The 57,671-nt window shown below is 39.4% G+C and carries 42 protein-coding genes and 6 tRNA genes (1 of these 48 running past the window's edge); 37 read left to right on the top strand and 11 right to left on the bottom strand.

What is annotated here, in order from left to right; genetic code table 11:
- Both ABDV70_RS09550 and ABDV70_RS09545 read right to left on the bottom strand, forming a co-directional pair.
- Window positions 1–198, bottom strand: the 5' portion of a protein-coding gene (locus tag ABDV70_RS09550) for a putative zinc-binding peptidase (RefSeq protein ID WP_343597330.1). 885 nt of this gene lie to the left of the window's left edge; 198 of the gene's 1,083 nt are visible here — the first part of the coding sequence; its start codon is at window positions 196–198; its stop codon lies beyond the left edge, outside the window.
- A gap of 289 nt (window positions 199–487) precedes the next feature.
- Entirely contained in the window at window positions 488–1,945 is a 1,458-nt protein-coding gene (locus ABDV70_RS09545; RefSeq protein ID WP_343597328.1) for a DASS family sodium-coupled anion symporter, read from the bottom strand.
- Between the two features lie 328 nt (window positions 1,946–2,273).
- Here ABDV70_RS09545 and ABDV70_RS09540 point away from each other — a divergent pair, with 328 nt between their 5' ends.
- The 4 genes from ABDV70_RS09540 to ABDV70_RS09525 are packed head-to-tail and all read left to right on the top strand — an operon-like array spanning window position 2,274 to window position 5,203.
- Entirely contained in the window at window positions 2,274–3,038 is a 765-nt protein-coding gene (locus ABDV70_RS09540; RefSeq protein WP_343597407.1) for a HesA/MoeB/ThiF family protein, read from the top strand.
- Between the two features lie 50 nt (window positions 3,039–3,088).
- Window positions 3,089–4,375, top strand: coding sequence for an AarF/UbiB family protein (locus ABDV70_RS09535; RefSeq protein ID WP_343597326.1), 1,287 nt, complete (start codon window positions 3,089–3,091; stop codon window positions 4,373–4,375).
- Window positions 4,376–4,395: 20 nt separating this feature from the next.
- Window positions 4,396–4,776 (top strand): dihydroneopterin aldolase, encoded by a 381-nt coding sequence (gene folB / locus ABDV70_RS09530; RefSeq protein ID WP_343597406.1) that lies wholly within the window; start codon window positions 4,396–4,398, stop codon window positions 4,774–4,776.
- Complete coding sequence (locus ABDV70_RS09525; protein WP_343597324.1) at window positions 4,733–5,203, top strand: 2-amino-4-hydroxy-6-hydroxymethyldihydropteridine diphosphokinase; 471 nt, start codon at window positions 4,733–4,735, stop codon at window positions 5,201–5,203. Before folB ends, ABDV70_RS09525 begins: the two co-directional genes overlap by 44 nt.
- Before the next feature lie 174 nt (window positions 5,204–5,377).
- Here the strand turns inward: ABDV70_RS09525 and coq7 are convergent, their stop codons facing one another.
- The gene (coq7, locus tag ABDV70_RS09520; RefSeq protein WP_343597322.1) at window positions 5,378–6,013 is read right to left on the bottom strand and encodes a 2-polyprenyl-3-methyl-6-methoxy-1,4-benzoquinone monooxygenase; all 636 of its coding nucleotides are present in this window, start codon (window positions 6,011–6,013) and stop codon (window positions 5,378–5,380) included.
- 3 nt (window positions 6,014–6,016) lie between these two features.
- Window positions 6,017–7,333: an MFS transporter gene (locus tag ABDV70_RS09515; RefSeq protein WP_343597405.1), complete on the bottom strand. Its 1,317-nt coding sequence runs from the start codon at window positions 7,331–7,333 to the stop codon at window positions 6,017–6,019.
- 145 nt (window positions 7,334–7,478) lie between these two features.
- On the opposite strand from ABDV70_RS09515, the gene ABDV70_RS09510 reads away from it, so the two are divergent.
- From ABDV70_RS09510 to ABDV70_RS09485, 6 genes are all read left to right on the top strand, one after another.
- A complete protein-coding gene (locus ABDV70_RS09510) occupies window positions 7,479–10,118 on the top strand; it encodes an autotransporter assembly complex family protein (protein WP_343597321.1) in 2,640 nt (879 codons plus the stop codon).
- A gap of 18 nt (window positions 10,119–10,136) precedes the next feature.
- On the top strand, window positions 10,137–14,651 hold the full coding sequence (locus tag ABDV70_RS09505) for a translocation/assembly module TamB domain-containing protein (protein WP_343597319.1): 4,515 nt from the start codon (window positions 10,137–10,139) through the stop codon (window positions 14,649–14,651).
- 86 nt (window positions 14,652–14,737) lie between these two features.
- A complete protein-coding gene (locus tag ABDV70_RS09500; protein WP_343597318.1) occupies window positions 14,738–15,079 on the top strand; it encodes a hypothetical protein in 342 nt (113 codons plus the stop codon).
- A 726-nt stretch (window positions 15,080–15,805) separates the two neighbouring features.
- On the top strand, window positions 15,806–18,445 hold the full coding sequence (locus ABDV70_RS09495; RefSeq protein ID WP_343597317.1) for a bifunctional aconitate hydratase 2/2-methylisocitrate dehydratase: 2,640 nt from the start codon (window positions 15,806–15,808) through the stop codon (window positions 18,443–18,445).
- Window positions 18,446–18,578: 133 nt separating this feature from the next.
- Window positions 18,579–19,544 (top strand): DUF4062 domain-containing protein, encoded by a 966-nt coding sequence (locus ABDV70_RS09490; protein WP_343597315.1) that lies wholly within the window; start codon window positions 18,579–18,581, stop codon window positions 19,542–19,544.
- A gap of 122 nt (window positions 19,545–19,666) precedes the next feature.
- Window positions 19,667–19,888, top strand: coding sequence for a hypothetical protein (locus ABDV70_RS09485; protein ID WP_343597314.1), 222 nt, complete (start codon window positions 19,667–19,669; stop codon window positions 19,886–19,888).
- Window positions 19,889–20,058: 170 nt separating this feature from the next.
- Here the strand turns inward: ABDV70_RS09485 and rbsK are convergent, their stop codons facing one another.
- Window positions 20,059–20,985 (bottom strand): ribokinase, encoded by a 927-nt coding sequence (gene rbsK, locus ABDV70_RS09480; protein ID WP_343597312.1) that lies wholly within the window; start codon window positions 20,983–20,985, stop codon window positions 20,059–20,061.
- A gap of 607 nt (window positions 20,986–21,592) precedes the next feature.
- On the opposite strand from rbsK, the gene ABDV70_RS09475 reads away from it, so the two are divergent.
- The 5 genes from ABDV70_RS09475 (at window position 21,593) to ABDV70_RS09455 (ending at window position 27,509) form a co-directional block, all read left to right on the top strand.
- Complete coding sequence (locus ABDV70_RS09475; RefSeq protein WP_343597310.1) at window positions 21,593–22,843, top strand: NupC/NupG family nucleoside CNT transporter; 1,251 nt, start codon at window positions 21,593–21,595, stop codon at window positions 22,841–22,843.
- A 115-nt stretch (window positions 22,844–22,958) separates the two neighbouring features.
- Entirely contained in the window at window positions 22,959–23,810 is an 852-nt protein-coding gene (locus tag ABDV70_RS09470; RefSeq protein WP_343597308.1) for a 2OG-Fe(II) oxygenase family protein, read from the top strand.
- Between the two features lie 132 nt (window positions 23,811–23,942).
- Entirely contained in the window at window positions 23,943–24,890 is a 948-nt protein-coding gene (locus ABDV70_RS09465) for a nucleoside hydrolase (protein WP_343597306.1), read from the top strand.
- A gap of 126 nt (window positions 24,891–25,016) precedes the next feature.
- The gene (locus ABDV70_RS09460) at window positions 25,017–26,012 is read left to right on the top strand and encodes an ion transporter (RefSeq protein ID WP_343597305.1); all 996 of its coding nucleotides are present in this window, start codon (window positions 25,017–25,019) and stop codon (window positions 26,010–26,012) included.
- Window positions 26,013–26,444: 432 nt separating this feature from the next.
- Window positions 26,445–27,509 (top strand): diguanylate cyclase, encoded by a 1,065-nt coding sequence (locus ABDV70_RS09455; protein ID WP_343597303.1) that lies wholly within the window; start codon window positions 26,445–26,447, stop codon window positions 27,507–27,509.
- Here the strand turns inward: ABDV70_RS09455 and ABDV70_RS09450 are convergent.
- Entirely contained in the window at window positions 27,506–28,078 is a 573-nt protein-coding gene (locus ABDV70_RS09450) for a phosphatase PAP2 family protein (protein ID WP_343597301.1), read from the bottom strand. The two genes, ABDV70_RS09455 and ABDV70_RS09450, sit on opposite strands and share 4 nt — an antisense overlap.
- Window positions 28,079–28,423: 345 nt before the next feature.
- A complete protein-coding gene (locus ABDV70_RS09445; protein WP_343597300.1) occupies window positions 28,424–29,920 on the bottom strand; it encodes a CoA-acylating methylmalonate-semialdehyde dehydrogenase in 1,497 nt (498 codons plus the stop codon).
- A 395-nt stretch (window positions 29,921–30,315) separates the two neighbouring features.
- Between ABDV70_RS09445 and ABDV70_RS09440 the strand changes: the two genes are divergently transcribed.
- A complete protein-coding gene (locus tag ABDV70_RS09440) occupies window positions 30,316–31,941 on the top strand; it encodes a SulP family inorganic anion transporter (protein ID WP_343597298.1) in 1,626 nt (541 codons plus the stop codon).
- A 174-nt stretch (window positions 31,942–32,115) separates the two neighbouring features.
- On the opposite strand, the gene ABDV70_RS09435 is transcribed toward ABDV70_RS09440, so the two are convergent.
- Entirely contained in the window at window positions 32,116–32,985 is an 870-nt protein-coding gene (locus ABDV70_RS09435; protein WP_343597296.1) for an ATP-binding protein, read from the bottom strand.
- A 222-nt stretch (window positions 32,986–33,207) separates the two neighbouring features.
- Here ABDV70_RS09435 and ABDV70_RS09430 point away from each other — a divergent pair, with 222 nt between their 5' ends.
- From ABDV70_RS09430 to ABDV70_RS09415, 4 genes are all read left to right on the top strand, one after another.
- On the top strand, window positions 33,208–34,689 hold the full coding sequence (locus tag ABDV70_RS09430) for a DUF3336 domain-containing protein (RefSeq protein WP_343597295.1): 1,482 nt from the start codon (window positions 33,208–33,210) through the stop codon (window positions 34,687–34,689).
- Window positions 34,690–34,710: 21 nt separating this feature from the next.
- Window positions 34,711–35,490, top strand: a complete 780-nt coding sequence (locus ABDV70_RS09425) for a protein kinase (RefSeq protein WP_343597293.1) — start codon at window positions 34,711–34,713, stop codon at window positions 35,488–35,490.
- A gap of 122 nt (window positions 35,491–35,612) precedes the next feature.
- Window positions 35,613–35,697: transfer RNA gene (locus tag ABDV70_RS09420), tRNA-Leu, on the top strand.
- A 64-nt stretch (window positions 35,698–35,761) separates the two neighbouring features.
- Window positions 35,762–35,835: transfer RNA gene (locus ABDV70_RS09415), tRNA-Trp, on the top strand.
- A 119-nt stretch (window positions 35,836–35,954) separates the two neighbouring features.
- On the opposite strand, the gene ABDV70_RS09410 is transcribed toward ABDV70_RS09415, so the two are convergent.
- Both ABDV70_RS09410 and ABDV70_RS09405 read right to left on the bottom strand, forming a co-directional pair.
- A complete protein-coding gene (locus ABDV70_RS09410; protein WP_343597291.1) occupies window positions 35,955–36,962 on the bottom strand; it encodes an AraC family transcriptional regulator ligand-binding domain-containing protein in 1,008 nt (335 codons plus the stop codon).
- A gap of 39 nt (window positions 36,963–37,001) precedes the next feature.
- Window positions 37,002–37,832: an oxidoreductase gene (locus ABDV70_RS09405; RefSeq protein WP_343597289.1), complete on the bottom strand. Its 831-nt coding sequence runs from the start codon at window positions 37,830–37,832 to the stop codon at window positions 37,002–37,004.
- A gap of 344 nt (window positions 37,833–38,176) precedes the next feature.
- On the opposite strand from ABDV70_RS09405, the gene mdcA reads away from it, so the two are divergent.
- Genes mdcA through madM form a run of 9 tightly spaced genes read left to right on the top strand, consistent with a single transcriptional unit; the run spans window position 38,177 to window position 45,485 of the window.
- Window positions 38,177–39,856, top strand: coding sequence for a malonate decarboxylase subunit alpha (gene mdcA / locus ABDV70_RS09400; RefSeq protein WP_343597288.1), 1,680 nt, complete (start codon window positions 38,177–38,179; stop codon window positions 39,854–39,856).
- Window positions 39,856–40,740 (top strand): triphosphoribosyl-dephospho-CoA synthase, encoded by an 885-nt coding sequence (locus ABDV70_RS09395; RefSeq protein WP_343597287.1) that lies wholly within the window; start codon window positions 39,856–39,858, stop codon window positions 40,738–40,740. The genes mdcA and ABDV70_RS09395 overlap by 1 nt, the downstream gene beginning before the upstream one ends.
- 2 nt (window positions 40,741–40,742) lie before the next feature.
- Entirely contained in the window at window positions 40,743–41,042 is a 300-nt protein-coding gene (locus tag ABDV70_RS09390; protein WP_343597286.1) for a malonate decarboxylase subunit delta, read from the top strand.
- Complete coding sequence (locus tag ABDV70_RS09385) at window positions 41,035–41,886, top strand: biotin-independent malonate decarboxylase subunit beta (protein WP_343597285.1); 852 nt, start codon at window positions 41,035–41,037, stop codon at window positions 41,884–41,886. The genes ABDV70_RS09390 and ABDV70_RS09385 overlap by 8 nt, the downstream gene beginning before the upstream one ends.
- Window positions 41,883–42,710, top strand: coding sequence for a biotin-independent malonate decarboxylase subunit gamma (gene mdcE / locus ABDV70_RS09380; RefSeq protein ID WP_343597284.1), 828 nt, complete (start codon window positions 41,883–41,885; stop codon window positions 42,708–42,710). The genes ABDV70_RS09385 and mdcE overlap by 4 nt, the downstream gene beginning before the upstream one ends.
- On the top strand, window positions 42,701–43,309 hold the full coding sequence (locus ABDV70_RS09375) for a malonate decarboxylase holo-ACP synthase (protein WP_343597283.1): 609 nt from the start codon (window positions 42,701–42,703) through the stop codon (window positions 43,307–43,309). The genes mdcE and ABDV70_RS09375 overlap by 10 nt, the downstream gene beginning before the upstream one ends.
- A gap of 12 nt (window positions 43,310–43,321) precedes the next feature.
- Window positions 43,322–44,260, top strand: coding sequence for a malonate decarboxylase subunit epsilon (gene mdcH, locus ABDV70_RS09370; RefSeq protein WP_343597281.1), 939 nt, complete (start codon window positions 43,322–43,324; stop codon window positions 44,258–44,260).
- Window positions 44,261–44,308: 48 nt separating this feature from the next.
- Complete coding sequence (gene madL, locus ABDV70_RS09365) at window positions 44,309–44,725, top strand: malonate transporter subunit MadL (protein ID WP_343597280.1); 417 nt, start codon at window positions 44,309–44,311, stop codon at window positions 44,723–44,725.
- Window positions 44,718–45,485, top strand: coding sequence for a malonate transporter subunit MadM (gene madM / locus ABDV70_RS09360; RefSeq protein WP_343597279.1), 768 nt, complete (start codon window positions 44,718–44,720; stop codon window positions 45,483–45,485). Before madL ends, madM begins: the two co-directional genes overlap by 8 nt.
- A gap of 55 nt (window positions 45,486–45,540) precedes the next feature.
- Here madM and ABDV70_RS09355 read toward each other — a convergent pair whose 3' ends face one another.
- The gene (locus ABDV70_RS09355) at window positions 45,541–46,464 is read right to left on the bottom strand and encodes a LysR family transcriptional regulator (protein ID WP_343597277.1); all 924 of its coding nucleotides are present in this window, start codon (window positions 46,462–46,464) and stop codon (window positions 45,541–45,543) included.
- Between the two features lie 448 nt (window positions 46,465–46,912).
- On the opposite strand from ABDV70_RS09355, the gene ABDV70_RS09350 reads away from it, so the two are divergent.
- From ABDV70_RS09350 to ABDV70_RS09315, 8 genes are all read left to right on the top strand, one after another.
- Window positions 46,913–46,997 (top strand) — tRNA-Leu (locus ABDV70_RS09350).
- Window positions 46,998–47,061: 64 nt separating this feature from the next.
- Window positions 47,062–47,135: transfer RNA gene (locus ABDV70_RS09345), tRNA-Trp, on the top strand.
- 664 nt (window positions 47,136–47,799) lie between these two features.
- Window positions 47,800–47,884: transfer RNA gene (locus ABDV70_RS09340), tRNA-Leu, on the top strand.
- 64 nt (window positions 47,885–47,948) lie between these two features.
- Window positions 47,949–48,022 (top strand) — tRNA-Trp (locus tag ABDV70_RS09335).
- 418 nt (window positions 48,023–48,440) lie between these two features.
- Entirely contained in the window at window positions 48,441–49,631 is a 1,191-nt protein-coding gene (locus tag ABDV70_RS09330) for an efflux RND transporter periplasmic adaptor subunit (RefSeq protein ID WP_343597276.1), read from the top strand.
- Between the two features lie 3 nt (window positions 49,632–49,634).
- Window positions 49,635–52,778 (top strand): efflux RND transporter permease subunit, encoded by a 3,144-nt coding sequence (locus tag ABDV70_RS09325; RefSeq protein WP_343597275.1) that lies wholly within the window; start codon window positions 49,635–49,637, stop codon window positions 52,776–52,778.
- Window positions 52,775–55,891 carry an efflux RND transporter permease subunit gene (locus ABDV70_RS09320; RefSeq protein ID WP_343597274.1) on the top strand — a complete coding sequence of 1,039 codons (3,117 nt, stop codon included), beginning with the start codon at window positions 52,775–52,777 and terminating at the stop codon, window positions 55,889–55,891. Before ABDV70_RS09325 ends, ABDV70_RS09320 begins: the two co-directional genes overlap by 4 nt.
- Window positions 55,878–57,293: an efflux transporter outer membrane subunit gene (locus ABDV70_RS09315; protein WP_343597273.1), complete on the top strand. Its 1,416-nt coding sequence runs from the start codon at window positions 55,878–55,880 to the stop codon at window positions 57,291–57,293. The genes ABDV70_RS09320 and ABDV70_RS09315 overlap by 14 nt, the downstream gene beginning before the upstream one ends.
- The last annotated feature ends 378 nt before the right edge of the window (window positions 57,294–57,671 follow it).

Raw genomic sequence — 57,671 nt, 5'->3', positions numbered from 1 at the left:
ATGGTAATTATAGCAAGGTTTGTAATAGAGGCTTTGGTCTTCTAAATCTAGACTTCGCCATGTTAAAGCATCAATTTTAGCAAATGTACCCATCGTGTTACGGTTTAATTGAAAGCCTAAAACACTTGAACAGTTTTCACAGACCGTGTTTTGAAAAAAAACTTGATGTTTGCAATTTTGGCAATAAAAAACTTTCATCTTGGGCGGCATCTATTATTAATCGTTTTGATTTGATCATACCGAATCCTGTTGGAGAATCCAGCCTAAAATTTTAATTTTAGTTGAATTGGAAGTAATTGATGTTTCGTGCATGCTTTTGACATACATAAGACACACAATGATCAGATCATAAAGATGTATTTGATTCTTTTGGAGGGAGTTAAGCTCATTATGTATGAGTGAATAACATCTTGTATTTTTAGAATAAATTTAGGATATAAAGAAGGCATGGCGAGTAGCAACGGTCCTTCTTTATATCAGTCTTGGTTTACCAGTAACCAAGCACTTTCCACCAAAGTGCGCCAATTACGACAAAAATAATGATGTTGACAATACTCATGACAAAACCAGCTTTCCACCATTCACCAAGAGTTGTATAACCAGACCCAAAAATAACAGGGGATGTTCCTGTTGCATAATGAGTTAACGTCATCATTAAACTTGATGCAGATGCCATCATTAAAGCAAAAAGCATCGGTGGTGCGCCAAGTGCAATCCCAGCAGTATAAAATGCAGCGAACATGGCGGTGATATGTGCTGTTGTGCTGGCGAACATATAATGTGCATAAAGATAAGCCAGCATCAGTAATAAACAGGCAGTGACCCAGTGTAAACCAAGATGCCCGATTCCTGTTTCTAATACATTAGAGAACCACGAAATAAGACCAAGTTTATTGAGAAAAGTTGCCATCATGACAAGGGCTGCGAACCATGTAATGGTATCCCAAGCACTTTTTTGCGTTAAGATGTCATCCCAAGTCAAAACCCCTGTTAGTAACAGTAAACATAGCCCAATAAATGCAGTTGTTGTTGGGTCGACACTCCATGCTGTGCCGAACAACATGGCAGGAACACCTGCCCAAAGCACAAGAAGTAAACCAAAAATACCGAGCATGATCAGTTCGTGTAGGCTGACTTTCCCCATTTCTTTGAGCTTTTCTTTGGCAAATTGGGTCGCGTTTGGAGTGTTCTTGATTTCAGGTGGATACATCCAATATAAAACAATAGGCATTAAAATGAGCGCTAAAATGCCCGGCAAAAACATGGCAATCGCCCATGTACCCCAGCTTAACGAAATCTGACTATGCGTTGCTTTTGCAACCAAATCGACCACCAGTGGATTGGGTGCAGTTGCGGTAATAAACATGGCAGATGTGATGGGATTGGCATGGTAATTTACTAAAGATAAATATTTCCCCATGCGGTTTTGCGTGCCCTTGGCAGGGTCTGAGTCATAGCTTAATGCAATGGCTTTTACAATGGGGTGAATAATCCCCGCACCACGAGCGGTATTACTAGGGGTTACAGGTGCTAAAAGTAGTTCGGAAAGTACCATGCTGTAACCAATCCCAATGGTATGTTTCCCCCAAACCGCGATAAACAAATAACCTAAGCGAGCCCCTAGACCTGTTTTTTGCAGGCCTTTGGAAATCATGATGGATACACCAATTAACCAAATGAGTGGATTGGCAAAACTGCTTAAAGCATCCTTCATAGCTTCACTGGGTGAGGTATTGGTGACACCAGTCAGCGCAACCAACATGATTGCGATCATGGCAATGGCACCAATTGGCATGGCTTTACCAATGATAGCGGCAATCACGCCAACAAACATGGCAAATAAGTGCCATGCTTCAGGGGTAACGCCTGTTGGTACAGGAAGAATGAACCAAATAAAGAGTGTAAGAATGACTGAAATTATCGTTGGTATAGGTTTAAAGCCCATTTTCTCGAATCCTTTTTTTATTTAAAAGGGAAGTGTATTTTTAAGAATTATTTCATTGCTGTGATGATATATAAATATTCTGTCAAAGTTATGAATATGGGGCTACCATTTTTTGAAGTGAATCACATATATTTTTTATGACATTCATTGGATATTTATCATTGTATGTTTAATGTCATTACGTTTAAATGACATTGTATTGAAAATAATCAATAAGCTGATTCTCTACTAAAATATTTAAATACAATACAAATCTGGAAAGAAAAAGCAGCTAAACTTAGTAAAAGCCAACCTAAGGGAGTTTAAAGTGACATTACAGCATCAGGAAATGTCATGGGGACAGCTCACAGATGAAGAAATGCTATTTTATAGCCGTCAGATCTTGCTGCCCGAATGGGACATCGAAGCACAAGAAAAACTAAAACTATCGAATGTGCTCATGATCGGTGCGGGTGGTTTAGGTTGTTTGACCGCAGAACTTTTGACTCGTGCTGGCGTTGGTAAAATCACTTTAATGGATGCAGACCAAATTGAGGTCAGTAATCTGCAACGTCAAGTTGCCTATTTTCCTGAAGATGTTGGCTTGTTTAAAGCTGAAGCCTTGGCGAATCGACTTAGAAAAATAAATCCATATATTCAGGTCGAATACGCTAATGAGCGGCTCACTGAAAAAAATGCAGCCGAATGGATACGAGCACAAGATTTGGTTTTAGATGGCTGTGACCAGTTTGAAACACGTTATTTGGTGAATGCAGTGTGTTGTGAACATGATGTTCCATTACTTAGTGCATCGGCGATTGGCTTAGAAGGTCAACTGTTTATGGTACTACCTGATACGGCATGTTATTCCTGTTTATTTCCGAGAGTGGATCAGGAAGACGAAAGCCGTCGCTGTGCCAGTTCAGGCGTACTTGCGACGACACCAAATGTGATGGCAAGCTTACAGGCACATCATGCTTTGCTGTATTTGGGTTTGAATCAGACTCCATTAAAGCAAAAATTATTATTGTGGAATGGAAAGACCATGCAGCAACGTATTCTTGCTTTTGAAAAAGATCCATCATGTCCGCATTGTCAGGCGAGATATGAATGATTCATTCCTTTTGTTACACTAAACTAGATTTACAATGGCATTGACCACGTATGAAAAAAAATATTTTGTTTGATGGTTTTCGCTCGGTTGCCCGTATGGGTGAAACGGCTGTTGTTGCAGCAAAAGCGGGAATTAAATACGCCACAGAAAAGCCAAGTAATGCCAGACTTCTGCGCGAAACTTTTGAAGACTTAGGGTCGACTTACATCAAACTTGGGCAGTTTATTGCCAGTACGCCTTCGTTATTTCCCCGCGAGTTTGTGGAAGAGTTTCAGGGCTGTTTGGATCAGACGCCTAAATTGCCATTTAGTTATATTGAAGATGTCTTAAAAGAAGAATTTGCAGGGCGAAATCTACACGATATTTTTGCGTCAATTGAAGAAGTTCCACTCGCATCTGCCTCTATTGCCCAAGTCCATGCCGCGAAGCTGGTCAGTGGCGAGGATGTTGTAATTAAAGTACAAAAGCCGGGTGTAGAAACCATTTTATATACCGACTTAAATGTATTGCATTTTGCAACCAAGATTTTGGAAAAAGCAGTTCCTAAAGTTCGCTTCGCATCGTTGGCAGATATTGTTGATGAAATAAAAACACGAATGGTACGTGAAGTTGATTTTATCGAAGAAGCGCAAAATCTGGATGATTTTGTACAATATTTGAATGAAACGCATAATCAAGCAGCCACCGCACCGAAAGTCTATCATCAATATTCAACGCGCCGTGTTTTGACTATGCAGCGTTTATATGGTGTGCCATTAACTGACTTTGAAGTTGTAAAACAATACACCAAGGACCCATCACAAGTACTGATTACAGCCATGAACACATGGTTTGGTAGTTTAATGATGTGTAATAGTTTTCATGCAGACCTACATGCAGGAAACTTGATGTTACTTGAAGATGGACGAGTAGGATTTATTGATTTTGGGATCGTTGGGCAGTTAAAACCACAGGTGTGGAGTGCTTGTATCTCATTTATGGATGCGTTGCAGCGTACAGAATATATTGCAATGGCTGAAAATATGCTGAAAATGGGCATGACCAGTCAGCAAGTAGATGTAACCGTATTGGCAGCAGATATAGAACGCCTGTTTAGTGGCGTGGTGTTTGCTGATCCACAGCAAATTTTAGCCAGTAATCCCGCAGATCTCAATGATATTATGCTAGACATGGTGGCTGTGGGTGAACGTCATGGCATTCATTTCCCACGTGACTTTGCTTTATTGTTTAAACAAATGTTGTATTTTGATCGCTTTATGCGGGTATTAGCACCTTATACGGATATCTATGCAGATCAGCGTTTAAAAATGATTCAATCTTCTGATACAGGTTTCTAAAGATGAGCAACAGAAACCCAATGGATGCTATTTTAATCGAAGGTCTTAAAATAGAAACAGTTGTTGGATGTTTTGCTTGGGAACGGCAAATCCTTCAGCCATTATTGTTAGACCTTGTGGTACAGCATGATTTACAAGCGGCAGCCTTATCGGATGACTTGGTTGATACAGTGAACTATGCACAGATTTGTGAACTCTGTGCCGAAGTCATTCAGACTGCAAAACCGAAACTGATTGAACATGCCGCACATTTGGTTCTAGAAAGACTCTTTAACGAGTTTGAAGGAATTCAAACCATTACTTTAACTATTCGTAAGCCTGCGATTATCGCGCAAGCCAATTCGGTAGGAATCCGTCTTGAACGCCAACGAAACGATTTTTGCACTCGCACTGGCGAGTAATGAACAGCCCGAGCAGCATTTGACTTGGGCAATTCAACAATTGGCTTGCTTAGGGTCACTCAAGTTATCACATGTCTACCAAATTCCATGTCGAGATGGCGTTGGTGCAGATTACTTAAATTGTGCCTGTTTGCTACGTTGTCATTTGTCGACTCGGGAGATGCAAGAGTTGCTCAAAGACTTGGAACAACGTGCAGGGCGGGTTCGACCTTCTCATTATATTTCTTTGGATATTGACTTAATTGCATGGGGGAATTCTTTGTCAGATTTGACATTGAATCAAAAGAAAATGCCATTCGCACTGGATGTGAAAATTCCGTTGTTTGAATTAACGGGCAGTTCAGATTTTGCTTATCAAGATGCTGTGAGTTATCCAGAAGTGACATTACCAATCCATCAGAAACAGCAATTTACGGTTGTTGGTTAATTGAAAGATGCCATAAGCAAAATGGATCACCGCGTAAAAAATGCCAAGCTACCATTGTATAAGTTGGCATCTTTTTATTTTATGGATAGAAATTAAGTAGAATTATGGTCATATAAAAAATTAAGGAGATGATTTGAAATCTCCTTCATTGGTTTTAGATGATCAGTTGGGGGCTTAAAGATAATAACTGGTTTTTGTCATCAGTTTGGAAATGCCTGTCATGGTAATACGAACAGGCAATGGCAAATCGACCCCACCTGCATGCAATGCTGTATCACGATGATGCAGTTCATCTGTGTTCATTTGCTCTAAAATTTGACGAGAACGCTGGTCTTGGACAGGTAATTGGCGAAGATGGTCTTCTAAATGCAGGCTGACTTGTCTTTCTGTTTCGGCAACAAAACCTAAACTATATTTATCGCCTGCAATGCCTGCTGTTGCACCCATGACAAATGATAAACCATACCAGACTGGATTCAACAAACTTGGTACGCTATCGAGTTCTTTTAAACGGTCTTCACACCATGCCAAATGATCTTGCTCTTCTATAGCTGCCTGTTCCATTTCTTTACGTACAGTTGGCAATTTTGCAGTGAGTGCCTGACCATGGTACAAGGCCTGAGCGCAGACTTCACCGCTATGATTCACTCGCATTAAACCTGCAACATGACGTGCTTCACTTACAGATAGCGGTGCATCATCGCCCTGCGCAGGATTATTGCGATGTGCAGATGTTGCCCCAGGAACTAAACTACGCAGTGCCTGATCAAAAGACTGGATGACACGATCTACGGTGGTATAGTGACGCATGATTTAATCCTCTAAAGCATTGTGGCTAGTATTAAGCAAAGGGTTTAACCGGCGCAACAGCCAAATGCAGAAAAACGCACTAAAAATGGCCGTTAAGCAAAATAGCCATTTCATATCAATTTTTAAGACACTTAAAATTAGAATAGAAAACAGTGCTGATGCCACCATAAAAATTGCATTAAAAATATTATTGGCAGCGATTACTCGGGCACGATGCGAGCGTGGCGAATATGCCTGCATGAGCGCATAAAGCGGGACAATATAAAAACCGCCACTAATGCCCAGTAAAATAATAGCAAGCATGACATGATAATACGCAAGGCCTTGTCTAAACACATCGGCTACACCCAAAATTTGTGTATGATGTGGAACAATTGACATACCCCAAGCCAAATAAAATGCAAAAATAGTTAAGCCAATTGCGCCAATAGGAACCATTTTCATATTCAGTTCAGAGCCGCCAATTTTACGGCATAGCATTGAACCAACACCAATTCCGACAGAGAAAAAGGTGAGTAAAAGGCTGACCACATTTTCAGAAGCATATAAATAACGATGTGTCAGTTCCGGAATTTGTGTTAAATACGATGCGCCATAAAACCAGTACCATGAGTTACCCAATAAAATGAGAAAAATAACGGGGATATTTTTGGCGTATTGAATAGTTTGCCAACTGGTACGGAAAAAGTTCCAGTCAATTTTTAGATCGGGTTCACTGGTACGTTGTTTTAAAATAAAACGGCTTGAAAAATAGCCCAAAACCGCAATGCTTAGAACAGTGACACAGACCCAAATTAAATGCTCATGTGAAATGGAAATGATTGCACCACCCAAAATCATCCCGAATAAAATCGCTAGAGATGTCCCTGTCTGAAAAAGTGCATTGCCAGACATAAGTTCATTGGGTTTAAGAATATCAGGCAAAATGGCGTATTTAATTGGGCCAAAAAATGTTGAATGAATTCCCATGCCGAACAAAGCCAAGAGCAATAACCATAGGCTGCCTGTCATGAACCCGATACTGGCGATGGCCATGATGATCATTTCAATGACTTTAATCATTCGAACCAGTTTTGAGCGTTCGTATTTATCGGCAATTTGTCCTGCGGTTGCAGAAAAAATAAAATAAGGCGTGATAAACAAAAGTGCGGCTAAATTATTTAATGTACTGACATTGGCTGAAGCATGTTGAATGATGCCATAAGTAATGACCAATAACAGGGTTTGTTTATAGACATTATCATTTAATGCCCCAAAAAATTGAGTCAAAAACATCGGTAGAAAACGACGTGACATCAGAAGGTTCTGTTGTTTTTCTATCATTCGTGTACTCGAAGATTGAAGATTTGTTAGTAGAGCAGTATCACACAAACAAAATAATGTATGATAGAACCATGTTTGAATTTTAGTTCAAAATTAGACGAGAAATACGTTACCTTCATAAAGAAAATGGTTGTTGTTTTCTATGTATATTAAAACACATTTTAGAAAAATACTGTTGGTGCAAAGTTTACAAAGTATTTTAAAAACCACAGCATTTCATCGCTGGATGTATGCTGGTTTTTTGGTGGGTTTATGTTCATCAACGAGTATGGCTCAGGAGGCTCAGACCGCAACAAATACGCTTCCAGCAAGTAATTCAACAACAATTCAAAATAATAATATTGATAGTTTGCAGATGTTACAACAACAGCAACAGAACCCACAACTTGCTGAATTTAAACCGATTACATTGGATGAATTGGAGAAGTTGCCTGAGTTGTCTGTAAATCAGGGTATGGTTGATGAAATTAATCGTCAGGCAGAACAGGCAAAGCAAGAGGCGTTAACACAACGCTCGACAGTGGCCGAACCGATTCCGATGGCAGCACAAACAGATATGGCTCAGGAAGTGAAAGCCGCCCCTGTGGATGTCGATCATCTTATGAATGAGATTCAGGCAGACCGAAATATTGATGTCGCTGTTAAAGAAAATAATAAAAATATCGGCATTTTTAATAATGCAACATTTGATCTAGGCGCCGAACCACCAAAAGAAAAAAGCAGAATTAAACGCTGGATGAATAAAATTCGTCCTAACAAGGGTCTCAGTGCTATGGTGTCGACACCTAAAATTGAGGTGACGGTAGAGGGTGGCCCAGCTACGTTAACTGAAAATATTGAAAATAAACTATCTAGCTTTACTCAGGAATCTTTTGAAGACTATAACTCTGCTTTGCCGCAGCTACGCACAATGGCAATACAGGCAGCGCAAGCCGTAGGATACTATGATGCAAAGTTTCAGTTTAGTCGGACTGGAGAAAATAAACTTAAAGTTGTCGTGACACCGAATGCCCCCGTGAAGGTTAAAACTGAAAATATTGAGTTTACCGGTGCAGGTGCGACAACTCCGCAATTCCAATTGATTCGTTTAATTCCAGATTTAAATGTCGATGATATTTTGAATCATGGTTTATACGAACAGATGAAAACAAAAATTAATAATGTAGCCAGTGACAATGGTTTCTTTGATGGTTATTGGCGTTTGCATGATGTAAAGGTGCAATTGCCTGATAATACCGCAGATATTAATTTACGTTATGAAACAGGCGAGCGTTATAAACTTGATAACGTCGAATTTAGAATGAGCGATCCATCCAAACCGCTACCTTTAAAGCTAAAAGTATTACAAAGTATGGTGCCATGGAAAGCGGGCGATGATTATACTTTCTGGCGTGTAAACACACTGGCAAATAATTTAACCAACTCTCGTTATTTTAACTGGAGCTTAGTGGATTCGGTGAAGCCAGATCCGATCACCAAACCTTTGGAACTTCCACCAGATATTCAGACATTGGTTGACCAGCAGCAACTCGACAATGGGCAGGTCGTTCAACAAGTTCAGGATAAAAGTGCTAAAAAAGTCGTCGTTTCAGACAAAGAGGTAAGTCAGGACGTTGTCAATGAAAACCAGTTTGCTGGAACACGAGCCAATCAATCCGAAGAACAAAAGCAATTAGATGCGACTCGACGCCAGAAGAAAACCGAAAAAGAAGAGTTGCAGGACAAAGCCAGAGAAGAGAAAAAAATTCCAGTTGTTGTGACCTTAAATGCTGACAAATTAAATAGTGCAGAACTGGGTGCAGGTTGGGGAACAGATACGGGTGTCCGTGTCCGTTCGCAATATCGCCGTGCGATTGTGAATAGTTTGGGACATTCATTTGATGCCAACATGGAACTTTCGCAAATCAGACAGGCGGTAGATACCCGCTATAGCATTCCATATAAACATCCACTGAACGATTATATTAGTATCTTGAGTGGTTATGAACGTGAAGAGTTTAAAGGCGTAGGGCCAGACATGAGCCTCACGACAGAGTCGGCTGTTGTGGGTGCTGAACGTGTGATTAAAAATCCTTTAGGGGCTTGGCAGCAGACTTATGGTTTACGTTATCGACTAGATAAAATCCATCAAATTGGGGAAGTGAACAGCGCAAATGTACCCGATGCTTTCTTAAAACCGGGTTCAAATCCACAGCAACAAGCACTCTTATTGGGTTATCAGTTGTCCAGAAGAGACAGCAATGATCCAGTCAATCCAACAAAAGGGTTCAAACAAACCTATAAAATACAGCTTGGTTCAAAATCGGCCATGTCCGATGCCAATATGGCGATTGTGAATGCAGATTGGAACTTTATTTACTCTTTGGGTGAAAACTATAACCATCAATTTGTTGCAGGGGCAAATTTTGGTTATATTTTCACAGATGATTTCGCGAATGTTCCCTATAACTTACGCTTTTTTGCGGGTGGTGATCAGAGCATTCGTGGTTTTGACTATAAACAATTATCTCCAACTCAAGATGGTTATAAAATTGGTGGTCAAGCCTTGGCAGTGGGTTCACTGGAATATAATTATCAATTTAAACAAGGGTGGCGCGCTGCCGTTTTTACGGACTTCGGTAATGCGTATGATAATAAATTTTCAAATCCGACTGCTTATAGTGTGGGCGTAGGGGTTCGTTGGCAGTCACCTATTGGTCCAATCCGTCTGGATGTTGCGTCTGGTATTTCAGATCCTAGCCATCCAATTCGGATACATTTCTTTATTGGTTCACAACTTTAATCTGGGTGTGTTTAATTTATGGCTGAACAACAGCAACAAGCTGAACAAACAACATCAAATTCTAATTCACCAAAAGGTCGTATCATTAAAAACGTATTATGGCTATTGCTATTTTTGCTGGTCTTATTGATTGGGGCAATTGCGGTAATGTTCTCGACAGATCGAGGCAGTCAGTTTTTATTAGACCGAGTGTTGAAAAATCAAAAAATGATTCAATACCAATATGAGCGTGGAAACTTTTTAAATGGTCTTATTTTAGCTAACTTAAATATTAATTTAGACCCGATTGAAGTCAAAGTTAAGCGTGCTGATGTTGTTATTGGATGGCGCGCCATTGTTCAAAAAGAATTACATTTTAGTCGAGCCGATATTGAAAAATTAGAAATTATTGATAAAAAACCATCATCGAATGAAGCATTTAAATTTAACCGAATTAAATTGCCTTTTGTTTTACGTCTGGAGAAAGCGACAGTCGATCAACTCACCATTAAAACCACAACAGCCAAAGTTGATTTTCATGATATTCACTTAAATAAAGCGCTGTGGTCAGGGACAGCGTTAAGTTTTAAAAACTCCAGTTTTGATATGGGATATTTGGCTGTTAAGCAAGCGACTGGGCAAATGAAATTTGAAGGGAAATATCCACTTCAAGCAACAGCTAAGATGAATATTCCCTCGTTAAAAAGTATCAATATCCATGACATGTCGATTCATGCTCTTGGAACGCTCGATACGATTACTGCGGGGATCGCAACACATACGCCAGATTTACTGACAGGTCGGATTATTATCCACCCAGTTCGTCAACATGTTCCTATGTATGGTCAGTTAAATTTTAAAAACTATCATTTGCCATTTTTAACCGACTATAAATTATTAGCAAAATCGGGTATAGCGAGACTCGATGGAACAGCTTCGGGGTTAAATATTCATTTAAATACAAATTTGAGTGGAAAGAATATTCCTGAGGGCATTTATCATGCCGAAATGTCTACCGACTATGTACATCAGCTTGATATTCATCAGTTTGATGGTCAGGTCATGAAAGGTTCATTAAACGCTTCTGGTGTAGTCAGTTGGGAAAAAACGGTTCATTGGGATATTCAGGGTCGCATGAAAGGAATGCAGCCTACAGATCAGGTGCTTCCTCAGACAGTCAGAGATTTTCTGCCTAAAAATCTGGATGGTGCGATTGCATCAACAGGGAAATTGGAAAAAGGTTTGCATGTCACTGGTCTGGTCAATTTTGATCAGGGTGAAATCTGGAATTTAAAATTAGATCAGGCGGCTGAGGTGAATAAAAAGATTCAACCTATGCTGCTAACCGTTGACTGGAAAAATATTAACCGTGCTATGCCATATATCGGATGGTTAGACAGTGCTCAAGGTCGGGTTGGTTTAACTTTAAATAACGGTAAAGATGATATACAGGTCAGTACAACCGTTAAAAAGAATGAACAGGGATTTTTGCCTACAGGGCAATATCAGGCAAAGTTATTTTTCAAAAATAATGATTTGAATATTCCAGAGTTTAAATATATTACGGAACAAGGTGGACTTACTGGGCAGGCGTTGGTTGCTCTACCAACTGAAAAACGTCAGCTTAAATGGAATGCACAACTAAATGCGAAAAACTTTAACCCCCAAACGGTGACAGCAAGTTCGCCTGTAGATTTGATCAATGGGAAAGTACAGGCAAATGGTTATGCAACAAAAAATCAGCACATCATGGAATTTAAAGGAATTGACCTGTTGGGTCGAATTCCACAGCAAAACAACGAAATTGTACATTTAACAGGAAATAGCACTGTTGCTGTTGTCTTTAATGATGAAAAAGCGGGCGGGGGCATGAAGGGCTATGCTGTACGTTATGCTGGTGCATTACAGTCTAATCGCATACAAAATAGTGCAGGTACATTACAGGTGAACCTGTCTGGTACATCTGATTTTGTCAAAATTTCAAGATTTAGTCATGAAGGTGTTGCTGGAAAAATATTGGCAGATGGTTTAGTTAGCCTGAAAAATGGGATTAGCTGGAAAGCCAATGCCTCTTTGGTTCGCTTTAAACCTCAATACTTTGTTTCAAACCTGACAGGTGAAATATCGGGTGTTTTGCAAACAGAAGGCGTTTGGTCAGACCGTTTAAAACGTATCTCAATTCAACAGTTGAATTTGGCAGGTATGGTAAATAGACAGGTTATACGTGGTAAAGGTAATCTTTCTGTTTTATTGAACACCACAAAAAATGGATTGATCCCGCAACACTTTGAAGCCAATAACTTGTTTATTGCCTATGCGGGAAATCAGGTTCAGGCAACGGGAGATGCTCAAAAACTGCATCTACAAATTAATGCCCCTGCATTGTATGCGGTATATAACGGTTTGCGTGGACGTGCTTATGGTTATCTCGACCTAGAAACACAACCAAGATTAAAAGCGACTGCAAATTTGGCAGTAGATAATTTTGGTTTTAAAGATACTGTAAGTGTGCAAAAACTCAGAATTCGGGGCGAATTACCGACATCTGAAACCTCTCCGACAATATTAAAGTCAGAAATGAACAATATGCACTGGGGTAAACGTGAAATCCAGTATGCAGCTGTGACCATGAGTGGAACACGTAAAGCACATATTGTTCAGTTTCAGGGTTGGAACAGATATTCAAAATTTTATATGCAACTGGCAGGTGGTTTTAATGCCAATAATGATTGGTTAGGTCAATTACAACAGGGTGTTTTTGACTCTGTTCGGGCGGTACTTAAACAGCAACAAAATGCCAATGTTGTTTATAACGCAACGAAAAAACAACTTTATATTGGTGCGCATTGTTGGTTAAGCAACCAAAGTCAACTTTGTTTTAATCAACCTATTCAAGTTAGTCCGACTGCTGGAAATGTTTCATTTGTTGCTAAGAACCTTGATTTGAAAGATTTTACTGCTTTTATGCCAGATGGTTTGGCAATGACAGGTGAAATGAATGGTTATGCAAAAGCATCTTGGACTCAAGGTAAACATCCAAATATTGATGCACAACTGATCACACAAAACGGACAAATCGGGATTACGGCAGATGACCCTGAGGATCCTTCGACAACAACCAGTTACCAACAATTAAGTTTAATTGCGAAGAGTGTTCCGCAAGGGTTGCAATTACGCGTAGATGCCAAAACGGCCAATATTGGTACAGGATATGCCAATGTTACGATTAATCCATATGATGATAATTTACCAATGCAAGGTGAAGTTGCATTTGATCAGGTGGATTTAAAATTCCTGAAACCGTTTATTCAGGATGCACGTTCAATTGGCGGAATCCTGACTTTTGCAGGTAAAGTCAATGGAACCTTGAAACAACCATTAGTGACAGGTGATTTACGCCTGAAAAATGGTAATCTAAGTATGATTTCATTGCCTGTGAATATTAGTAATTTGCAGGTCTATTCGGCCATTCGTCAAAGTCAAGCTTCTATTCAGGGTGCGTTTAACAGTGGGCGTGGTGTTGGTAAAATTGACGGCATGTTCGATTGGTCAGGCGAACCACAGTTACAATTAAATGTAAAAGGCGATAATTTACTGATACGTCAGGCGCCATTGATCACGGCTGTTATTAATTCGGATATGGCGTTAAATGTTTATCCTTTAAAACGTAGTCTGTCGATTAAAGGCAGTATTGATGTTCCTCGTGCATTAATTAATATGCCTGAATCGACCAAAACAGTTGTCAATGTCTCCCCAGATGTTCGTGTATTGCACGAAGGTGAAGACCCATTGCAAGTATTGCGATTGTCAAAACCTTGGGATATTCAAGCTGATGTCGATTTAAGACTGGGTAAACAAGTTATTTTCCAAGGTTTTAATAGCCGTATCCCTCTAACAGGGCGTTTGTATTTAACACAACGTGGACTAGAAACTGCAATGAGTGCAAACGGTGCATTAGGGATCAGTCAAAAAGTCAAAATTGAAGCGTATGGTCAAACCCTGAGCTTAAACCGAGCCATTGCACGTTTTAATGGTCCATTGGCAAACCCAACATTGGATATAGATGCAACCAAGAGTATTTCGAGCACTTTAGTTGGCGTCAGAATTTCAGGTACGGCATCTGTACCGAATATTCAGATCTATAACGATGGTGGCTTATCTGAACAAGAAGCATTAAATGCACTGGTCACAGGGCGTATCAATGAAGGCAGTAGTAGCTTAAGCCAAACAGAAAGCTTTAAGTCTGATGTAAATAATACCCTTGCTGCTGCTGGTATTAGTCTTGGTTTGGGCGGAACGCGTGCGTTTACCAATCAGATTGGTCGTACATTTGGACTCAGTGGTTTAGCGTTGGATGCACAGGGTACTGGTGATGATACGCAAGTCAGTGTGACTGGCTATCTTACTCCTGATTTGTATTTACGTTATGGGGTTGGGGTATTTACCAACATCAATAAACTGACATTGCGTTATCAAATGAATAAACGAATGTATCTTGAAGCAAGTCAATCAGTAGAACGTGCCATCGATATTTTTTATAATTGGCGCTTCTAGTTTAAAAGATGATCTGCCCTGAATGAATGAGGTAGATCATTTCATAATATTTGTTAAGTATTTGCACAGTTGTGCGGAGTAAACGTATGAAAAAATTTTTGCTAATGATGATTCCTGTTATAGGAATGGTGGGATGTGGGCAATCGAAACAGTTATCTCCAAAAGAAGCATGGCAAAATTTTTGTACGACGATTCCTGGCGCTGCATATAACATTATGACTGATCGCCAGCAGAATATTCAAAAAGCAGCGGCTTTAGAACATGCTAAAAAAGTACAAGAACTTCACGCCCAAAAGTTTCTGGTTAATCTCGTTGAAGAGGCATACAAAGTTCCTGTATATGACCAACTAGAAAAACAACAACAAGCTATGGAAAACTTTAGTAAAGGCCGTTATGAAGAATGTATAAAGCAAACCAACCAACAATAATTTAAGTCACTTTCATAACTATTGATGATTGATATAGGCTTTATTGCACTGGATTAGAGATTTTTGACGTTTTACAGATATTGGTAACGTGAGTTATTCCTGTACAGCGCAAATTTTTTAAGCATTTCAAGACGAAACGGTTCATTTGGACATTCTGAATGAACCGTTTTGCATAAAAAATGTTGATAAAGATTTCTCTTTTAAAAAAAAGATGGGCGGAACTTTGTTTTATATCTGATTATTTGAGCTGATAATGCAGGTTACGCCTGAAAGGTCAAAAAACTTCTGAATCAAAGATGATGTATCAATGGCGTTTATGGTGGATTTTGAAAAGTTTTGGCTAAGACCATTTCAATATTGTGATGATGTTGAATACTTCGTTTAGAGAAAGCGATCTATCAGGGCTTTAGATATTTTGATGTTTTTGCTCAATAGAACAAGTATGGTGAAAAATAAGCTGACTCATTTCTAAAAAAAATAATCCATCCTGAAAAATAAAGCATTGATTTGAAATAAATGATAAAAATAAATATTGCAAGTGTAAAAGACGGAATTTAAAACAAATGGGTATTTCGTAGAAAAATAATCGTCATCATAAACTAATGCTTTGCTTGCATTAACTTTTAGGTATAAGTTTAGTAGAATTTGTAATGTCCATATTACTTATGAGGCTATAGGACAGGCTGGAATTCATAAGTAATTTTTTAGAAAAAGAGGAATATCACCGTGCTAGAAGCTTACCGCCAACACGTTGCAGAACGTGCTGCACTCGGAGTCCCACCGAAGCCACTTGATGACGCTCAAACTGCTGACTTAGTCGAACTATTAAAAAATCCACCAGCAGGCGAAGAAGCATTCTTAGTTGATTTGCTTGAAAACCGTGTACCAGCAGGCGTTGACCAAGCAGCTTATGTAAAAGCAGCTTTCTTGGCAGCGGTTGCAAAAGGTGAAGCGACTTCTCCATTAGTTTCTAAAGAACGTGCGGTTTACTTGCTAGGCACTATGCTTGGTGGTTATAACGTAGCACCTTTAGTTGAACTTTTAGACGATGCTCAATTGGCAGGCTTAGCTGCTGAAGCATTGAAAAAAACGCTTCTTGTATTTGATGCATTCCATGACGTTGCTGACAAAGCGAAAGCAGGTAACGAAAATGCGAAAGCTGTTCTTCAATCTTGGGCTGACGCTGAATGGTTCACAAGCCGTCCAGATGTTCCTGAAGAAATCAAAATCACTGTATTTAAAGTGACTGGCGAAACCAACACTGATGACTTGTCACCTGCACAAGATGCTTGGAGCCGTCCTGATATTCCATTGCATGCGAATGCAATGCTTAAAAACGAGCGTGATGGTATCAATCCTGAAAAACCAGGTGAAGTTGGTCCATTAAACCAAATCAAAGAATTAATCGCAAAAGGCAACCAAGTTGCTTACGTGGGTGATGTTGTTGGTACGGGTTCTTCTCGTAAATCTGCAACAAACTCTGTGCTTTGGTTCTTCGGTGATGAAATCGCTCACATTCCAAACAAAAAAGACGGTGGTTACTGCTTAGGTGGTAAAATTGCGCCGATCTTCTTTAACACAATGGAAGACGCGGGTGCATTACCTGTAGAAATTGATGTTGCTAACATGAACATGGGCGATGAAATCGTTCTTAAGATTGATCATGCTGCTGCAAAAGTAACTGCATTCAAAGCTGGCGAGCAAATCGCTGAATCTGAATTGAAAACACCAGTACTGCTAGATGAAGTTCGTGCGGGTGGTCGTATCAACTTAATCGTTGGTCGTGGTTTGACTGCTAAAGCGCGTGAAGCTTTAGGTCTTCCTGCATCTACTTTGTTCCGTGTTCCAGTTCAACCTGAAAACACAGGTAAAGGCTTTACTCAAGCTCAAAAAATGGTTGGTCGTGCTTGCGGTCTTCCAGAAGGTCAAGGTGTTCGTCCAGGTACTTACTGTGAACCGAAAATGACGACTGTTGGTTCGCAAGATACGACTGGTCCGATGACACGTGATGAATTAAAAGACTTGGCTTGCTTGGGCTTCTCTGCTGACCTTGTAATGCAATCTTTCTGTCACACTGCTGCGTATCCAAAACCAGTTGACGTTCAAATGCAACACACACTTCCTGATTTCATCATGAACCGTGGTGGTGTTTCTTTACGCCCAGGTGACGGTATTATCCACTCTTGGTTAAACCGTATGTTATTGCCTGATACCGTAGGTACTGGTGGTGACTCACATACACGTTTCCCAATTGGTATTTCATTCCCAGCGGGTTCTGGTCTTGTAGCATTTGCTGCAGCAACAGGTGTTATGCCACTTGATATGCCTGAATCAGTTCTTGTTAAGTTCAAAGGTAAAATGCAACCAGGTATCACTCTACGTGACCTTGTACATGCGATTCCTTACCGTGCGATCCAAGAAGGCGATCTTACTGTTGAGAAAAAAGGTAAGAAAAACATCTTCTCTGGTCGTATCTTAGAAATCGACTTAACAGAAATGGAAACGGAGTTAACTGTAGAACAAGCATTCGAACTTTCTGATGCTTCTGCTGAGCGTTCTGCTGCAGGTTGTTCAATCACACTTTCTGAAGCGAAAGTTGCTGAATATCTACAATCTAACATCACAATGTTGAAGTGGATGATCTCTCAAGGTTATGGCGATGCACGTACAATGGCGCGCCGTGTTGAGAACATGGAAAAATGGTTGGCAAATCCATCACTTCTTAAAGCTGATGCAGACGCTGAATATACAAAAGTATATGAAATTGATCTTGCTGACATTAAAGAACCTGTTCTTTGCTGCCCGAATGACCCAGATGATGCAAAACTTCTTTCTGATGTTCAAGGCGTTAAAATTGACGAAGTATTCGTTGGTTCTTGTATGACAAACATCGGTCACTTCCGTGCTGCGGGTAAATTACTTGATAAAGTACCTGGCGGTTCATTGTCTACTCGTCTATGGTTGGCTCCACCAACACGTATGGATGAGCATCAATTGATGGAAGAAGGTTTCTATAACATTTATGGTAAAGCTGGCGCTCGTACTGAAATGCCAGGTTGTTCATTATGTATGGGTAACCAAGCACGTGTAGCACCAAATACGACTTGTGTATCTACTTCTACACGTAACTTCCCGAACCGTTTAGGTCAAGGTGCGAACGTGTACTTGGCTTCTGCTGAGCTTGCATCTGTTGCTGCGGTACTTGGTAAATTACCAACGCCAGCAGAATATCAAGAATATGCTGCTCAAATCGACAGCATGTCTGTTGACATCTATCAATACTTGAACTTCGATAAGATGGGTGAGTATACAGATGCTGCTAAAAATGTTGATACCAAGAAAATTGCTGCGGCTCAATTGTCTTAATTTATTGAAAAATGAATTGAATTGAGTGACGATAAGGGCTGATTAATTCAGCCCTTATTTTATTTGAACATTGATTTTAAATTGTGGAAAAATTAGAATGAGTAGAATTTAATATAATGATATCTACTTAAAAATGGCAAAACCTAGAATTTTTATTAGTTCAACTTATTATGATTTAAGAAATATTCGTTCTGATCTTGAGCGTTACATTAAAGAAAGGAATTATGATCCAATTTTGAATGAAAAAGGGCATATTCCATATTCAAATTTAGCTAGATTAGAAGATTATTGCTATAAAGAAATTGATAATTGTGATATTTTAATTTCGATTATTGGTGGAAGGTTCGGTTCCGCAGCGTTTGAAAGTGGTGGTTATTCAATTTCACAGAAAGAATTAAAGATAGCCTTAGAGAAAGGTAAGCAAGTATATATTTTTGTTGAAAAGGCTGTTTTACATGAATATAAAACCTACGAACATAATAAAGATAATGAAAAAATTATACAGTTGATGAAGTTTTCTGCAGTAAATGATATTGGGATATATAAATTTTTAGATGAAGTTTTTGCTTTACCAATTAATAATCAATATACTGGATTTGAAACTTCGAATGATATTATTCTTTATCTTCAGGAGCAGTGGGCAAGTTTATTCCAAAGTTTGTTGAGTGATGTTTCAAAACAAAAGGATTTTAGACTTATAGAGGAATTAAAAGATACAGCTAAAACTTTAAAACAATTAGTTACATATCTTACTAATGAAAAATCAAAAGGGAATGAAGCGATAAATGAGATTCTATTCTCAAATCATCCTGTATTTAATGCTGTTAAAAAAGCAATAAATACAAATATTAGAGTTTATTTTACCAATGAAGAAGAATTGAATACACTTTTAAATGCTTTTGGATATATGTTTGAGCTGTTTAATGTAGATAATGAATTTGAAATATGGGAAAATAAAGAAGGAAAAAAGATAAAAATTGCAAAAAATTTATTTTCTGAAGACAAAAAATTAAAATCAATGGATATTAATGAATGGGATAAAAATATGGTTCAAGCTATATTAAAACCAGTAGATTTAGATGATGACTTACCGTTCTAACTTGTAGAATATCTAAATGTTATATGCATAATTAAGTAAGAAATTTTTATATAATTTACAATATCTTGAATAAATCATTTAATCTATGAGTTGTAAACTGATGTAGATAAGATGGTGTGAAAATGCCCAAACAATCCCGCTTCCTCTGTATCGGAGGTTTTCTTAACGGTTCTGCTGTTAAAGACCAAGGTGATCGCTTTATCTGTGTTGAAAATAACAAACAAGTCACTTACCGAAAAATGGAAATTTTCCATCAAGATGCATGGGATCATGATTACTACGTTTGTGAAACCACGACAGATAAACAGGCAAGAAACTGGGTTTATGACATCGAGCCAAATTAAATGTTAGATATTTTTATTCAATAAATAAAGTTATAAGAAATTCTTTACAAAACAGGCAATAAAAAGCCCCATGGTTAGGGGCTAGTCGTATATGAATCAAGTCATATACTGTATGAGGCTCATCTCAAACTGAGGCTATTAAACCACAATTGGCCACAAAGTTATAGCGTTTATTTTGTTGCAAGAAATGCATCAATTTCTTCACGCCAAGGTACAGATGGTTGTCCACCTGAACGAGTCACTGCAATTGCTGCGGCTGCATTGGCAAAACGTGCAGCTTCTAGTGCTGATTTTCCTTCTAATAGTGCGGTTACAAAGGCGCCATTAAATGTATCACCTGCGGCAATGGTATCTATCGCATTAACCTTAAAACCTGAAACCAATTGGCCTTGACCATTTTCACTTAGCCAGACACCACGAGATCCCATGGTAATTACTACCGTTTTAATGCCTTTACCATGTAATACGCTGGCTGCTTCTGCTGCATCTTTTTCATCGTGAATAATCACACCTGTCAGGCTGAGTGCCTCGGTTTCATTGGGGGTAATAATATCAACCAAATGCAATAATTCTTCAGGTAATTCACGTGCAGGTGCAGGGTTTAAGACCACTTTAACACTCGATTGATGCGCGATTTTCGCTGCTTCGATAATACTTGGAATTGGGGTTTCAAGTTGTAAAAGCAGTGCCTGTGCAGCACGAATCAGGTCAGCATGTTGTTGAACATACTCTGGGCTTAAACAAGCATTTGCACCTGCGCAAATCCCAATACAGTTTTCTGCCATTTTATTGACAAAAATAAGCGCAACACCTGTAGATTGATCTTTTATATGGCTTACGGCATGGGTGTCAATACGGTCTTTTTCCAATTGGGCTTTAATGCGGTGTCCAATATCATCTTCACCAACACAAGCAATAAAACTAATGTTTGCACCGCTACGACCTGCGGCAACGGCCTGATTTGCACCTTTACCGCCAAAAGCGACTTGATAGTTTTGTCCTGTCAGAGTTTGTCCGGGATGAGGGAAATGCTCAAGGGTCAAAATATGGTCAGCATTAATACTGCCCAAAACGACCAATTTTTGGCTAGAACTCATGTGTAACCTAAATTAAAAAAATCTTATATTTTGCAAATGATACCGTGTTTGGCTTTGAATTGATGTAAAACTTCTTTTATTTGCTCATATTATTTACATCATGACCTAAATTTTCTATATAGATGAGTATCTTAAAAAATAAAGGATAAAAAATATTTTGTGTTGAAAACAGCGCTAAAAAGCCAATAAACCCAACATTGTTCAGTGATGTAAACATAGCAAATGTATTATCAAAAATAACAATAATGAAAAAAATGGTCGATATTTTGGGAGAATTTTGTTAAATTTAGCAGCCAAGAAGTAGTTAAAATTAATTTTATGTTAGTTAACAACAAATTAATTTTAATTGCTTCTTTTTTGTGCGCATTATTTTCGATGTGCAAGTCGTTTCCCGCACGAACAAGGCTTGATGTCAGTTGCCTGGCATGAAATTTGTATTGTTCCTTTGACTCATTTTTGAGTACGGCTTGTATTTAATCTTTTGGAATTCAACATTTTGTAAACTAAGTTCCAGATACTTTTGAGTGCTCCTGCGGTTAGAATCATGTCAATACATGACGATAGATCCCAGACACCGAGTACTGACATTTAGATTACGGAGAACTCTATGTTTTATTACCGCGGCCTGATTGGAATACTGGTTCTTTTATTGATTGGCTATCTTTTTTCCAATAATAAAAGATCAATTCAGCTTCGCACAATTTTGCCTGCACTTGGGTTGCAATTTTTATTGGGCATCGTGATTTTATATATTCCCGCAGGCAAGTTCATGTTTGAACAACTTGCGATGGGTGTAAATAAAGTTATTGGCTATGCGGATGCGGGAAGCTCATTCTTATTGGGCGCATTGGTCGGTGATAAAATGAATAAAGTGTTTGATGGCGCTGGTTTCATTTTTGCATTTAAAGTTTTACCGACAATTGTCTATGTCACAGCACTGATTTCAATTTTGTATTATTTAAAAGTCATGAATGTGCTGATTAAAGGTTTGGGGACAATTTTCCAAAAACTTTTAGGGATTAGCAAAATTGAATCTTTTGCTGCGGTCACCACAATTTTTATTGGTCAAAATGAATTGCCTGCTGCATTGCGTCCATTTTTATTAAAAATGAATAAAAATGAATTGTTTACTGCAATGTGTAGTGGTATGGCAGCAGTTTCAGGTTCGGTGTTGGTAGGCTATGCTGGTTTGGGTGTTCCAATGGAATATTTACTTGCTGCATCGCTCATGGCGATTCCCGGTGGAATCTTATTTGCGCGTTTACTCAGCCCAGCAACAGAAGAATCAACCGTAGAAGTAACAGATGTAACTTTTGGTGACCACAAGCCAAGCAATATTATTGAAGCTGCAACTACAGGTGCAATGCTCGGTTTAAAAATTGCGGTTGGTGTGGGTACAGTCATTATGGTATTTGTTGGCTTACTTGCTTTGCTAAATGGTTTAATTGGTGGCGTGGGTGGTTTATTTGGTCATCCGACATTATCGATTGACGCTATTTTTGGTTATATCCTGTCACCTTTGGCGTATATGATGGGCGTTGACTGGAATGATGCCAGCCTTGCAGGTTCATTGCTTGGTCAAAAGTTAGCAATTAACGAATTTGTGGCTTATTTAGGTTTAGCCCCACATTTGGCAGACCATTCAATCTCACCTCATACAGCCGCCATTATTTCTTTTGGACTATGTGGATTTGCAAACTTTAGTTCAATTGGTGTGGTGATTGGCGCATTTAGTGTTGTTGAACCAAGTTTAACCCCTGTACTGTCTAAGTTGGCAATGCGTGCTTTATTGGCAGCGACCTTATCGAACTTGATGAGCGCCACAATTGCAGGAATATGTTTAGGCTTTTCGATGTAAAGCGTTCCAATAGTCGTCTAAGTGAAATGGGAAAAGGACTTTTACATAAAGTTCTTTTTCTTTTTTAGGGGATCAGCTATCGTATTTATACGATAAATAATGATAAGAGGTGAATATGCAAATAGCGACTGTTGATTATCAACATCCACAAGCAGGTGAGCTTTTTACATATTCGTTACGCACCACGGGTTTTGCCGTTTTAATTAACCATCCGTTAAATTGGGAATTAATTCAGCAGATTTATCATGAATGGCTCGATTTTTTCCGTTCCGAAGATAAATATCGCTATGTTGTGTCATCTGAACGAAAAGGTGGTTTATTTCCAACCAGCCTTTCAGAAACCGCAAAAGGTGCGACTACAAAAGACTTAAAAGAATTTTTTCATATTTTTCCATCTGGTATTTACCCAGATGAAGTATCAGATGCAGCGTTATATTATTATCAACAGGCATTTGAACTTGCAAAACAGCTTTTAGGCTGGATTCAGACCTATACACCCAGTTACATCCAGCAACAGTACCATGAACCATTACCCAATATGATTGAAGGGGCGGAAAGTTTATTGCGGGTTCTACGTTACACACCTGTCGATACACAAGATGAATATATTCGTGCAGCAGCGCATGAAGATATTAACCTGATTACGATTTTACCTGCTGCGACGGCTTCTGGTTTACAAGTAAAAAATACCGAAGGTGAGTGGTTTGATGTACCTGTTGAAGCCAATTCATTGATCATCAACATTGGGGATATGTTGCAAGAAGCTTCGGGACATTATTATCCATCGACGACACATCGTGTAATTAAACATCAAGGTCATTCGATAGATAAAGAACGTATCTCGATGCCATTTTTCTTGCAGCCGAGAGCAGAGGTAGTTCTGTCTCAACGCTACACTGCGGGTCAATACCATGCCGAGCGAATGAAAGAACTCAAAGTGATTCAAGATGGGAAAATCCTGATTTAGCATCCAATTGATTATACTTTGTTTGAGATTGTTCAGAGTTTAGCTCATTGTATTTGGCTTATGGCTTCAGATCGGTTTAAATACACGCCTCTTACGAGGTACTCGTTTTTATATTGTTAAAAAGGTTATTCAATGTCTAAAGCACCGACTCAAATCATTATCGATACCGACCCAGGACAAGATGATGCAGTGGCAATTTTATTGGCGCTTGCCAGTCCAGAATTAGAAGTTTTGGGGATTACCACAGTTGCGGGCAATGTACCTCTTGCTTTAACCCATGTAAATGCACGTAAAGTGTGTGAATTGGCAGGTCGTCAGGATATTCGGGTATTTTCAGGATGCGATAAGCCATTACAACGTGCTTTGGTGACTGCTGAAAATGTTCACGGTAAAACAGGCTTGGATGGCATTGAATTGCCAGAACCGAACATGCCATTACAAGCACAACATTCAGTTGATTTTATTATTGAAACATTGCGTAATGCGCCAGAAAAAACCATTACCATTTGTTCATTGGGGCCTATGACCAATACGGCTCAGGCATTATTAAAAGCCCCCGATATTGCATCACGTATTGCAAAAATTGTATTGATGGGTGGTGGCTTTTTTGAAGGTGGAAATATCACACCATCAGCAGAATTTAATATGTTTGTAGACCCGGAAGCAGCCAAAGTGGCGTTCGGTGCGGGTATTCCACTGACTGTGATTCCTCTGGACGTTACACATAAGGCGTTAACCTCTAAAGCGTGGGTCGAAGGACTTCGTGCTATGAACACGTTGGTTGGTACGGCTGTTGCATCGTGGACAGACTTTTTTGAACGCTATGATATGGAAAAATATGGGGCAGCAGGTGCGCCATTGCATGATCCATGTGTAATTGCTTATATGCTAAAACCTGAATTATTTACAGGTCGCTATATTAATGTTGAAATTGAAACAGACAGTCCTTTAACTGTTGGCGCAACGGTTGCAGACTGGTGGCGTGTAACAGATCGTACTGCGAACGCTGAGTTTATGAACACCATTGACCGTGACGGATTCTTTGATTTGTTGACAGAGCGTTTAGCGCGTTACGCATAAATACTGTTTATATTGTATTGAGCAAAATAAAAATTGGGGTGCAATTGAGCGCTCCGATTTTTATATCTAAGATTTAAATTTTGAGGTACATTACACGCTTATTGGGCTGGGGTGTAACCTACATTTATGGGTAATTCTCAATGGCGTCGGTTTCGACATTTCTGTTATAACATATTACATAATACAGATGATGATACTAGAATAAATCGACTTATAAATTATATTCTCATTGCTTTAATTATCAGTAATGTGAGTGCTGTTTTACTTGAGTCAGTGAATCCGATTTACCGCAGCTATCATTTTTATTTCGACTTATTTGAAAATATTTCTATTGCTATTTTCTCTATAGAATACTTATTGCGTCTATGGAGTATTGTCGACTCTCAACCTGAATTGCCTGCTTGGAAAGTGCGGTGTAAGTGGTTGATTAGCGGAGAAGCGATAATTGATTTATTTGCCATATTGCCTGCATATTTAAATTTCTTTGTACATTTTGATCTACGTGTTTTACGTATTTTAAGGCTAGTCAGATTACTAAAGCTGACACGTTATTTTGTGTCATTACAGATTTTGCTGGCGGTGATCCGAAGGGAAAAAGGGTCTTTTCAAGCTGTTATTTTTATTTTAATGATGATGATTGTGATGGCTGCAAGTGGCGTTTATATTGCAGAAAATAAAGCACAGCCAGACGATTTTGGTTCTATTCCTCAAGCAATGTGGTGGGCTGTGGTTACATTAACGACTGTGGGTTATGGAGATGTAACCCCTGTCACTGTTCTCGGTAAAATATTAGGAGCAATAATCACAATTTTAGGAGTAGGTTTGGCTGCATTACCCGCAGGTATTCTGGCGACAGGTTTAGCAAATGAATTAAACGCCAGACAGCAACATTTACAACAGGAGTTCCGTGAATTGCTGATAGCCGATGAAGTGGATTTAATACAAGATCAAGAAAAAATAGAAAAAATCCGCCGTAAGGTTGGTCTGAGAAAAGAGCAAACACATGAAATTTTAATGCAATTGATGCGAGAACAATCTCTTGAGGAAAAAGAATTAGAAAAAAAGCCGTATCACTATTGCCCACATTGTGGTGAAAAACTAAACCATTTGAGAGAAAAATAACAATCGTTGTCGGGAGTTCGTTGTCATTTTTCCATCAAGGGGAAAATAAAATCAGGAATTAAATACAGGCAGACATTGTATTGCGGAACTAATTTTTGCTGCCTCAGAAAAATCCTTTAAGCCTGAGTTAAAATCGCAATATATCGTCAAAAAATTCATTTTTTATAGACTTATCAGCAGCATTAAACAACTGATTCAATTGGTATTGTTATAGTGGAAATAGAATGTTATTTTGTGTAAATAAAATTTCTTTTGAAGATCCGTTTAATTTTATTGAGGAAAAATTGTTTATTTTATAAACTATTTTTAAAGATAATCAAAAATAAAGCATATCTATTGAGTATTTCTCTGTAGAGAAGGGGGAGGCTGAGAAGTGGTGATAAAAATAACAAATCTTGGCTGTTTGCATACAATTTGATTTGGTGAGAAAAGATGCCTTACCTTATAGAAAATGAAGAGTTATTAAGAGAAAGAAATAAAAGGTATGTCGTTCGTGTTTTTATCTTGCGGCAACTGGGGACAATTTTGTGTTTTTTATCCTTTTATTCTGTCATTTCAATGTTGTCATATCGGATTTGGGTTTGGTTACTTTTAGCTATAAACGCCTTTTTTTGGCCGATATTGGCTTTTTATCTTGCCACTAATGCAAAAGATTCAGTGAAAGCTGAAAAATATAGCCTGATTATCGACACTTTTTTTGGGGGAATTTGGATTGCCCTCATGGAATTAAATCCATTACCGTCACTAATCCTGATTTCAATTTTTATTGCAGATCGCTATGCCGCAGGTGGCTGGAAATTATTACGTTCATCCATGCTGGTTCTTATGAGTTCCCTATTATGTGTTTGGACACTTTTAGGGTTTCCTGTCAATTTAAGTATTACGCCGAAAATAGTATGGTTTACTTTGCCCTTGGCAACAATTTATATGATTGCCTTGAGTATCGTTTCTCGAAAACTTTCCATGAGTTTAAGTAAAAAGAATCGGGAAATTGAAAAAATTGCGATGATTGATCCACAATTACAAATCCCCAACAGACGTTTTTTTGAGCAACATTTGGTGAGTACTTTCGTTAAGGTACAACGTGGCAGATGTGTTGCTCACCTCATATTACTCGATGTTGATAACTTTAAAGAGGTGAATGATACTTATGGACATGAAACAGGGGATTATGTCCTGATCGAAATTTCAAATATTTTAAAAGAAAGCATTCAGGTAAAAGATATACCTGCACGTTATGGTGGGGATGAATTGGCGATTATTGTATTTAACTATGATGATCAACATGTCATTGATTTGGCGCATCAAATTTGTCAGAAGGTACAGCGGCTTAGTATTCCACGGGATCATCAATTTAAGATTACGATTAGTGTGGGTATTGCGCCCGCCCAAGGGTGTGGCTCTACCTTGCAGTGGTTAGAACATGCAGATAAAGCCTTATACCGTGTAAAAAGAGAAGGGCGAAATGGCGTCAATTTTTGTGTCGATGTTGCTTAAAGTGGCGATTTTGTCGTGTTACGCGAAAAACGTGCCATTAATTTATCACATGGATAAGTACTGATGTTTTTCATTAAATAAACACTGATCAGTGCCCAGATTTCGGCTGAAATTAAGTCGAATGGGAAATGCACGCCAAGATACATTCTTGACCAACCAATGAGTAGGCTACTGATAAACAGTACAAAAAAGATTTTTCTAAATCCTAATACTAGAAAACTAAAGGCTAAGGCTGCAATTCCGAGCATGTGATGACTTGGTAAAGAAGTCGTTTTCGCATGATGGATGAGTGTATGACCAATATGCAAAACAAAAGGACGAGGATGATAATAAAATAATGAAAAGATTTTTGCTGTGATGAGCGCAACAGCGATAGAACATAAAGACAATGAAACAGCATGCCAATATCGCTGTTCTTTCTTTAAAAAAGCAAGTGCAAGCAGAACCACACCAATAATTGCGATTAAATAGTTTGATGAAAAGAGAGCTAATTGTTTGATCAGGGCGCTAGGATGATCTGATGCATTAAAAATATAAAAAAGATTAATATTGAGTTGTTCTAAGTTCATCACTCACGACCTGCAACGTACTAAAAATACAGCAGGCATTAGATAATTTAATTATTAAGATCACTTTAGTTATGTATTTATTATAAATATTTGAAATATATTAAATTTTAACAAGTGTGGAATTTTTTTTAGATTAATATAAGAAAGTCTTAAGCTTTTTTATCAAAAAATGAGAAGGTTTATATATCTTAACATTAGAATTGTGAATATTTCATGTCATATCTCATTTAAAAAAGGATTTGTGGTTGCACATATAATGCAATGCTTCACAAACTTTATACATTGAAAAAATATAGACATTAAAAATCCATTTATCTGACGATAAATGGATGAGGAGGAGATTACTTATTGCGAAGATGGTATTGAAAATTGTTTTGATTCCCGAACACTAGTAGAGGGCCAGCGTTGTGTGATGGTTTTTCGATGGGTGTAGAAGCGGGCGCCATCTGGGCCATAAGCATAAAGATCACCAAATAATGAGCGTTTCCAGCCACCAAAACTATGATAAGCCACAGGTACAGGAAGCGGGACGTTTACGCCCACCATACCTACCTGAATATGAGTCGTAAAGTAACGGGCAGCCTCGCCATCACGGGTATAGATACAAGTTCCATTGCCATATTCATGCTCATCAATGAGTTGCATGGCTTCTTGCATGGTCGCAACACGAATAATCTGTAAAACAGGGCCAAAAATTTCTTGCTGATAACTGCTCATGTCTTTGGAAACATGATCGATTAAAGTTGGGCCAACGAAAAAGCCGTTTTCATAACCTTGTGGCGCTGCATGGCGACCATCAACTACAATTTTTGCACCTTGCTGTTCTGCACTGTCGATATAGCCAATAACTTTAGCCTGATGTTGCGCCGTAATCACAGGGCCAAAATCATTATTTTTATCTGAAAAATGACCGAATTTTAATTTGGCAATTTCGGGTTTTAATTTTTCAATGAATAGGTCTGCAATTTCATCGCCCACGGCAACCGCAACAGAAAGTGCCATACAACGCTCGCCTGAAGAGCCAAAAGCAGCACCCAGTAATGATGCCACGACATTATCAATATCGGCATCGGGCATGACAATCGCATGATTTTTTGCCCCGCCAAGTGCTTGGCAGCGTTTGCCTGAAGCTGTGGCAGTGGTATAGATATATTCAGCAATGGGGGTTGAACCAACAAAACTGACCGCTTTAATTCGTGGATCATGCAATAAGGTATCTACCGCTTCTTTGTCGCCATTGACCAAATTGAAAACGCCGTCGGGTAAGCCCGCTTCTTTGAGTAATTGGGCGATAAATAAGGTCGATGAAGGATCGCGTTCAGATGGTTTGAGTACAAAGCAGTTGCCACAAACGATTGCCATTGGGAACATCCAAAGCGGTACCATCACAGGGAAGTTAAATGGCGTAATGCCCGCGACTACGCCAAGTGGTTGGAACTCACTCCACGAGTCAATATCTGGTCCGACATTTTTTGAAAATTCACCTTTTAAAAACTGGGGTGCACCACAAGCATATTCAACATTTTCAATGCCGCGTTGTAACTCACCTGCGGCATCATGGACAATTTTTCCGTGTTCTTCGCCAATCAGCGCACAAATCTTATCGGCATGTTGTTCAAGTAATGCTTTAAATTTAAACATAACCCGCGCACGTTTAATCACAGGCGTGTCACGCCACGCAGGAAATGCTTCTGCCGCAGCGGTAATGGCTTTTTCTACAGTGGATTTACTGGCAATTGCAACTTGTTTGGAAATTTCACCTGTAGCAGGGTTGTAAACAGGTTGCGTCCGCTGTGCTTGTGTTAAAATTTCACCATTAATTAAATGTCCTATTGTGTGCATGATATATCCTTGTTGTTTGTTGTATTTCGATAAAGGTAATTCGTCATTATGGATATAGTTTTACCATTTCTTGAATAAGTTGAATATCTGATAAAGATTTATTTTGATAAAAAATCGTATTTAAAATTTGATTTAAAGCTTATTTTTAATCATAAAACATCCGTAATTATTTTTAATTGTCGTTCTGTTGTTGTAATGCGATGAAATTTTGATGAGTATTCACTAGCAACAATATGTCACGTTATGGAGCATTCATATATCCAGCTATTGAATCGATTTTAAAACCGCTTTTGTAATGATAAAAGTGATCCGATACAGCCAATTGATTGAGATGTAATAAAAAGAAAAAGCGCTATACAATTGAGTCATAAAATTGATTTTAAAAAGAGAAATAAATGCTTCCTATAACAAATAAAGTTTTACGGTTGGATATTATTGCGGGAATCTCAATGGCGGGCTTATTACTGCCTGAGGCGATTGCTTATTCAAATATTGCAGGTTTGTCTCCCCAAAGTGGTCTGATTGCTTTATTGGTTGGACTGAGCATTTATGGGCTTATTGGTTCAAGTCGTTTTGCGATTGTATCGTCAACATCATCTTCTGCTGCGGTTTTAGCATCTGGTCTAGCGACATTGGTTGTGGCATCTTCAGTTGAAAGAGCCAGTCTGGCTTATGCAATTGTCTTTTTGGCAGGGGTTTTATTTATTTTTAGTGCCTTGTTTAAATTAGGTGAGGTCACACATTTTATTGCAAAACCAGTTTTGAAAGGATTTTCTTTTGGTTTGGCATTAAGTATTGCGGTAAAACAACTCCCTTCGATTTTGCAAATACATACCGTTCATGCCGATTTTTTTCGACAAATCTGGGAGATATTACAAAATTTTCCAAAGTGGAATATATACGCTCTGGTCATGGGGATCGTTGCCTTTATTACACTTTGGGTGGGAAAGCGATTTAGGACACTACCGATTGCTTTGTTATTGGTTGTGGTGGGGATTGTTCTCAATCTTCAAGGGTATATTGCCCAATGGCATATTGCCTCTGTTGGTCAGTTTGAGTTTGCTTTACCTAAACTCCAATTTCCAGATCTTTCTTTGAATATGTGGTTGCAACTGGCTGAACTTTCGATTGCGGTGGTTTTTATGGCATATGCCGAGTCATATACCTCAATCCGAACCTTTGCCTTGAAATATAATGATCAAACTGAACCAAATCGGGATTTACTGGCACTCGGGGTGAGCAATATTTTTTCTGGGCTTTTTCAGGGGATGCCTGTTGGTGCGGGATATTCAGCAACTTCTGCCAATGAAGCTGCGGGGGCGCAAACAAAAAAATCTGCATGGGTTGCTGCCTTGAGTGTCGCACTATTTTTATTATTATTTCGCCAATATATCAGTGATATTCCTGAACCTATTTTGGCGAGTATTGTGATTTATGCGGTTAGTGGACATATTCAAATTTCGCCATTCAAACAATATTTTATCTGGAAAAAAGATCGTTTTCTTGTTTTGACATCCATTTGCGCCGTAATCGTTTTTGGTGTGTTAAATGGATTAATGATTGCAATCATGGTTAGTATTATCATGATGTTGAAGAGTTATGCGATGCCTAAAGTGCGATGGCTTGGACGTCTGGATGATGGGCATGACTTTGTTGATATGGCACGATTTCCCGAGGCGAAAGCGATTGCCAATATTTTGATTGCCCGACCAGATGAACCGATTTTTTTTGCGAATGCCGAAAAAATATTTAATCTCATTTTAGCGCAGGCTTTACAGCAAAAAGTTGAACATCTGATTATCAATATTGAGGAATGTCCGAGTTTGGATAGTAGTAGTGTTGAAGAACTTTTGTCGTTCGCACAGCGTTTGCAAGACCATCAGATCGACTTACAACTGGCACGTGTACGCTCTACCGTAGCGCAAACATTGGTTTATGTGAATAGTCCGTTGTTGCCACCAAGTTGTTATCGTGCAAATAGTGTCGATGATGCTGTCACTAATATTCTTATTCATCTGTGATTGACTGCATGGCTAAAATGAGATTTTAGCCATGCATAAAATTAGACCATTTCTAGCATTTCTTCATTTAATGCTTAATTGAGAGTGACTCAATTTCATCATTTTTATTTGAAATATTTTAAAAATTTATGTCGTAAACATGATCTAAATTAGATGATGAATATCGACCAAAAATTAGCCTTGTAAACGTGTGGAACCAATCCAGTGTTTAGAAAACTGATAGGCTGCTCGACCAGAGCGTTGACCACGTGATTGACACCATCTTAGTGCTTCGGCACGTGCTTCATCGGTTAATGCCAAATCGGATTTTTGCAGATAATGTTCAACAATGTCTAAATAAAGTCCTTGATCCATTGGGTAAAAAGACAGCCATAAACCAAAACGGTCAGAGAGAGAAATTTTTTCTTCAATCGCTTCTTGTGGATGCAACTCTGTATATTGGGGGACATCTACTTTGGTAACAGGTGTATTTTCGTGCATAAATTCGGGCAATAAATGGCGACGGTTACTGGTGGCATAAATAATAAAATTATTATTTCCAGATTCTAATGAGCCATCTAAAACACTTTTTAGACTGCGGTAGTTTTCATCTTCAGCATTAAAAGCTAGGTCATCACAATAGACAATAAACTTTTCAGGACGACCCTGAATCAATTTTTCAATTTCAGGTAAATCAGATAAATCATCCCGCTCGATTTCAATTAAGCGTAGTCCCTGATCTGCATATTCACTTAAAAGGGCACGGACAATCGATGATTTTCCTGTCCCTCTGGAACCTGTCAGCAAAACATCATTTGCAGGTAAACCTTTTAAAAACTGTAAAGTATTTTGAATAACTTTTTGTTTTTGACGTTCAATACCTTTTAAGTCATCTAAACGAATCTTTTTAGGTTGATGAATTGGTTTTAATTGCTGCTTTTGCCATTTATAGGCTGGTGCTGAAAAATCAGTTTCTGTTTTGGCAGGAGGGAGAGTTTGCTGCAATTGTACAAGTACATTTTGTATAAGATGGAGCATATCTTCTGGTAAATTGAACTGAGCCATAGTGATCCGCTTATTATAAGAAATTAAAAAGTACGATTATCTCGCCATTTGATTCGCTGTTGATATTTCACAAATGCTTCCGATTGCCAATCATGGATGAAATATCAATAAACTTTAAATTAATCAAAATAGCAATTGATCTTCATATTAGACATAAGTTAACGTGAAAGGAATGACCGATTTCATCAAGCCATCAAGATCATTGGATTACTGAGAGAAAAGATGCTGAATCTATTGACTGAAAATGTACAAAAATTACAACGATATCGGATTAGTAAACTCCAGAAACAACTTGCACATGCTGAAAATTATCAGGAATGGAAAGAGATCGCATTACAGCTTGATGAAGAGTCAGGTATTCAAGAATGGAAATATGAAAACTCATCCCCTTATTTTGATGCAGAAGTGATCTCTCATCGTTTAGGATTGCTTAAAAAATATCGTCAGCAAGACCGCATTAAAGACCTCATGTATATCTTACGTGAGGGGTTAACCTATGATATTGCTAACATTTGTCATCCGATGTTGTTTGTGGTGAGTCATGTTGGAACAAAAAAAATTATTGAAGACTATGTTGATGAAGTTAATTTAGGTTTAAAGCATATCGCCCAAACAGATTCATCGGTACTACCATTGGCTGAGAAAATCACCTTTTTTGAAAACTGCCAAGTGGCTTATGGGCAACCTGCATTAATGTTCTCGGGTGGCGCAACTTTGGGGTTGTTTCATAGCGGTGTCTGTAAAGTCTTACGTGAACAGGATTTAATGCCACGTGTTTTGTCTGGGTCAAGTGCAGGCGCAATTATGGCGGCAATGCTTGGGGTTTCTACTTCAGATGAAATTGATCGGATTTTAAGTGGACAGCATTTTTTTAGCGATGCCTTTCACTTCAGATCACTGAAGTCATTATGGAAAGAAAAGGGCGGTTTTGCCGATGTCCGCTATTTAAAAAAATTCCTGATAGAAAACTTAGGTGATTTAACTTTTGAAGAAGCATACCAGCGTTCAGGGCTAAATATTAATATTGCTGTTGCCCCTTATGATGCTTCGCAGAATGCCTCGATTTTAAACCGTTTTACTGCACCAGATTTATTGGTATGGAGTGCAACTTTAGCCTCATGTGCAGTACCGATTTTATTTCCACCTGTGCACCTTACTGCAAAACGCTACGATGGACAGCATACACCGTTTATGTCCAATACTTTTTGGGTCGATGGAAGTATGCGAAGTGATTTCCCACAGGAAAAAATGTCACGGCTATATAATATTAATTATACGATAGCCTGTCAGGTGAATCCGCATATCGTGCCTTTTATGCAAAGCGATGCAGATCGTTATCGCCGTGATTTATTGAGTTGGCCTGAACGAATTATTCGCCGTCAGGGGAAAGTCATCACCAAAGGTATCATGGATTTTACTCGAGAACGTATCGGGTCTGTGCCGCAAGTCAGGCGGTTACTTGATAACTGCTATGGTATCGTCGACCAACGCTATTATGGTGATGTGAATATTTTTGCTCAATATAACCTGAAACATTATTTATATATGGTTCAAAATCCACGCCCACATCTTTTTAAATTACTACAAAAAGAAGGGGAGCGTGCGACATGGCCAAAAGTTTCGGTGATTGAAATCCATGCGCGTATTGGTAAAACCATAGAGCATGTGTTGCAGGCATTACAAACACCAGATGTAGCACCTTAGCGCTTGGCTTGGTACAGTTCAATGAAGTGCGCTGTTTTTCAAAAAGAACAATATGACCTGATAATAGAAAAGACACCCGAGCAGAGCCTTGCTTTTGGGCGACATATTTATCTTTTACAGCAGCATGACAAGCTGTATTGGTTGAAATATCAAGATATTGGCGGGCATACGCAATATATTGCTGGTTTTGAAAAAGAAATGGCAACTTATCAGCAAAACTTATTTGCGCCATTTATTTTGCCATCCCAAGTTTTATATTCAGACTCAACACAAATGCATCCGAACATGTTGAGAACAGTCCATAGTGATCCTGCTTTACCCAAAATTACGACACTTTCACTCGAAAAAATCCACCAAAGATTGCTGGAAATTTTGGCGTGTATTGCAGCGTTTCACCGAATGGGTTTGGTGCATGGAGATTTAAAGCCATCACATTTACGCTTTTACCAGAACAACATTAAGTTATTAGACTTTGAGCAGGTGCAATCCTTGGCAGTTTCATCCTGTGATACGCCACTGAATGCAACACCACGCTATATGGCACCTGAATTGTTTCATTTAGAACCTAAAAGTCAACAAACCGATTTATATGCTTTAGGGATCATTGTTTTTGAATGGCTTAACCAATCCTCTATTCAAGTGAAAAACTATCAGGATTGGGCTGTATTTCATTGTCAGACATCGAGTTTCCAGTTGCCGAAACCGTATCATTTGTTCCAAAAATTTTTAGATGGTTTATTGGCTAGACAAAAAGCACAGCGGTTTTTAACAGCTGAACAGGCAATTCAATTTTTGATATGATGAATAAGTATCTAGATTTCATGTTATTACATGAATTGTGCTTTTTATTTGTACATTTGATTGAGGTTTTTTGAAAAAGCACTTGCCAATAAAGCGTATGATCACTAATATACACAGCCATTGGGGGCGTGGCGAAATTGGTAGACGCACTGGATTTAGGTTCCAGCGCCGCAAGGTGTAAGAGTTCGAGTCTCTTCGCCCCCACCAAGTTGAAAAAGCAAGAGGTAACATCTTGCTTTTTTTATGGCGATGTGTAGCATGGTCATAAAATAGAGGATTGGTGTAATGGTAGCATGACGGTCTCCAAAACCGTTCGTCAAGGTTCGAGTCCTTGATCCTCTGCCAGTTTTAAAGTTCTATTTAAAACTTATTTCTAAGTTTTCCTCCTAAAAAATTAAAGTCTTCATTGTACATTTCAGTGCATATTTATTATTTAAATGGACTATTCCGTTAATCTTTACTGGTTAGATGGTCGTGACTTGACGTATTAATCTATACGCTTGAGGTGTTTTACCTGTCCAGTTCTTAAATGCTCGGCTAAACGAGTTGTGTTCCTGAAAGCCTAATAAAAATGAAATTTCACCAGTACTCATTGATGACTTTTCTAAATAATGTTGCGCAAGAGACCGACGTGTCACATCCAAAAGCGTTTTAAAATTGGTTTGTTCTTCTAAAAGTAGCCGTTGTAATGTGCGTTTGCTCATCGCGAGTCGTTGAGCAACATCATCTATCGTACACAGTCCAGCAGGTAGGTTTTCTAAAAGTATTGCTTTAACTTTTTCGCTGACCGTTGCATTTTCATCAAGTTGCATAAGGCTACGCTGTAAGTTTGGCTCGAAAAAAGACCACATGGTTGGGTTGGCTGTTAAAAAAGGACGTTCAGCATCTTGGTGTGAAAAGACAATCGAAATGTGTTTACTTTTTTGTGGCTGAATACCAAAAAATGTTTTGTACTCTGCCAGATTATTAGGTAAATCGGGCAGAGTAACTTTCGATGGTATGACCTGATGCCTTGTACAGATTCTTGCTAATTGAGCAAAAAAGACCAGTTCAGACATCGCTAGGCTTTGGGGCGTTGGCGTAGATACATTATAAAATTTGAGTTCTAGCGTTGTTGTTTCGTCATCAATTGCAACTTTTAACTGCATTGGCCCAACCAGCCTTTTAAAGTCAGATAGACGCTGTATAGCAATATTGAAGTTGGGACTACAAATACACGCAAAAATTGCTGGGTCAAAAAGCTCAACAGTAATCATTTGACCGATTTTTAAAGGTAAGTCATTTATTCCTGCAAGTTGTTCAATTGCATGCCAAAAATTGAAATATTGAATGGGCGTAAGGCTTGCATCTTTACGGTTAAATAAATCAAGCGGCAGAGATGCCAAACGTAATGCATCTTCAACATTTATGCCTAAGTCATTAAGTAGTAACTTCCAATTAGTATTTAGGGCAAAATTTGAAGCATATTTCATTTTGGCATCTCATCATTAAGTTTGTGTTGGTCACTTCATTTATTTAATAACTGACATGACCATACGATCAAACACACAGTCACCAAACCATTTACGTACAAATATCATCAGTTTGGCATATTTACCACCCACATAGCGTGTTTTAGGTGAGGATGCATGGACAGCTTTCATGAGCATATCAACAACCACTTGCACATCTGAAAGCGCACCTTTTTCGACAGATATATGAGTTGTATTGGCAACTGCTTTTGCCATTTTTTGATAGGCGCTGTTGCCTGAACGTTCAAGCATAGGCTTGACCATCACATCTGCAAATTCAGTTGCAATGGCACCTGGCTCGATGACGACAACATCAATATTAAATGATTTTAATTCTAAACGTAGACAGTCTGACCAACCTTCAACGGCATGTTTACTGGCATGGTACCAGCTACCAAGTGGGGTATAAATTTTTCCACCCATTGATGAAATATTGATAATACGACCCCGCATTTTCTTACGCATACTTGGAAGAATTTTTTGAGTTAAGTAAGCCATACCAAAAAGATTTACTTCAAATTGATAACGGGCATCCGAAAGGGTAGTATCCTCCATAGCACCATACATGCCAAAGCCCGCACAGTTAATTAAAATATCAACACCATGAGTTTCTTTTTCAATAGTTTTCACAACTTGGTCGATATCATCCTGATTGGTAATATCCATTTTTAATGTATGTGCGCCAAGCACTTTTAATTCATTCATGGCTTCAATGCGACGTGCAACGGCATAAACAGTTGCACCTTCTTTGAGTAATGCTTTAGTAAATGCTTTACCCATGCCAGATGAAGCACCTGTGATAAGAATGATTTTTTCTTTAACTGTGTTCATATTTTGTCTCTCAACTAAAGTTTTTAAGGAACTTGTTTTTCGATAGAGACATCATAGAAATTTGAATAATATTTACCCAAATCGAATGGTGACAATGTTTAATCAAAGTGCGCCAAATTGCAGTAAAGATCATTTATTAGAAATAGAAAGATAAACTCCGCATAAAGCGAAAGCTTATTTTTTGCTTAACCATGATGAACATATGGCAATTACTAATCACGGTATTAAAGCCATACTTAAATCATTAACCTGAAGTTAATAACTACCGATGTAGGTTGATTGATCAAAAGTCCATAAAGCGTTTTTATAGATACAGAACAAAACTGTGATCTATAGGTAAGTACATGGAAGGATCAGTTCAGAATAAAGAACGATTATGGACAAAGCGGCGTCATGCCAAACAACTAAAACTAGAGATGGCAAACCAATATACTGATGGTGTGGTTATTCCAACTCAAGACATTATTAAAGTTTTAGAAACGCTGATTACACCGGGTGACAAAGTCGTCCTTGAAGGAAACAACCAAAAGCAGGCAGATTTCTTGTCACGCTCTTTGGCACAAACTAATCCTGATGTGTTGCATGATCTACATATGATCATGCCAAGTGTAGGGCGTTCAGAACATCTTGATCTATTTGAAAAAGGCATTGCGAGAAAGCTCGATTTTTCTTTTGCTGGTCCGCAAAGTTTGCGTATTAGTCAGTTAATTGAAGATGGGTTGCTAGAGATTGGTGCGATTCATACCTATATCGAACTATATTCACGTTTGGTGGTCGACCTCATTCCAAATGTGGTGCTCTCGGCGGGTTTTATGGCTGACCGTCAAGGCAATATCTATACAGGGCCAAGTACCGAAGATTCTCCAGCACTCATTGAACCTGCGGCTTTTAGTGACGGTATTGTGATTGTGCAAGTTAACGAATTGGTCGATGACGTAACTGATTTGCCACGTGTCGATATTCCTGCTTCTTGGGTGGATTATGTGGTGGTAGCCGACCAGCCATTTTATATCGAACCGTTATTTACTCGTGACCCGAAACATATCAAGCCTGTGCACATACTCATGGCGATGATGGCAATTCGCGGAATTTATGAAAAGCATAATGTGCAATCGTTAAATCATGGCATTGGTTTTAACACTGCGGCAATTGAACTGATTTTACCGACTTATGGTGAATCTTTAGGTTTAAAAGGAAAAATTTGTCGAAATTGGACTCTAAATCCGCATCCAACCTTAATTCCAGCGATTGAAACAGGTTGGGTTGAAAGCGTGCATTGCTTCGGTACCGAACTCGGTATGGAAAAATATGTTGCAGCTCGTCCTGATGTTTTCTTTACAGGTCGTGATGGTGCTTTACGTTCCAACCGTATGATGTGTCAGCTTGCAGGTCAGTACGCCGTTGATCTATTTATTGGCGCAACTTTGCAAGTTGATGGCATGGGGCATTCTTCGACTGTCACTAAAGGTCGTTTAGCTGGTTTTGGTGGTGCACCAAACATGGGACATGATCCACGAGGCCGTCGTCACGATACGCCAGCATGGTTAGATATGCGTTTGCAAGGTGCTAATGAAACAGAAACTTATTTAGCACGTGGTAAAAAACTCGTTGTGCAAATGGTGGAAACCTTCCAAGAGGGCGGTAAGCCAACTTTTGTAGAACGTCTTGATGCGATTGATGTGGCTAAAACGGCTGGTTTGCCTTTAGCACCGATCATGATTTATGGCGATGATGTTACCCATTTACTCACCGAAGAAGGCATTGCTTATCTATATAAAGCAAGCAGCCAAGAAGAGCGCCAAGCCATGATTGCTTCGGTGGCCGGTGTGACCAGTATTGGTTTAACTCAAGATCCTAAAACAACAGCACGTTTAAGAAGCGAAGGCTTGGTGGTATTCCCTGAAGATTTAGGTATTCGTCGCACCGATGCAACACGTGAGCTTTTAGCTGCAAAAAATATTGCCGACTTGGTGACATGGTCTGATGGTTTATATCAACCCCCTGCAAAATTCAGGAGTTGGTAATGATGGCACAATTTCAATATCAAACACTTAGCGATAGTCAACTTTTGGCAAGTTTAGCGATCGAGGCTTTGATTGATGAAGTTAATTTAACGCCAAAACCAGCCTTGGTTGATCGCCGTGGCAGTGGTGCACATGATGACCTGACTTTGGAGTTAATGGAGCGTTCTGCGAAAAGTTTAGGACCCATGTTTGAGGCAATGGCCCAAGCTGCAAAGCATCACGGAAAAGTCTGTTTGGCCTTGCGTGAAGACATTGGTGAAATTGGTCGCCAAGGTGAAAAGACCATGATGTTGGCGACAGATGGTGTCAACACACACCGCGGTGCAATTTGGGCATTAGGGTTAATGGTTACGGCAGCAGCATTGGCACGCAGTAATCAGCAATATTTATCGGTTGTTGAGCTATGTCATTTAGCAGGCCAGATTGCTCAGCTTGAAGATCGCTTTATTCCAAAGCAGGCTTTAAGTCATGGTCAGCAAGTACAAAAGAAATTAGGCATCTTAGGTGCAAAAGAACAGGCACAACAAGGTTTTCCAACTATTGTGAATTTTGGCTTAAAGCAGCTGTACCAAAGTCGTAATAAACCCATGAAAGAAGAGTTCGCTCGTTTAGATGCTTTACTTGCCATGATGACCGATCTGACCGATACCTGTGTGATTTATCGCTCTGGAACATCTGGTTTAAAGCGTATGCAACAAGGTGCTCAGCAAGTACTGGATTTGGGCGGCAGCTCAAGCTTGGAAGGTCGACGTGCTTTGCATCTTTTAGAGATTGATCTGCTTCGGATGAAGGCTTCTGCTGGCGGTGCCGCAGATTTGTTGGCAGCAACATTGTTTATAGATCGTGCCGAGCAGTCATCTGTGAAAAATAAAAAGGGATTTTGATTATGGAAACACTTCATTTTGAATTTATGGCGACAGAGCCACCTGTGAAAAAAGCATTGGTAGGATGTGTTGGTTCAGGTGATTTAGAAATTTTGATGGAACCTAGTGAAACAGGAAAAGCTTCTATAAAGGTAGTGACTTCGGTAGATGGCAGTGCAGCACGTTGGCACAATCTTTTTGAACGAATTTTTACCGCACAAATACCGCCAGCCGTCAATATTGATATTCATGACTTTGGTGCAACTCCCGGTGTCGTTCGCTTACGTCTGGAACAAGCATTGGAGGAGGTTACGCATGACTGATATTCAAAGCTTGTTAAATAAACAAGATTTTATTGAACTTAGTGCAAGAGAACGTGCGAAAGCATTGTTAGATGAAGGGACTTTTCGAGAGTTACTCGACCCATTCGCACGTGTCATGTCACCTTGGTTGATTCAGCAAAATATTGTGCCTCAAGCCGATGATGGCGTGGTGATTGCAAAAGGATCTATTCAAGAACACCCAGTAGTTTTAATTTCGGTTGAAGGTTTATTTCAAGGCGGGAGTTTAGGCGAGGTGGGTGGAGCTAAAATTGCGGGTGCCTTAGAACTTGCGGTTGAAGACAATCTGAAAGGTATTCCAACAGCGGCAATTTTATTGTTAGAGACGGGCGGCGTTCGCTTACAAGAGGCAAATTTAGGTTTGGCTGCAATTGCTGAAATTCAGGCTGCAATTGTGAATTTACGTCAGTATCAACCCGTGATTGCAGTGGTTGCAGGCAGTGTGGGGTGCTTTGGTGGCATGTCGATTGCAGCTGGTTTATGCAGCTATATTGTCATGACACAAGAAGGTCGGTTGGGATTGAACGGCCCGCAAGTGATTGAGCAAGAAGCAGGTGTACAAGAATATAACGCCAAAGATCGTCCATTTATATGGAATATTACGGGTGGTAATCAGCGCTTCGCGAGTGGTTTGGCAGATGCTTATGTTGAGGATGATCGTCAAAAAATTCGTCAGCAAGTCATCGATTATTTAATCCAAGGCGTGCCTCAGCAGCATCGTAGTTCAAATTACTCGTTCTATTTAGCGAAGCTACAAAAAGTCGATACTGCTGAGCAAATTACTCCTGCACAGGTTCAGGCTTTGTATCAAGGAGAGCAAGTATGAATATCGCCGTTGATACATTAAAAGCATCTACACGAGGTGCACATTGGTTTAAAGCATTTACACAGGGCTTTAATACAGTTGAAGGTTTTCCAGCTTCTGTTTGGGTGGCTGATGGTCAGATTGATCAGCAAGCGGTACGTGTGATTGCAGTTGTTCAAGACAGCAATAATCTATTTCCTCGGGCAACACAAGGTGAAGTTGGACTGTTGGAAGGCTGGAGTTTGGCAAAAGCAGTCGATGAAGTAATTCAAGCCGATGCACATGCTGAAATTAAACGCGGCATTTTATGTTTGGTTGATGTTCCAAGTCAGGCCTACGGGCGTCGTGAAGAATTATTAGGCATTCATCAAGCTTTAGCGGGTGCAGTAGATAGCTATGCTAGAGCTAGATTGGCAGGCCATCCTGTTGTGAGTTTATTGGTTGGTAAGTCGATGTCGGGTGCTTTCTTGGCGCATGGATACCAAGCCAATCGTATTATTGCCTTAAAAGATTCAGGTGTTATGGTGCATGCGATGGGTAAGGAATCTGCTGCACGCGTCACCTTGCGGTCGGTTGATGAGTTAGAGCAATTGGCTTCAAGCATTCCTCCAATGGCTTATGACATTGAAAGTTATGCAACGCTGGGTTTGTTATCTGAACTGATATCTGTTGAAAACCCTGAACAACCGACAACCGATGATCTGTTGTTAGCGAAACAGGTGGTTGCTCAAGCATTTAAAGAAATTAATGCTGATCAATCGAGAGGACTGGAACAAAGACTTCACGGAAAAAACCGTCAGATGTCTAAAAAAGTCCGTGAATTATTGCGTGAGCAATGGTCATGAAACTTGAGCTTGAAGCCCATGATTTGCTATGGGGCATGACAGTCGATTGCTTGGCTGATGATGCTCCGCTATGGGTGAGAGAAGTGTTACTACGAGGTGATCCTGTTGTAGTCCGACGGGAAATCACTTCCGCAGATCAGGTTGGTGTGGGTGTAAGAGGACAATTTCGTCATCAACGATATGCAGCTCAAATGCCTCGTTCTGTAATTAGCCGACAGCTTAAACCCGAAGCACTAACAGAAATAGATACGAGTCACTTTAATCATTTAGCAGAACGTTTACAGAGCATTTCCAACATTATGAAAAACTTTTCAGGATGTTGGGGATATACAGGAAGTTTCGGTTTTGAGCTGGCAACGGGTATTGAAGCAGTAACTCAGCAAAGTGACATTGATTTGTTGATTCGAGCTGAACAGCCTTTTGCCAAAAAGCAAGCGATTGAGCTACTCGAAAATTTTCAGCAAGCAGGACTCAATGTGGATATACAGCTACAACTGCCACAGGGTGGTTTGGCGTTAAAAGAATGGGCGAGGGATAGTGGAAAAGTTCTATTGAAACGTCCTGATGGCGCTGTTTTAGTGGAAAACCCATGGAATTAGGGAATAGATATCATGGCTTCGATTTGGGTATATCCGGGACAAGGTGTGCAACGAAGCAATATGTTGCACGATCTACCGCAATCTGCCTTGGTTAAGGAACATCTTGAGCGTGCATCGGATGCACTCAAAGAAAATGTCTTGATGCTAGACAGTTCAGCAGCATTGCAATCGACACGTGCAGTACAGCTATGTTTACTTATTTCAGGTGTGGTGAGTTCAGCCCTATTAACTGCTGAAAACTTAACACCTGATTATGTAGCCGGTCTATCGATTGGTGCATGGTCGGCTGCGGTTGTAGCGGGAGTTTTAGCCTTTGAGGATGCCGTTCGTTTGGTTGCCTATCGAGGTGAACTCATGCAAAACGCCTATCCAACTGGCTATGGCATGACCGCCCTAATTGGTACAAATCGTTCAGCAGTAGAAGTATGGGTGAAACAAATTTATGAAATAACGCCAGAGGTGTTTGTTGCCAATATTAATGCACATAACCAAATTGTTATTTCAGGAAGCTTTGAAGCCATGAACCAAGTTGCAGTTTTGGCGAAGCACCAAGGTGTGGTGGCAAAAAAATTAGATGTATCGGTACCATCGCACTGTGAATTATTAAGTCAGCAAGCAAAGCAACTTGCAGCGTCTATGGAGGGAGTGACTTTAAAGCAGCCAAAAATACGTTATTTAAGTGGTACAACGGCTCGCACTTTAAACAAGGCAGAACACATTGGTGATGATTTGGCTTTTAATATGAGCCGAATTGTAGATTGGGAAAGTACCATCCAAGCCGCATGGGAGCGAGGTGTTAGATTGCAGATCGAGGCATTACCAGGAACGGTACTCACTACACTTGCACGTCGAACATTTAAAGAAGGAACCGTGTTGTCACTGCAAGGGACACGTATAGACAGCATTCAGGTGACAATGCAAAAAGAACAGATCAATTGTTTTTCTTTTTGAGCCTGATTTTACAAAAGTATAAATGATCCAAGGATATGAGGGATTGTCATGATTATATATGGAGTTGGTTTACTCGCACTTTGCACCTTGGTAGGTGTTATTGTTGGTGATCTGTTGGGTGTTTTATTGGGTGTACAATCCAATGTTGGTGGCGTAGGTATCGCCATGATTTTACTCATTTGCATACGGTTGTGGATGGAAAAACGTGGTGTTATGACAGTTGAAACCGAAAAAGGCGTTTCATTCTGGGGCACCATGTATATTCCTGTTGTTGTTGCTATGGCAGCACAGCAAAACGTGGTTACAGCATTATCTAGTGGACATATGGCACTGTTTGCTGCAGTGGTTTCAGTTGCCGTTTGCACACTGACTATTGCAGGCTTAAGCCGATATAACAAAGCAAGCCCTTTACCGAAAGAAGAGGATGCACCGTTAAACAACATTGGAGGTAAAGTTCATGGCTGATTTATTATTAAAAGACTTAACTCATTTAGGTTTAATTACAGCTTTCGCCTTAATTGCTTTAATTATGTGGCTGTCGACCAAGCTATCTAAATATTTAACCAAGGGACGAGTGCATGCCTCAGCAATTGCCATTGTGATTGGTTTAATATTGGCATGGTTTGGCGGGAAAATGACAGGCGGTGAAAAAGGCATAACCGATCTTGCACTCTTTACAGGTGTCGGGCTTATGGGCGGTGCAATGCTTCGTGACTTTACCATTGTCGCAACTGCATTTGAGGTACAAGCCACTGAAGCGAAAAAAGCCGGATTTATTGGCGCATTCTCTTTATTTCTCGGAACCATTTTGCCATTTATTGTTGGTTGTATGTTTGCGTGGATTTTTGGTTATCGCGATGCGGCGAGTATTACCACAATTGGCGCAGGTGCAGTAACTTATATTGTAGGGCCAGTGACAGGTGCTGCTATTGGTGCAAGTTCTGAAGTCATGGCGCTTTCAATTGCAACGGGGTTGGTAAAAGCAATTTGTGTAATGGTTTCAACACCACTTACCGCAAAATTTATGGGATTAGATAATCCGCGTTCTGCCATGATTTTTGGTGGTTTGGCTGGAACAGTGAGTGGTGTATCAGCAGGTTTGGCAGCTACCGATCGTCGTTTAGTGCCTTACGGTGCGCTCACGGCAACATTCCATACAGGTCTTGGCTGTTTAATGGGGCCGACTGTTTTATTCTTCGCAGTTAAAGCATTGGTCGGTGGCTAACATCATTTGTTGCTTAAACTTAAAATAAAAGGGCTGTTGTGATTTACAACGGCTCTTATTTTATCTTTTTAAAATTAGACGCGAACATGCGACATTCAGCAATCAATGCGAGTAAATTAGGATCGCGCTCTTTACTTTTTAAAAAGACGAGACCGATTTCTTGTTGCATGTGATATTGCTGTTTAAGTGGAATAAGTTTGACTGAACTTTCATAAACTGCAGAAATACGACCGGGTAATAGTGCGAAACCTACGCCTGAGCTAACCATACTAATTAAAGTAAAAATATCATTCACTTGCAAAGCAACTTTAGGTGAAAAACCAGCTTTTTTAAAAATGATGTCGCTGTCGTTATGAGTTGCAAAACCTTTGGTTAAAGTTAAAAAAGTTTCTTCCTTTAATAAGCTTAAATCAATTTCTTTAAAATCGGCATATTTTGAATCTTTATTGACTGCCAGAAAAATGTCATCTGAAAACATCGGCAAAATTTCAAAGTCATCATCTTGAGTGGTTTCATTTAAAGCCACAATAATTGCATCAAGCTCAGTTGCCTTAAGCTTTTTCACCAAATCCTGATTTGAACTGAGTAGCAGTTGGATATCAAGTTCACTACGTCTGAGTTTAAGCCCACTAATTACATTTGGAATAGTTTTTACCGTTAAAGAGTAAAGAGAACCTAAATGTAAAACTTTAGCCGCAAAACCAGCCGCTTCTCTAGTTTTATTTACGGTAATAAAAATGTCTTGTACGATTTTTTGTGCTCGCTCTTCAAATACATAAGCACTTTTTAAAGGAATGAGATTGCGGCCTTCATTTTTAAATAGTGGGCAACGGAGGGCGCTTTCTAATGAATGCAGTGCTTTATGAACACTGACATTACTAATTTGCATTTCTGTTGCAGTTTTAGACAAATTACCGCAACGCATAAATGCCAAAAAAATCTGTATTTTCTTTAGGGTAAGTTCTTCATCAATTTCCATATATGTAAATCCTATGTTTCATAAATACCCTGAACTTTACAAGAGAAAGTTAATATTGAGTCGCCAATTTCTTCAATTTTCAATTAGGGTGGTTGGGTTTATGCCCAATAACTTGGTTGTATTATCCCCATAAAAAAATTTATAGTCACACTATTGTACGGTAAGCGTTAAATTCTGTACTTCTAAAAAATATGTCTATTATGAAAATAGTAATAATCGTTATGATCCTGTAAGGCAGAGGAATAATCGACGTTAAGGGTCAATATTCATTAGTCAGAACGGGGCTATAATATGATTGAGAAGTGGTGTTTCTATTGTTTTTTAAAAACAAAGGAATAATAGGGTGTTTAAAAAATACCCATAAGCGCGATTTTTTCTTATTTTATAACCAATTGAGATAAAAAGCACTTGTCAATGAAGCGTATGGTCACTAATATACACAGCCAACGGGGGCGTGGCGAAATTGGTAGACGCACTGGATTTAGGTTCCAGCGCCGCAAGGTGTAAGAGTTCGAGTCTCTTCGCCCCCACCAAGTTAAAAAGGCAAGAGATAATATCTTGCTTTTTTTATGACGATGATTAGTATAGTCATAAAATAGAGGATTGGTGTAATGGTAGCATGACGGTCTCCAAAACCGTTCGTCAAGGTTCGAGTCCTTGATCCTCTGCCAGATTTAAAGAAGCTCAGCTGAATACACAGTTGGGCTTTTTTGTTATTTGAGGGTTTTACAATGCATTTTTATACAAGCTTGTACAGTTATTCGTCTAAACTTTGCTTGGATAAATGAAATATTGATCTTAAATTTTGTGCATTATTTGAGAATCTAAGAAATAAAAAAACTTTAATTAATTGTTTTAAAATATTTTTATTCGTAATTTAGACTTATCGATATTTTATAGATGGTGGTGATTTGTACAGCACAAAATTTTGAAGTGATTTACTGCAAGGTCATCATAAGAATTTCAAGCCTAATTTAGAATAGGGTGTGGCAATGTCTGCGTAGGAAATGAGACCAAGATATCGCTGTTACCTTTGTCTTATGTTTGATTTGAACTTATAAGTGAGAGATGACACTTATAAACTTTGAAATTCTACTCCTTGGAGTGAGACAACATCAATTTTTCCTTAGCCTGATGTATTGAATGATTTAAAGCCATTGAATATTATTTTGTGAATGTGTAATTGGGAGTAGTTCTTTATTGATTTATGAGAACTAAAGAGACAAGAGTATGTTTAAAAAATATCCATAAGTGTGAAATATTCTTATTTTATAACCAATTGAAATAAAAAACACTTGCCAATAAAGCATATGATCACTAATATACACAGCCAACGGGGGCGTGGCGAAATTGGTAGACGCACTGGATTTAGGTTCCAGCGCCGCAAGGTGTAAGAGTTCGAGTCTCTTCGCCCCCACCAAGTTAAAAAAGCAAGAGGTAATATCTTGCTTTTTTTATGACGATGATTAGCATAGTCATAAAATAGAGGATTGGTGTAATGGTAGCATGACGGTCTCCAAAACCGTTCGTCAAGGTTCGAGTCCTTGATCCTCTGCCAGATATAAAAGAAGCTCAGCTGAACACAGTTGGGCTTTTTTATGGTCGCTATATTGAATAGCCATCCACTCTATTTATTAATATAATTTAAAAAATAAGATGTTTTTTTAAACATATGAATGTAAATGATAATTTTTTCAAAAAAGATTACTAAAACACAACATTGCATTCTTTAAATTCACTTTGTTTATATCAAGAATAGGTAGTGTAGTAGATTATAAAGTCATAAGTGATTTTCGCCTTGGCTCTAGTTTGCACTTATGAATGTGAATCTTATACAAATAGCTAGGATTATAAACGAGTGGAAGTTACATCCGATTATATCGTGTTGTGTGATGTGCTACCGATCCAGCAATATAGATACGTAAACGTACATACATCTTTATTATCTGTTTCACTTTTTCAATATTGAGTTTCTTATGACAAAGAAGAAAAGTATTTTTGTTTGGTTGTGCTTGATTGTACTGGTAATAGGGCTAGTTTTCTTTTTTTGGATTAGGAATCGCAATAGTCACAATATCCCTGTACATGCAGAAAATGCGACAGCTGTTCAAGTGGCAATGGCTTCACAAACCGATGTACCGACGATCTTATCTGCACTGGGAACAGTCACCGCAAGTCAAACAATATCCGTCACGAGTCTGATTTCGGGGCACTTAGAGCAGATTTATTTTAAAGAAGGGCAATATGTTCAAAAAGGACAATTGCTGGCAAAAATAGATACACGACCTTATGAGGCAACCTTACAGCAATATCAAGGCCAATTGGCAGAGAGTCAGGCACAACTGACCAACGCAAAATTGACTTTGGCACGTTACCAACGTCTGTACGCTCAAGACTCGATTGCAAAACAAGATTTAGATACTCAGACTGCGACAACAGCACAGTATGAGGGTGCGATTCAGTCTGCGAAAGGGCAAATTGCATCAGCAAAACTCAATATTGAATATGGCCGTATTGTTGCGCCAATTTCTGGTTATATCGGGATACGCAATGTAGATATTGGGAATTTAGTGACGAGTTCGACAACCAATATTGCAACGATTACTCAAACTAAACCCATTGCAGTTACTTTTAGTGTGCCTCAGACACGGCTAGATGAAGTGGTACAGCCAATTCGTAATGGTGGAAAACTGATTGTAAAAGCATATGATCAACAGGGTAAAACTGTGTTGGCACAAGGCGAAGTTGGAGTCATTAGTAATGAAATTGATTCAACAACAGGCACAGTCAAATTAAAAGCAATTTTTAATAATGACGATAATAAATTATTTCCAAATCAGTTTGTTAATGTGAAATTGCAAACAGGAAACCTCAATAATGCCATCGTGGTTCCTACTGCGGCTGTACAAGCGGGTACTTCAGGTCAATACGTATTTGTGATTGATCAGACTTCAACAGCACATAAAGTCATGGTTAAAACAGGCCCACAAACTGAAGATGGTAAAACAGTGATCTCGTCAGGTTTAACCGCAGGGCAGAAAGTTGTGACAACGGGTGTTGATTCATTGGGCAACGGTTCGAAAGTGAAAATTGTCAAGGCGAAGCAAGTTGATTTAAGTGTTTTAGATGCTGCTTCAAATAAAAAATCAGGACATGGCCCTAGATAAATTATGAATCCATCACGTATCTTTATTGAAAGACCGATTGCCACGATGCTGATGATGATTGCGGTCATCCTCAGTGGCTGTCTGGCTTATCGTAGCTTATCTATTTCGGCACTGCCCGAAGTTGATTACCCTATTATTCAGGTGACAACTCAATTTCCTGGTGCAGGGCCTGAGGTGATGACCAGTGGTGTAACCGCACCTCTTGAACGTCAGTTGGGACAAATGGCAGGGTTGAATCAGATGTATTCAACCAGTTCAGGTGGCGCATCTGTCATTACACTCAAGTTTAATTTAGATATTTCTTTGGATGTTGCTGAGCAAGAAGTACAGGCAGCGATTAATGCATCTGACTCATTATTGCCATCAGATTTGCCGAATAAGCCAACATATAAAAAAGTGAATCCTGCGGATACACCGATTTTAACGCTTGCCGCAACGTCAGATACTTTACCGCTAACAAAAGTACAGGACTTAATTAACACTCGTGTTGCACTGAAACTGTCACAGATTTCGGGTGTTGGTTTGGTGAGTCTGGCGGGTGGCCAGCAAATGGCGGTGCGGATTCGTGCCAATCCAGCAGCGTTAGCGAGTCATGGTCTAACGCTTGCGGACATTAACACGGTCATCAATAACGCAAACGTGAATGGTTCAAAAGGTGGTTTTGATGGGCCTGAGCGCTCAGTTACAATTGATGCCAACGATCAATTACAAACGGCTGATGAATATCGTAATTTAATCTTAAAATATGAAAATGGTCAGGCGTTATATTTACATGATGTTGCCACCATCGAACAAGCGCCACAGAATGAGTATCAGGAAGCTTGGGCGAATGGAAAACCAGCGATTATTATTAATATTCAGCGTCAGCCGGGAACCAATGTCGTTTCTATTGTCGATACGATTAAAGCCAAACTTCCCGAAATTCAGGCAAGCTTACCTGCATCGGTAAAAATTTCCACACTTTCAGACCGTACCGATACGATTCGTGCTTCAATTTCAGATGTTCAGTTTGAACTTGTGCTTGCGATTGCATTGGTTGTGATGGTGTCTTTCCTATTTTTACGTACATTTGCAACCACACTTATTCCAAGTTTAGCTGTTCCTTTATCAATTATTGGAACATTTGGCGTGATGTATCTTGCAGGGTTCTCCATTAATAACCTGACATTAATGGCACTCACAATTGCCACAGGGTTTGTGATTGATGATGCGATTGTTGTGGTCGAAAATATTCAGCGTCATATTGAAAATGGAGAAGAACCTTTACAGGCGGCATTAAAAGGTTCCCGTGAAATTGGCTTTACCATTATTTCTTTAACCATTTCATTAATTGCCGTACTGATTCCATTGTTGTTTATGGGGGATGTGATCGGGCGATTATTCCGAGAGTTTTCGATTACGCTTGCTGTATCGATTTTGGTTTCGATGTTTGTATCGTTAACCCTGACACCGATGCTCAGTGCATATTTGCTCAAACATATTCCAGAAGAAAAGCATAACCGTATTGCTCGTGGCTTTGGATATGGTTTTGACCAACTACTCAAATTTTATGAAAAGTGCTTGAAATGGGTGCTTGCGCATCAACCATTTACGTTGATGATTGCAATTTTATCTTTGGTTTTGACTGCGGCGTTATATTTCTGGATTCCAAAAGGCTTTTTCCCTTCGCAAGATACAGGGAAAATTCAGGGAATTACGCTGGCTTCGCAAGATATTTCTTTTGATGAAATGGCAAAACGCCAACAGGCTTTGGCAAATGAGTTGCAAAAAGACCCTGCTGTAGATTCGATTGCTTCAATTGTCGGTGTCGATGCAACAAACAATACTGCACTAAATATGGGGCGTTTACAGATCAGTTTAAAAGACTTTTCAGAACGAGATAAAGCGGATGTTGTGATTGACCGATTGAAACAACGTGCTGCTAATATTGCAGGCATTCGGCTTTATGCAATCAAAAGTCAGGACTTAAACATTGATGATCAGGTGACACCAAGCCAGTATCAACTGACCTTAGATACACCTGTACAAAGTGATTTGCAGCAATGGGTACCACAGTTTGTTGATGCTTTAAAAGCACGACCAGAATTTAAAGATGTAAATAGTAATTTGCAAGATCAGGCGAAAGTGGCTTATGTGCAAATTAATCGTGATGAAGCGAGCCGTTATGGATTGACTGCCAAAGACATTGATACAGCTTTATATAATGCTTTTGGTCAGCATTTAATTTCAACCATTTACACGCAAGCCAACCAGTATCGTGTAGTACTTGAAGTTCCACCTGAATATAAACAGGATTTATCTGCTTTTTCTCATATTTATTTGAAAGCGTCTAATTCATCTAGTAGTACAACCAGTTCGAGTGCCACAAGTAGTACGACAAGTTCATCAACAACGGCTTCATCTGATATGGTGCCATTAAGTAACTTGGTGACGGTATCAGAGCAAAATGGTTATATGACCTATGCCCGTCGTGATCAAACACCTGCGGCCACAGTGTCATTTAATATGGCAAATGGTTATTCAATTGAACAGGCACAACAAGCCATTGATGAAGTAAAACAAAAAATCCAGTTACCAGATACTGTAAATTTACAATATCAGGGTTCTTTAGAAGCATTTAGTTCTGCAAATAGTAATACGTTATGGCTGATTCTTGCTGCGGTTATCACCATGTATATTGTGCTAGGTGTGCTGTATGAAAGCTGGATTCATCCGATTACGGTACTCTCAACGTTACCTTCAGCGGCAATTGGTGCATTGTTGGCATTAAAAATTACAGGATCAGAATTTACCCTGATTGCATTAATTGGTGTGATCTTACTGATTGGTATTGTGAAGAAAAATGCCATTATGTTGATTGACTTTGCCTTAGAAGAGAAGCGGCAAGGGAAAACACCTTCAGAGGCAATTTATCAGGCGTGTTTATTACGTTTTCGTCCAATCCTGATGACAACATGTGCAGCATTATTAGGTGCAGTTCCTTTGATGTTTGCGTCAGGTTCAGGTGCAGAATTGCGTCAGCCGTTAGGGATTGTGATTGTCGGTGGTTTGATTTGTAGTCAGTTATTGACATTGTTTACGACGCCTGTGATTTATTTGGCTTTTGAAAAATTAAGTCAACGCCGAAAATCTGAGGTGTCGTCATGAACTTATCCAAAGTTTTCATTACTCGTCCCATTGGTACAATTTTGGTGAGTCTGGCACTCACCTTACTGGGGGCTTTGGCTTTCAGACTGCTGCCTGTTGCACCGTTACCTCAAATTGACACACCAACAATTGTGGTTTCTGCGAGTTTGGCAGGGGCAAGTCCTGAAACGATGGCTGCAACAGTTGCAACGCCTTTAGAGCGGGCAATGGGGCAAATTGCTGGGATTACGGAACTTACATCAAGCAGTGGGCAGGGTTCGACAAGTGTCGTTATTCAGTTTGATTTAAACCGAGATATTGACGGTGCGGCACGAGATGTTCAAGCGGCAATTAATGCTGCACGAAGTCTATTGCCAAGCAGTATGAAAACTTTGCCGACCTATCGTAAAGCCAACCCGTCTGATGCGCCTATTTTAATGTTGGCATTGACATCGAATAACTTAAATCGTGGACAGCTCTATGATTTGGCATCGAGTAAATTGCAGCAAAAAATTGCACAGGTGAAAGGTGTTGGGCAGGTTTCGATTCGTGGTGGTGCATTGCCTGCTGTGCGAATTAACCTTGAACCACAGCAGCTTAATAGTTACGGTATTAGTTTAGATACTGTCCGAGCAGCAGTAAATAATGCAACAACAAATTCACCTCGTGGCTCACTTAGCGGAGAGCAATATACATGGTGGATTAATGCCAATGGACAACTGACCAAAGCCAAAGACTATGAAAATTTGATTATTGCATATCGTAATGGTGCAGCAGTACGTTTGCATGATGTTGCAACTGTGACAGATTCTATTCAGGATATTTATTCAGCAGGTTATTTTAACAACGAGCCTTCGGTTTCTATGGCGGTGACGCGTCAGGCTGGAGCCAACATGCTTGAAACGATTGACTCGATCAAAGCATTAATTCCTGTTTTAAATGAAATGCTACCGAAAGGAACGCAAATTACTGTTGCGATTGACCGTTCATTGTCGATTCGTAGTGCCTTACATGAAACAGAAAAAACGCTGGTGATTGCAATTTTATTGGTGATCTCGGTTGTGTTTCTTTTCTTGCGTAAAGGACGTGCATTACTGATTCCAGCCATTACATTGCCGATTTCTATTGTCAGTACCTTTGCTGCAATGTATGCCTTAGGGTATAGCCTCGATGCACTTTCGATGATGGCACTCATTGTTGCGACAGGTTTTGTGGTTGATGATGCGATTGTGGTACTGGAAAATATTAGTCGTCATATTGAAGCGGGAATGACCCCTATACAGGCTGCGCTAAAAGGGAGTCGTGAAGTCGGCTTTACCGTACTTTCGATGACAGCATCCCTGATTGCTGTTTTTATTCCTTTATTACTGATGGATGGTGTGCTGGGTCGCTTATTCCGCGAATTTGCCATGACCTTATCGGTTGCTTTAGTGATTTCAATGTTTATTTCTTTGACACTGACACCGATGTTATGTGCGCACTTGTTGAAACAAGAACAGCATGATGTCCCTGAAAGTAAGGTTATGGCAAAAATTGCAGCCGTCATCAACTGGTTTCATCAAGGTTATGTTCGTAGTCTAAGCGTGGTTATGCGACATAAACGTATCACGATGCTGGTTTTATTACTGACTGTCATTGGGAATGTCTTTTTATATAAAGTCGTGCAAAAAGGATTATTTCCAGATCAAGACAATGGCATGTTAATGGGAATGTTGCGAACTGACCAAACAACCAGTTTTCAGGCAATGGAACCACGCTTGAAAGCTGTTAGTAAAATGCTGCAAAAAGATAAAGACATTCAATATGTGATTGCATCGACGGGTGGCGGGGGATTTGGATCTCGAAACACGGCACAATTCTTTATACGCTTGAAAGACCAAAATCAGCGAACTGAAACGGCTATGCAGATTGCAAACCGATTAACCCAAAAAACACGTCATATGGCAGGTGGAGCATTATTTTTAATGCCTGCGCAAGATTTACGTGTCGGTGGGCGTAGTGCAAATGCGACATATCAATACAGTTTACAATCGGATAACCTGCAAACTTTACGCCAGTGGAGCCCTCTGGTTTATGCGACACTCAAAAAATTACCTGAGCTGACCAGTGTGGATAGTGATGCTCAGTCGGGTGGTTTAGATGTAAAAGTAGTGATTGACCGTATTGCGGCACAACGCTATGGCTTGAATGTCAGTGATATTGATACATTTTTAAATAATGCCTTCAGCCAACGTCAAATTGCAACGCAATATCAAATGCTGAATCAGTATTATAGTATTTTAGGATTAAATGAGCGTTATACCCAAGATCCAACGATTTTAAATCAGTTGTATGTACTGACCAGTAATAATCAACCTGTCCCAATTTCGGCGTTTGCACATTTGGAATACACCACAGCACCATTGTCTGTTGCACACCAAAGCCAAATGGCAACCACGACCATTGCCTTTAACTTAGCTGATGGCATTTCACTTGAACAGGCGAAAGCCGCAATTGATCAGGCGATGGCGAGTATCGGCGCACCTGATACGATTCATGGCAGTTTGCAAGGCACAGCACAAGTGTTCCAGAGTCTGCTCAAACAAATGCCGTGGTTAATCTTTGCAGCATTGGCAACTATTTATATTCTGTTGGGGATGTTATATGAAAGTTGGATTCATCCGATTACCATTTTATCGACATTGCCTTCGGCAGGGGTCGGTGCATTGGTTTTGATGATGATGACCAATACACAGCTTACCGTGATTGCTCTGATTGGTATTTTATTGTTGATTGGTATTGTGAAAAAGAATGCCATTTTGATGATTGATTTTGCTTTAACTGCTGAGAAAGAACAGAAAATTTCACCAGAACAAGCCATTGTTCAAGCGTGTGATAAACGGTTCCGCCCAATTTTGATGACAACTTTGGCAGCATTCTTTGGCGCATTACCATTAATTTTGCAAACAAATTCAAGTTCGGCACTTCATCGACCACTTGGGATCGCCATTTGTGGTGGACTAGTATTTAGCCAACTATTAACTTTATATACGACACCTGTCGTCTATGTGTATCTGGATCGGTTTGGCAGTTGGGTCAAATCATTTTGGAAAAAAACCAATACCGCACAGGTACCTTTAAATGATGAGCATTGATATGTTGAAAAATAATTTATGTAAAGCTTTACTTTGCTTCTTGCCGATATTTTCTGGATGTACGGTTGGGCCAAATTACCAAAAGCCAAATATTTCAATGCCGATCCAATATAAAGAGGCACAGGGCTGGAAAATTGCTCAGCCGCAAGATCAAGAACAGCGTGGCGCTTGGTGGGAAATCTATCAGGATACAACCTTAAATGGTTTAGAGCAGCAAGTTGTACTGTCCAACCAAAATATTGCCCAATACGTTGCTCGATATGAAAAAGCGGCTGCATTGGTTTCACAATCGAAAGCAAGTCAGTTACCTTCTGTCAATGCAACAGGCGGTGCAACACGAAGCGCAGATGGAAATGCAAGCCCAAGTAATGTTTTTTCTGCAAAAGCGACACTAAGCTGGGAATTGGATTTGTGGGGCAAACTCAAACGAACGGTTGCTGAAAATAAAGCATCAGCTCAGGCGAGTGCTGCGGACTTGGCAAATGCGACACTGAGTGCACAGACTACATTGGCACAAGATTATTTTGCGCTTCGTGTTTTGGACAAACGAATTGCGCTATATGATAAAACGATTGAAACCTACAGTCGTTATCGTAAAGTTCTGGCAGCAAAGTATAAAGAAGGTGTTGTTGCCAAGTCTGATTTAACTCAGGCAGAACAATCTTTGTATAGTGCTCAGGCTTCTCGTGAAGACTTGGTTTGGCAACGCGCACAATATGAGCATGCAATTGCAATGCTAATTGGGAAAATGCCAGCAGAATTTAACCTACCTGTAAGTCAGGCTGCTTTGCCGTATATTCCTGAAATACCATTAACTTTGCCAAGTCGTTTGCTTGAACGCCGTGCAGATATTGCATCTGCTGAACGGAGTGTGGCTGCTGCAAATGAAGAAATCGGGATCGCTATTGCGGGTTATTTCCCTGATATCAGTTTGACTGGTTCGACGGGTTATTCTGCGAGTAGTTTGTCAAACTTGATTAGTGCACAAAACTTATTATGGTCACTCGGTGCTTCAGCGACGCAGAGCGTTTTTGATTTTGGTGCAAATAAAGCTAAGGTAAAACAAGCACGTGCAACATACGATGAAGCCGTTGCAGCGTATAAACAAACGGTATTAGAAGCAATGCAGGGGATAGAAGACGATTTGGCAAAAAGCAATAGTTTGACCAAAGAAGTGAGCCATACACAGCAAGCCTTGGCTTCTGCTTCTGAAACTGCACGAATTAAACGAAATCAATATAATGAAGGGATGATTGATTATACGGACGTTGCCAGTACCGAAGCGACACGCCTTTCCAATGAACAAAGTTTATTGCAGTTACAATCGACGCAATTACAAAATAGCGTTGCATTAATTAATGCGTTAGGCGGTGGTTGGGACAAGGCGAATCTTTCCCAATAAGTAAAATATCTTTATGATATTGCTGTTTTACAAAAATTAAAAGAGGAATCTCAACTGAGGTTCCTCTTTTGCTTCTGTGGCACTGTCGTGGTTATACAATTTTTGTCTATGATCACGATGCTTAGGACGAATTTGAGATTTGTCGAGGCATCGCATAAATATTTAAAAGTTGGAGATTCTCTGAAATATTCATATTTAAAGGCAACTCGAATAAAACAGAATCAAGCGATTTATCTTGTGATATTTGACTTAGTAAATTACCAGTTATTGGGGAATAATTATATTATTTATTAATATTATAGCGAAATACCTGCAATTTTTCCCTGTTTGCTGTATTGCCAAAAGAACCAGCCACGTTTGTCTTTGAGTATTGGATCG

The organism is Acinetobacter sp. (assembly GCF_039596015.1).
Lineage (GTDB): Bacteria > Pseudomonadota > Gammaproteobacteria > Pseudomonadales > Moraxellaceae > Acinetobacter.
Note: the sequence above shows the minus strand (reverse complement) of the source record. Positions and strands in the feature narration are given on the sequence as shown.

Coding starts and splice junctions, on each gene's coding strand:
- rbsK (WP_343597312.1), bottom strand. CDS start 20,985: ATGAGTTCTAGCCAAAAATTGGTCGTTTTGGGCAGTATTAATGCTGAC.
- ABDV70_RS09425 (WP_343597293.1), top strand. CDS start 34,711: ATGAAGTGCGCTGTTTTTCAAAAAGAACAATATGACCTGATAATAGAA.
- ABDV70_RS09440 (WP_343597298.1), top strand. CDS start 30,316: ATGCTTCCTATAACAAATAAAGTTTTACGGTTGGATATTATTGCGGGA.
- ABDV70_RS09460 (WP_343597305.1), top strand. CDS start 25,017: ATGGGTAATTCTCAATGGCGTCGGTTTCGACATTTCTGTTATAACATA.
- ABDV70_RS09505 (WP_343597319.1), top strand. CDS start 10,137: ATGGCTGAACAACAGCAACAAGCTGAACAAACAACATCAAATTCTAAT.
- ABDV70_RS09485 (WP_343597314.1), top strand. CDS start 19,667: ATGCCCAAACAATCCCGCTTCCTCTGTATCGGAGGTTTTCTTAACGGT.
- ABDV70_RS09375 (WP_343597283.1), top strand. CDS start 42,701: ATGGTCATGAAACTTGAGCTTGAAGCCCATGATTTGCTATGGGGCATG.
- ABDV70_RS09500 (WP_343597318.1), top strand. CDS start 14,738: ATGAAAAAATTTTTGCTAATGATGATTCCTGTTATAGGAATGGTGGGA.
- ABDV70_RS09435 (WP_343597296.1), bottom strand. CDS start 32,985: ATGGCTCAGTTCAATTTACCAGAAGATATGCTCCATCTTATACAAAAT.
- ABDV70_RS09545 (WP_343597328.1), bottom strand. CDS start 1,945: ATGGGCTTTAAACCTATACCAACGATAATTTCAGTCATTCTTACACTC.
- folB (WP_343597406.1), top strand. CDS start 4,396: ATGGATGCTATTTTAATCGAAGGTCTTAAAATAGAAACAGTTGTTGGA.
- ABDV70_RS09455 (WP_343597303.1), top strand. CDS start 26,445: ATGCCTTACCTTATAGAAAATGAAGAGTTATTAAGAGAAAGAAATAAA.
- ABDV70_RS09390 (WP_343597286.1), top strand. CDS start 40,743: ATGGAAACACTTCATTTTGAATTTATGGCGACAGAGCCACCTGTGAAA.
- ABDV70_RS09325 (WP_343597275.1), top strand. CDS start 49,635: ATGAATCCATCACGTATCTTTATTGAAAGACCGATTGCCACGATGCTG.
- ABDV70_RS09430 (WP_343597295.1), top strand. CDS start 33,208: ATGCTGAATCTATTGACTGAAAATGTACAAAAATTACAACGATATCGG.
- ABDV70_RS09395 (WP_343597287.1), top strand. CDS start 39,856: ATGATGGCACAATTTCAATATCAAACACTTAGCGATAGTCAACTTTTG.
- coq7 (WP_343597322.1), bottom strand. CDS start 6,013: ATGCGTCACTATACCACCGTAGATCGTGTCATCCAGTCTTTTGATCAG.
- ABDV70_RS09355 (WP_343597277.1), bottom strand. CDS start 46,464: ATGGAAATTGATGAAGAACTTACCCTAAAGAAAATACAGATTTTTTTG.
- ABDV70_RS09320 (WP_343597274.1), top strand. CDS start 52,775: ATGAACTTATCCAAAGTTTTCATTACTCGTCCCATTGGTACAATTTTG.
- ABDV70_RS09330 (WP_343597276.1), top strand. CDS start 48,441: ATGACAAAGAAGAAAAGTATTTTTGTTTGGTTGTGCTTGATTGTACTG.
- mdcH (WP_343597281.1), top strand. CDS start 43,322: ATGGCTTCGATTTGGGTATATCCGGGACAAGGTGTGCAACGAAGCAAT.
- madL (WP_343597280.1), top strand. CDS start 44,309: ATGATTATATATGGAGTTGGTTTACTCGCACTTTGCACCTTGGTAGGT.
- ABDV70_RS09475 (WP_343597310.1), top strand. CDS start 21,593: ATGTTTTATTACCGCGGCCTGATTGGAATACTGGTTCTTTTATTGATT.
- mdcE (WP_343597284.1), top strand. CDS start 41,883: ATGAATATCGCCGTTGATACATTAAAAGCATCTACACGAGGTGCACAT.
- ABDV70_RS09410 (WP_343597291.1), bottom strand. CDS start 36,962: ATGAAATATGCTTCAAATTTTGCCCTAAATACTAATTGGAAGTTACTA.
- ABDV70_RS09540 (WP_343597407.1), top strand. CDS start 2,274: ATGTCATGGGGACAGCTCACAGATGAAGAAATGCTATTTTATAGCCGT.
- ABDV70_RS09385 (WP_343597285.1), top strand. CDS start 41,035: ATGACTGATATTCAAAGCTTGTTAAATAAACAAGATTTTATTGAACTT.
- ABDV70_RS09465 (WP_343597306.1), top strand. CDS start 23,943: ATGTCTAAAGCACCGACTCAAATCATTATCGATACCGACCCAGGACAA.
- ABDV70_RS09405 (WP_343597289.1), bottom strand. CDS start 37,832: ATGAACACAGTTAAAGAAAAAATCATTCTTATCACAGGTGCTTCATCT.
- ABDV70_RS09445 (WP_343597300.1), bottom strand. CDS start 29,920: ATGCACACAATAGGACATTTAATTAATGGTGAAATTTTAACACAAGCA.
- ABDV70_RS09315 (WP_343597273.1), top strand. CDS start 55,878: ATGATGAGCATTGATATGTTGAAAAATAATTTATGTAAAGCTTTACTT.
- madM (WP_343597279.1), top strand. CDS start 44,718: ATGGCTGATTTATTATTAAAAGACTTAACTCATTTAGGTTTAATTACA.
- ABDV70_RS09535 (WP_343597326.1), top strand. CDS start 3,089: ATGAAAAAAAATATTTTGTTTGATGGTTTTCGCTCGGTTGCCCGTATG.
- mdcA (WP_343597288.1), top strand. CDS start 38,177: ATGGAAGGATCAGTTCAGAATAAAGAACGATTATGGACAAAGCGGCGT.
- ABDV70_RS09450 (WP_343597301.1), bottom strand. CDS start 28,078: ATGAACTTAGAACAACTCAATATTAATCTTTTTTATATTTTTAATGCA.
- ABDV70_RS09490 (WP_343597315.1), top strand. CDS start 18,579: ATGGCAAAACCTAGAATTTTTATTAGTTCAACTTATTATGATTTAAGA.
- ABDV70_RS09470 (WP_343597308.1), top strand. CDS start 22,959: ATGCAAATAGCGACTGTTGATTATCAACATCCACAAGCAGGTGAGCTT.
- ABDV70_RS09510 (WP_343597321.1), top strand. CDS start 7,479: ATGTATATTAAAACACATTTTAGAAAAATACTGTTGGTGCAAAGTTTA.